This is a genomic window from Kitasatospora sp. NPDC059408, from assembly GCF_042751525.1.
Taxonomy (GTDB): Bacteria; Actinomycetota; Actinomycetes; order Streptomycetales; family Streptomycetaceae; genus Kitasatospora.
The window spans coordinates 55,335-112,141 of the sequence record NZ_JBHYWI010000014.1 but is presented as its reverse complement, the minus strand read 5'-3'; the positions used below and the strand labels follow the sequence as shown (position 1 = coordinate 112,141).

Annotated in this window: 50 protein-coding genes and 1 tRNA gene (2 of these 51 cut by a window edge); 21 read left to right on the top strand and 30 right to left on the bottom strand. The window is 73.6% G+C overall.

Annotated elements, in window-relative coordinates:
• On the bottom strand, window positions 1-410 hold the 5' portion of the coding sequence (locus ACFXDE_RS12530) for an Lrp/AsnC family transcriptional regulator (protein ID WP_380439382.1). The gene continues 25 nt to the left of window position 1, outside the view; only the first 410 of its 435 coding nucleotides appear in the window; its start codon is at window positions 408-410; its stop codon lies off the left edge, out of view.
• Between the two features lie 238 nt (window positions 411-648).
• On the opposite strand from ACFXDE_RS12530, the gene ACFXDE_RS12525 reads away from it, so the two are divergent.
• Together ACFXDE_RS12525 and kynU are read left to right on the top strand one after the other, a co-directional pair.
• Window positions 649-1,479, top strand: a complete 831-nt coding sequence (locus ACFXDE_RS12525) for a tryptophan 2,3-dioxygenase (protein ID WP_380493494.1) — start codon at window positions 649-651, stop codon at window positions 1,477-1,479.
• 14 nt (window positions 1,480-1,493) lie between these two features.
• Window positions 1,494-2,744 carry a kynureninase gene (kynU, locus tag ACFXDE_RS12520; protein WP_380439446.1) on the top strand — a complete coding sequence of 417 codons (1,251 nt, stop codon included), beginning with the start codon at window positions 1,494-1,496 and terminating at the stop codon, window positions 2,742-2,744.
• Between the two features lie 229 nt (window positions 2,745-2,973).
• Here kynU and ACFXDE_RS12515 read toward each other — a convergent pair whose 3' ends face one another.
• Window positions 2,974-4,503 carry a choice-of-anchor A family protein gene (locus ACFXDE_RS12515; RefSeq protein ID WP_380493492.1) on the bottom strand — a complete coding sequence of 510 codons (1,530 nt, stop codon included), beginning with the start codon at window positions 4,501-4,503 and terminating at the stop codon, window positions 2,974-2,976.
• A gap of 251 nt (window positions 4,504-4,754) precedes the next feature.
• On the opposite strand from ACFXDE_RS12515, the gene ACFXDE_RS12510 reads away from it, so the two are divergent.
• Window positions 4,755-5,474: a 4'-phosphopantetheinyl transferase family protein gene (locus ACFXDE_RS12510; RefSeq protein WP_380493490.1), complete on the top strand. Its 720-nt coding sequence runs from the start codon at window positions 4,755-4,757 to the stop codon at window positions 5,472-5,474.
• 109 nt (window positions 5,475-5,583) lie between these two features.
• A complete protein-coding gene (locus ACFXDE_RS12505) occupies window positions 5,584-6,066 on the top strand; it encodes a DUF2269 family protein (RefSeq protein WP_380439374.1) in 483 nt (160 codons plus the stop codon).
• Window positions 6,067-6,159: 93 nt separating this feature from the next.
• Here ACFXDE_RS12505 and ACFXDE_RS12500 read toward each other — a convergent pair whose 3' ends face one another.
• Window positions 6,160-7,152, bottom strand: coding sequence for an Lrp/AsnC family transcriptional regulator (locus ACFXDE_RS12500; protein WP_380493487.1), 993 nt, complete (start codon window positions 7,150-7,152; stop codon window positions 6,160-6,162).
• Window positions 7,153-7,261: 109 nt separating this feature from the next.
• Between ACFXDE_RS12500 and ACFXDE_RS12495 the strand changes: the two genes are divergently transcribed.
• Complete coding sequence (locus ACFXDE_RS12495; protein WP_380439370.1) at window positions 7,262-8,062, top strand: inositol monophosphatase family protein; 801 nt, start codon at window positions 7,262-7,264, stop codon at window positions 8,060-8,062.
• A 117-nt stretch (window positions 8,063-8,179) separates the two neighbouring features.
• Here ACFXDE_RS12495 and ACFXDE_RS12490 read toward each other — a convergent pair whose 3' ends face one another.
• From ACFXDE_RS12490 to ACFXDE_RS12465, 6 genes are all read right to left on the bottom strand, one after another.
• Entirely contained in the window at window positions 8,180-9,088 is a 909-nt protein-coding gene (locus tag ACFXDE_RS12490; RefSeq protein ID WP_380493485.1) for an amidohydrolase family protein, read from the bottom strand.
• Window positions 9,085-10,719 (bottom strand): acyl-CoA dehydrogenase family protein, encoded by a 1,635-nt coding sequence (locus ACFXDE_RS12485; protein WP_380493483.1) that lies wholly within the window; start codon window positions 10,717-10,719, stop codon window positions 9,085-9,087. The genes ACFXDE_RS12490 and ACFXDE_RS12485 overlap by 4 nt, the downstream gene beginning before the upstream one ends.
• A complete protein-coding gene (locus ACFXDE_RS12480; RefSeq protein ID WP_380493481.1) occupies window positions 10,703-11,398 on the bottom strand; it encodes a TetR/AcrR family transcriptional regulator in 696 nt (231 codons plus the stop codon). The genes ACFXDE_RS12485 and ACFXDE_RS12480 overlap by 17 nt, the downstream gene beginning before the upstream one ends.
• 199 nt (window positions 11,399-11,597) lie before the next feature.
• Window positions 11,598-13,121, bottom strand: a complete 1,524-nt coding sequence (locus tag ACFXDE_RS12475; RefSeq protein ID WP_380493478.1) for a S28 family serine protease — start codon at window positions 13,119-13,121, stop codon at window positions 11,598-11,600.
• Window positions 13,122-13,260: 139 nt separating this feature from the next.
• The gene (locus ACFXDE_RS12470) at window positions 13,261-14,175 is read right to left on the bottom strand and encodes a trypsin-like peptidase domain-containing protein (protein ID WP_380493476.1); all 915 of its coding nucleotides are present in this window, start codon (window positions 14,173-14,175) and stop codon (window positions 13,261-13,263) included.
• Between the two features lie 177 nt (window positions 14,176-14,352).
• Window positions 14,353-15,039, bottom strand: a complete 687-nt coding sequence (locus ACFXDE_RS12465; RefSeq protein WP_380493474.1) for a TetR family transcriptional regulator — start codon at window positions 15,037-15,039, stop codon at window positions 14,353-14,355.
• A gap of 163 nt (window positions 15,040-15,202) precedes the next feature.
• On the opposite strand from ACFXDE_RS12465, the gene ACFXDE_RS12460 reads away from it, so the two are divergent.
• The 3 genes from ACFXDE_RS12460 (at window position 15,203) to ACFXDE_RS12450 (ending at window position 16,724) form a co-directional block, all read left to right on the top strand.
• A complete protein-coding gene (locus ACFXDE_RS12460; protein ID WP_380439356.1) occupies window positions 15,203-15,358 on the top strand; it encodes a hypothetical protein in 156 nt (51 codons plus the stop codon).
• A gap of 75 nt (window positions 15,359-15,433) precedes the next feature.
• Window positions 15,434-15,718, top strand: a complete 285-nt coding sequence (locus tag ACFXDE_RS12455; RefSeq protein WP_380439354.1) for a hypothetical protein — start codon at window positions 15,434-15,436, stop codon at window positions 15,716-15,718.
• Between the two features lie 124 nt (window positions 15,719-15,842).
• Window positions 15,843-16,724, top strand: coding sequence for a metallophosphoesterase family protein (locus tag ACFXDE_RS12450; protein ID WP_380493471.1), 882 nt, complete (start codon window positions 15,843-15,845; stop codon window positions 16,722-16,724).
• A 173-nt stretch (window positions 16,725-16,897) separates the two neighbouring features.
• Here ACFXDE_RS12450 and ACFXDE_RS12445 read toward each other — a convergent pair whose 3' ends face one another.
• From ACFXDE_RS12445 to ACFXDE_RS12410, 8 genes are all read right to left on the bottom strand, one after another.
• Window positions 16,898-19,480, bottom strand: a complete 2,583-nt coding sequence (locus tag ACFXDE_RS12445; protein ID WP_380493469.1) for an FtsX-like permease family protein — start codon at window positions 19,478-19,480, stop codon at window positions 16,898-16,900.
• On the bottom strand, window positions 19,477-20,232 hold the full coding sequence (locus ACFXDE_RS12440; RefSeq protein WP_380493467.1) for an ABC transporter ATP-binding protein: 756 nt from the start codon (window positions 20,230-20,232) through the stop codon (window positions 19,477-19,479). Before ACFXDE_RS12440 ends, ACFXDE_RS12445 begins: the two co-directional genes overlap by 4 nt.
• Entirely contained in the window at window positions 20,229-20,516 is a 288-nt protein-coding gene (locus ACFXDE_RS12435) for an SHOCT domain-containing protein (protein WP_380439346.1), read from the bottom strand. Before ACFXDE_RS12435 ends, ACFXDE_RS12440 begins: the two co-directional genes overlap by 4 nt.
• Before the next feature lie 288 nt (window positions 20,517-20,804).
• Window positions 20,805-21,482, bottom strand: coding sequence for a response regulator (locus ACFXDE_RS12430; RefSeq protein ID WP_380439344.1), 678 nt, complete (start codon window positions 21,480-21,482; stop codon window positions 20,805-20,807).
• Complete coding sequence (locus ACFXDE_RS12425) at window positions 21,479-22,768, bottom strand: sensor histidine kinase (protein WP_380493465.1); 1,290 nt, start codon at window positions 22,766-22,768, stop codon at window positions 21,479-21,481. The genes ACFXDE_RS12430 and ACFXDE_RS12425 overlap by 4 nt, the downstream gene beginning before the upstream one ends.
• 115 nt (window positions 22,769-22,883) lie before the next feature.
• On the bottom strand, window positions 22,884-25,502 hold the full coding sequence (locus tag ACFXDE_RS12420) for an ATP-dependent Clp protease ATP-binding subunit (protein WP_380493463.1): 2,619 nt from the start codon (window positions 25,500-25,502) through the stop codon (window positions 22,884-22,886).
• 79 nt (window positions 25,503-25,581) lie between these two features.
• Window positions 25,582-26,274, bottom strand: a complete 693-nt coding sequence (locus ACFXDE_RS12415) for a VIT family protein (RefSeq protein WP_380439340.1) — start codon at window positions 26,272-26,274, stop codon at window positions 25,582-25,584.
• Window positions 26,275-26,417: 143 nt separating this feature from the next.
• A tRNA-Val gene (locus ACFXDE_RS12410) sits at window positions 26,418-26,492 on the bottom strand.
• Window positions 26,493-26,654: 162 nt separating this feature from the next.
• Between ACFXDE_RS12410 and ACFXDE_RS12405 the strand changes: the two genes are divergently transcribed.
• Window positions 26,655-28,007, top strand: a complete 1,353-nt coding sequence (locus tag ACFXDE_RS12405; RefSeq protein WP_380493461.1) for a hypothetical protein — start codon at window positions 26,655-26,657, stop codon at window positions 28,005-28,007.
• 94 nt (window positions 28,008-28,101) lie between these two features.
• The gene (locus tag ACFXDE_RS12400) at window positions 28,102-28,320 is read left to right on the top strand and encodes a zinc ribbon domain-containing protein (RefSeq protein ID WP_380439336.1); all 219 of its coding nucleotides are present in this window, start codon (window positions 28,102-28,104) and stop codon (window positions 28,318-28,320) included.
• 67 nt (window positions 28,321-28,387) lie between these two features.
• Here ACFXDE_RS12400 and ACFXDE_RS12395 read toward each other — a convergent pair whose 3' ends face one another.
• From ACFXDE_RS12395 to ACFXDE_RS12385, 3 genes are all read right to left on the bottom strand, one after another.
• Window positions 28,388-29,224 (bottom strand): HAD family hydrolase, encoded by an 837-nt coding sequence (locus ACFXDE_RS12395; RefSeq protein ID WP_380493459.1) that lies wholly within the window; start codon window positions 29,222-29,224, stop codon window positions 28,388-28,390.
• Window positions 29,224-31,803 (bottom strand): phosphoribosyltransferase, encoded by a 2,580-nt coding sequence (locus ACFXDE_RS12390; protein ID WP_380493457.1) that lies wholly within the window; start codon window positions 31,801-31,803, stop codon window positions 29,224-29,226. Before ACFXDE_RS12390 ends, ACFXDE_RS12395 begins: the two co-directional genes overlap by 1 nt.
• Window positions 31,804-31,876: 73 nt before the next feature.
• Window positions 31,877-33,079 carry an HpcH/HpaI aldolase/citrate lyase family protein gene (locus tag ACFXDE_RS12385; RefSeq protein WP_380493455.1) on the bottom strand — a complete coding sequence of 401 codons (1,203 nt, stop codon included), beginning with the start codon at window positions 33,077-33,079 and terminating at the stop codon, window positions 31,877-31,879.
• A 393-nt stretch (window positions 33,080-33,472) separates the two neighbouring features.
• Between ACFXDE_RS12385 and ACFXDE_RS12380 the strand changes: the two genes are divergently transcribed.
• Window positions 33,473-34,666 carry a TerD family protein gene (locus tag ACFXDE_RS12380; RefSeq protein WP_380493453.1) on the top strand — a complete coding sequence of 398 codons (1,194 nt, stop codon included), beginning with the start codon at window positions 33,473-33,475 and terminating at the stop codon, window positions 34,664-34,666.
• 194 nt (window positions 34,667-34,860) lie between these two features.
• Here ACFXDE_RS12380 and ACFXDE_RS12375 read toward each other — a convergent pair whose 3' ends face one another.
• A complete protein-coding gene (locus ACFXDE_RS12375) occupies window positions 34,861-35,601 on the bottom strand; it encodes a Tellurium resistance (RefSeq protein WP_380439442.1) in 741 nt (246 codons plus the stop codon).
• Window positions 35,602-35,980: 379 nt separating this feature from the next.
• Between ACFXDE_RS12375 and ACFXDE_RS12370 the strand changes: the two genes are divergently transcribed.
• The gene (locus tag ACFXDE_RS12370) at window positions 35,981-37,186 is read left to right on the top strand and encodes a DUF2637 domain-containing protein (protein WP_380493451.1); all 1,206 of its coding nucleotides are present in this window, start codon (window positions 35,981-35,983) and stop codon (window positions 37,184-37,186) included.
• A gap of 96 nt (window positions 37,187-37,282) precedes the next feature.
• Here the strand turns inward: ACFXDE_RS12370 and ACFXDE_RS12365 are convergent, their stop codons facing one another.
• The 5 genes from ACFXDE_RS12365 to ACFXDE_RS12345 all read right to left on the bottom strand — a co-directional run bounded on the left by ACFXDE_RS12365 (window position 37,283) and on the right by ACFXDE_RS12345 (window position 41,370).
• Window positions 37,283-38,383, bottom strand: a complete 1,101-nt coding sequence (locus ACFXDE_RS12365; RefSeq protein ID WP_380439323.1) for a DUF475 domain-containing protein — start codon at window positions 38,381-38,383, stop codon at window positions 37,283-37,285.
• A 174-nt stretch (window positions 38,384-38,557) separates the two neighbouring features.
• Entirely contained in the window at window positions 38,558-39,136 is a 579-nt protein-coding gene (locus ACFXDE_RS12360) for a TerD family protein (RefSeq protein WP_380493449.1), read from the bottom strand.
• 237 nt (window positions 39,137-39,373) lie between these two features.
• Entirely contained in the window at window positions 39,374-39,949 is a 576-nt protein-coding gene (locus ACFXDE_RS12355; protein WP_380439318.1) for a TerD family protein, read from the bottom strand.
• A gap of 167 nt (window positions 39,950-40,116) precedes the next feature.
• Window positions 40,117-40,575: a peroxiredoxin gene (locus tag ACFXDE_RS12350; protein ID WP_380493446.1), complete on the bottom strand. Its 459-nt coding sequence runs from the start codon at window positions 40,573-40,575 to the stop codon at window positions 40,117-40,119.
• A gap of 354 nt (window positions 40,576-40,929) precedes the next feature.
• Window positions 40,930-41,370 (bottom strand): DUF3052 domain-containing protein, encoded by a 441-nt coding sequence (locus tag ACFXDE_RS12345; RefSeq protein WP_380439314.1) that lies wholly within the window; start codon window positions 41,368-41,370, stop codon window positions 40,930-40,932.
• Between the two features lie 516 nt (window positions 41,371-41,886).
• Between ACFXDE_RS12345 and aceE the strand changes: the two genes are divergently transcribed.
• Window positions 41,887-44,637: a pyruvate dehydrogenase (acetyl-transferring), homodimeric type gene (gene aceE, locus ACFXDE_RS12340; protein WP_380439312.1), complete on the top strand. Its 2,751-nt coding sequence runs from the start codon at window positions 41,887-41,889 to the stop codon at window positions 44,635-44,637.
• A gap of 131 nt (window positions 44,638-44,768) precedes the next feature.
• Here the strand turns inward: aceE and ACFXDE_RS12335 are convergent, their stop codons facing one another.
• Window positions 44,769-46,373: an MFS transporter gene (locus ACFXDE_RS12335; protein ID WP_380493444.1), complete on the bottom strand. Its 1,605-nt coding sequence runs from the start codon at window positions 46,371-46,373 to the stop codon at window positions 44,769-44,771.
• 229 nt (window positions 46,374-46,602) lie between these two features.
• Between ACFXDE_RS12335 and ACFXDE_RS12330 the strand changes: the two genes are divergently transcribed.
• From ACFXDE_RS12330 to ACFXDE_RS12300, 7 genes are all read left to right on the top strand, one after another.
• Window positions 46,603-47,298, top strand: a complete 696-nt coding sequence (locus ACFXDE_RS12330; protein WP_380439308.1) for a TetR family transcriptional regulator — start codon at window positions 46,603-46,605, stop codon at window positions 47,296-47,298.
• A 106-nt stretch (window positions 47,299-47,404) separates the two neighbouring features.
• Entirely contained in the window at window positions 47,405-48,706 is a 1,302-nt protein-coding gene (locus ACFXDE_RS12325; RefSeq protein WP_380493441.1) for a sensor histidine kinase, read from the top strand.
• A complete protein-coding gene (locus ACFXDE_RS12320; protein ID WP_380439304.1) occupies window positions 48,703-49,377 on the top strand; it encodes a response regulator in 675 nt (224 codons plus the stop codon). Before ACFXDE_RS12325 ends, ACFXDE_RS12320 begins: the two co-directional genes overlap by 4 nt.
• 117 nt (window positions 49,378-49,494) lie before the next feature.
• Entirely contained in the window at window positions 49,495-50,616 is a 1,122-nt protein-coding gene (locus ACFXDE_RS12315; RefSeq protein WP_380493438.1) for an alpha/beta hydrolase, read from the top strand.
• A 38-nt stretch (window positions 50,617-50,654) separates the two neighbouring features.
• On the top strand, window positions 50,655-51,884 hold the full coding sequence (locus tag ACFXDE_RS12310) for an acyltransferase (RefSeq protein WP_380493436.1): 1,230 nt from the start codon (window positions 50,655-50,657) through the stop codon (window positions 51,882-51,884).
• A gap of 87 nt (window positions 51,885-51,971) precedes the next feature.
• On the top strand, window positions 51,972-52,316 hold the full coding sequence (locus ACFXDE_RS12305; RefSeq protein ID WP_380439298.1) for an MmcQ/YjbR family DNA-binding protein: 345 nt from the start codon (window positions 51,972-51,974) through the stop codon (window positions 52,314-52,316).
• A 212-nt stretch (window positions 52,317-52,528) separates the two neighbouring features.
• Window positions 52,529-53,746 (top strand): alpha/beta hydrolase, encoded by a 1,218-nt coding sequence (locus tag ACFXDE_RS12300; protein ID WP_380493434.1) that lies wholly within the window; start codon window positions 52,529-52,531, stop codon window positions 53,744-53,746.
• Between the two features lie 40 nt (window positions 53,747-53,786).
• On the opposite strand, the gene ACFXDE_RS12295 is transcribed toward ACFXDE_RS12300, so the two are convergent.
• From ACFXDE_RS12295 to ACFXDE_RS12285, 3 genes are all read right to left on the bottom strand, one after another.
• Window positions 53,787-54,764 (bottom strand): helix-turn-helix transcriptional regulator, encoded by a 978-nt coding sequence (locus ACFXDE_RS12295; protein ID WP_380439294.1) that lies wholly within the window; start codon window positions 54,762-54,764, stop codon window positions 53,787-53,789.
• A 166-nt stretch (window positions 54,765-54,930) separates the two neighbouring features.
• Window positions 54,931-55,944 carry an aldo/keto reductase gene (locus ACFXDE_RS12290; protein WP_380493431.1) on the bottom strand — a complete coding sequence of 338 codons (1,014 nt, stop codon included), beginning with the start codon at window positions 55,942-55,944 and terminating at the stop codon, window positions 54,931-54,933.
• The gene (locus ACFXDE_RS12285) at window positions 55,941-56,444 is read right to left on the bottom strand and encodes a MerR family transcriptional regulator (RefSeq protein ID WP_380439291.1); all 504 of its coding nucleotides are present in this window, start codon (window positions 56,442-56,444) and stop codon (window positions 55,941-55,943) included. The genes ACFXDE_RS12290 and ACFXDE_RS12285 overlap by 4 nt, the downstream gene beginning before the upstream one ends.
• Window positions 56,445-56,562: 118 nt before the next feature.
• Between ACFXDE_RS12285 and ACFXDE_RS12280 the strand changes: the two genes are divergently transcribed.
• Window positions 56,563-56,807: the 5' portion of a serine hydrolase domain-containing protein gene (locus ACFXDE_RS12280; protein ID WP_380439289.1), read on the top strand. 595 nt of this gene lie beyond the right edge of the window; only the first 245 of its 840 coding nucleotides appear in the window; it begins with the start codon at window positions 56,563-56,565; the stop codon falls past the right edge of the window.

Below are 56,807 nucleotides of genomic sequence, written 5' to 3'. Positions count from 1 at the left end.
GGCACCGGGCTGGAGAGGATCATCGAGCTCGACGGCTGGCCGTAGCCGCCGAGCCGGTCGCACAGCCGCTCGAACTCGGCCATCGTGGGCGCCGCGACCAGCAGCACGCAGCAGGCCCCGCCGGTGACCCGGTGCAGTTGGAGCACCTCGGGCCAGTTCGCCACCTCCGGGTCGCGCAGCACGCAGCGCGGGCCGTAGCACTGGATCTGGACCAGTGCGGTGATCGGCAGCCCGGCGCGGGGAAGGTCCACGTGGGCGTGGTAGCCGGTGATCACGCCGTCCGCCTCCAGCCGGCGGACCCGTTCGGCCACCGCGGGTGCGGACAGGCTCACCCGGCGGGAGAGTTCGTTGTACGAGAGCCTGGCGTCGGCCTGGAGCTCGGCCAGCAGGCGGCGGTCGACGGCGTCCATGGCGGCTCCCGGAGTGCTGTGCACGTGGCGTGCGAGTGGCTGGAATCGGCGGTCTTGCCGATCGTAAAGGGAATCGGCGCAACGCCTCGCGAACAACAGCCCGAGGGCCCGTTGCGGTACCCGGAGGCCATTCAATCCGGGGCCGACACCGCCGCACAATGGGGCCCCCGGTGGAACCAGGCCGTCCGTCTGGTCACCGGGCCCGGGCCGTGGTGCCCGGCCGTCAGGAGGGATCGGGATGGGGCACGACACGGTGGAGACGCCCAGCCTGTCATTCGTCGGGGGCGAGGAACCGGGTCGGGGGACCCCGTACGCCCGCTACGCGCGACTGGACGAGCTGCACGGCCTGCAGCACCCGCTCAGCAAGGCGCCGGCCGAGATGTCGTTCATCGTCACCACGCAGGTGATGGAGCTGCTGTTCGACCTGCTGCGGCACGAGTGGACGCTCGCCCAGCAGGCGCTGCGCGAGGACGACCTGCCGGCGGCGCTCGCCGCCCTGCGGCGCGGCACGCACGTCCAGGACGTGCTGACCGAGTCCTGGGACCTGCTCGCCACCATGACACCGCAGGAGTTCAACTCCTTCCGCGCGCTGTTCGGCGAGGCCTCGGGCTTCCAGTCCTCGGCGTTCCTGCACCTGGAGTTCCTGCTCGGCAACAAGAACGCCGCGCTGCTGAACATGTACGCGGACGCGCCGCGCACCCGCGACGAGCTGGCCGAGGCGCTGCGCGCCCCCAGCCTGTACGACGACGCGCTGGCCGTGCTCGCCCGCCGCGGACTGACCGTCCCGCACCTGCCGTCCGAGCAGCGCCACCACGCCTCCCCCGAGGTCGAGGCGGCCTGGCGCCGGGTGTACACCGAGCCGGAGTTCGCCGGCCTCCAGCCGCTCGCCGAGGCGCTGCTGGACGTCGCCGAGCGGGTCACCCGGTGGCGCCAGCGCCACCTGAACGCGGTCCGCCGCACGATGGGCGCCAAGCCCGGCTCGGGCGGCTCCAGCGGGCTGACCTGGCTGCGCAAGTCGGCCGACCAGGACGTGTTCCCGGAGCTGTGGTCCATCCGGGACGAGATGTGAGCGAGAGGCAGGACATGGGCACGGGCAAGATCACGGGTGCGCTCACGCGCGAGGAGTGCGCGGCGCTGGACGCCGTCGACCCGCTGGCGGCGTTCCGCAAGGAGTTCGCGCTGCCGGACGGGGTGATCTACCTGGACGGGAACTCGCTGGGCGCACTGCCGGTGCGCACGCCCGAGCGGGTGCGCCAGGTGGTCGAGGAGGAGTGGGGCCGCGACCTCATCCGCAGCTGGAACGACGCCGGCTGGTTCGAGCAGCCGTACGCGCTCGGCCGCCGGATCGCACCGCTGGTCGGGGCCGGCGCGGACGAGGTCGCGGTCTGCGACACCACGTCGGTGAACCTGTTCAAGGTGCTCTCGGCGGCGCTGCGGCTGCGCCCGGGGCGCGGCACGGTGCTCGGCGACGCCGAGGCGTTCCCGACCGACCTCTACATCGCCGAGGGCGTGACCGGCCTGGTCGAGGGCGCGCGCAGCGTGCTGATCCGGCCGGAGGAGCTGGACGCGCACCTGGACGGGGATGTCGCCGCCGTCGTCCTGTCCCACGTGGACTACCGCACCGGCGAGCTGCTCGACATGCCCGGGATCACCGCGCGCGTGCAGGCCGCGGGCGCGCTGATGATCTGGGACGTGTGCCACTCGGTGGGCGCGCTGCCGGTCGAACTCGGCGCCTCGGGCGCGGACTTCGCGATCGGCTGCACCTACAAGTACCTGAACGGCGGCCCGGGCGCGCCGGCCTTCCTGTACGTCGCCGAGCGGCACCTGGCGGCCGGTCCGGTGCAGCCGCTGAGCGGTTGGTTCGGCCACGCGCGGCCGTTCGCGTTCGAGCCCGGGTACGACCCCAAGGAGGGCATCGGGCGCTTCCTGTGCAGCTCGCCGTCACTGCTCGGCCAGGCCGCGCTGGGCGCCAGCCTGGACGTGTGGGAGCGCGCCGACCTGGCCGCCGTGCGGGCGAAGAGCCTCGCGCTGACCGACCTGTTCATCGCGCTGGTCGAGGGCCTGGACGGGATCGAGGTGGCGACCCCGCGCGAGCACGCCCGGCGCGGCAGCCAGGTCGCGCTGCGGTTCGCCGACGGCTACCCGGTGGTGCAGGCGCTGATCGCGCGCGGCGTGATCGGGGACTTCCGCGCGCCGGACCTGATGCGCTTCGGGTTCACCCCGCTCTACCTGTCCCACGTCGACGTCTGGGACGCGGCGCAGCAGCTGGCGGAGGTGCTGGAGAGCGGCGAGTGGCGGCAGGAACGGTTCTCCCGCCGGGGCGAGGTGACCTGACCGGGCCCGGGCTTCCCGGCCGGGGGATCCGGCCGGGAACGGGCGCTCCCTGCCCGCGTCGTGGGGCAGTGACGAAGGCCATGGACCGGTTCCTCGCGGGACGCTGACCGCACGACCGGTGGCCGGCCCCTCGCGTTCCGGCCTCTTCGTACGCTCGCCGACGGCCGCCGGCACGGCTCGGGCCGCCCGGTCGGGAGTGACCGGGCGGCCCGTCGTGCCGTGGGGATGGTCAGCTGTGGCGGCCGCGGCGGCGGGCGACCATCACGGCGAGGCCGCCGAGGGCGAGTGCGCCGACGCCTGCGGCGCCGAGGACGAACGGGGCGTTGCCCGCGCCTGTCGACGGCAGCTCACCGCCACCGTGGTGGTGGTGACCGCTGGACTCGTGCCCGGTCGGGTGCCAGCTGGTCGGCACGGGGCCCGCGGTGGACGAACTCGCCGAGGGCGAGGTGGTGGTGGCCGACGGCGACGTGGTGCTCGCGGTCGGGGACGGCGACGGGGAGTTCGTCGGGGACGGGGAGCTGGTCGGAGACGGCGAGTTGGTCGGCGACGGGGAGTTCGTCGGGGACGGGGAGCTGGTCGGCGAAGGGGAGTTCGTCGGGGACGGCGAGTTGGTCGGCGAAGGGGAGTTCGTCGGCGAAGGCGAGTTCGTCGGAGACGGGGACGGCGAGTTGGACGACGGCGACGGGCTCGGCGAGGTCTTGCACTCCGGCAGGTCCCCGTCGAACGGGTAGCTGTGGATCTCGTAGCCACCGGTGCCGGTGTGGATCAGGTTGCCCGCGAGGTACACCCGGCCGTTCATTCCCGCCTGGGCGATGGTCGTCGTCCCGCCCGGGTTGCCCGCCAGGACAGAGCCCTGGAACTGGGCGCTGCCGAGGATCTGCGCCGTGGTCGCGGTCGGGAAGTTGTACATCAGCTTCGAGCGCATGTCGGTGGTCTGGTCCCCGGCCAGGCCGGTGCCCGTGTAGGTGTTGATGACCGGGCTGTCGCCGAGCATGTTCACCACCACGGTGGCCCCGGCCGGGATGTTGTTGAACACCAGGCCGATCTGCCCGCCGGTCGGCGAGGCGAGGTTCCGGGTGACGTTGAAGACCTGCTTCGTGCTGGTGCCGTCACCGGTGAAGGTGGCCTGACTGGAGGAGACGTCGACGGTGCCCGTGGCGGTGGCCCGCCCGACGCAGTCCGAGACCTCCTCGATCTGGGTGAGCACCGTCTGGTACGGCGCTGCCGCGTTCGGGTCCTGGATCGACTCGCCGATCGGGTCGATGCTGACGGTTCCGGTGACGCTGCCCGCGTGGCGCAGGTTGCCGAAAGCCGGACCGTGGGAGTCGCTGCCGCCGATCAGGATCGAGTTGCCGCTCTTCACGTCGACGTTGCCGCCGGTGGTGACGAAGTCGCTGCCGTTGGGCGGCACGACGCGTGAGCCGACGCCCACGACGCCCATGTTGTAGACGCCGCCCCCGTTCTTGTCGAGGGTCAGGACCCCGAGCGTGACGATCTTGCCCTCGGCCTCGGCGGCACGGCCGTTGACGGTGTAGTCGCCGCCGGTGAAGACGTTGATCGTGGCGTCCCGGCCGGTGAAGTCGCCGTTGTTCGGCGGCGGCCAGGTGGACGGGCAGTCGGGCCCGGTGCAGGCGCCGAGCGGCGGCGCCAGCGGCGCGGCGGAAACGACCGACAGCACGGCGGCCATCGGCACCGCGGCGAAGGCCGTGGCGACGGCGATCCGCACGGCCCGGCGGCCGGGAGCCTGCGGTCTCTTCACGGCGGTCGTTCTGTGATCCGGCGTACCGGTGCCCTGACCCATCGACGCGTTCCTCCACACAAGGAAAACGGCAGGTCGCTCAACCTGCCATCTTCGGGTGATTACCTGGCGATCCCACATATTCGCGACGTGACGTCACAAATCGGACTATTCATACCCTGTGGATCCTCGGATCCGATCCCGGTGTCCATCGAACGGCCGAGCGGATCGACCGGCCCCCGGGGCGCGGGCCCATGGCCTAGGTTGGGGACATGACCACCGAGGACCACGACCGGCGCCAGGACCGGCCCGCCCCGCTCGTCGCCGTCGCCTCCGCCGAGGCCGTCCTGCGCCGCCCCGAGGTGAGCGAGCACCTGCTCACGGACCTCGAACGGCAACGCGCGGCACGCTTCCGGACGGAGACCGGGCGGGTCGACTTCACCGCCGGCCACCTCCTGGTCCGGCTCTGCGCCGCGCGGCTCCTCGGCGTCCCGGCCGACGGCCTCGCGCTCGCCCAGCAGTGCCCCGACTGCGGCCGGGCCGACCACGGCAAGCCGTTCCTCCCGGACCACCCGGACGTGCACGTGAGCCTCTCGCACACCCGGGGCGTGGTCGCCGCGGCCGCCGGCTTCGAGCCCGTCGGCGTCGACGTCGAGCTCGCCGCGCGCGGGCGCTCCCTGGGCGAGGTCGCGCAGCGGGTGCTCGCACCGGCCGAGCTCGCCCTGGTGCGGGCGGCCCCGGAGCCGGACCGGGCCTTCCTGCGGCTGTGGGTGCGCAAGGAGTCGCTGATCAAGATCGGGCGGACCAGCATGGACACGCTGGCGGCGGTCGACCTCTCCGACCTGCCACTGGCCGTCCCGGCGGACGGCCCGCTGCGCAGCCGCCACCAGGACCTGCACTTCGTCGACTGGACGGACCCGGCGCACGGCGCCGCGGTGGCGGCGGTCAGCACCGCCGAGCCGCAGGTCGTGGAGCTGACGGCCGGGGCCTGACCCGCGCGGCGGGCGCCGGGGTAAGCGGTGTTAGCGTGCCTGGTCGGGCGCCGGACCGCGGCCGCCCCGCCGAATCGCTGCCCACCGCCGGATTAAGGGTGTCCCCGCCATGGCCAAGTTCCTGCTGAGCCTGCACGTCCTCGCGTCGGTCCTGTTCATAGGCCCGGTCGCGGTGGCCGTCAGCATGTTCCCGCGCCGTGCGAAGGCGGCGCTGGCGGGCGGGCCCGACCAGGCCTCCGACGCCGGCGTGCTGCGGATCCTGCACCGGATCACCCAGGTCTACGCGCTGCTGGGGGTGGCCGTGCCGGTGCTGGGCATCGGGCTGGCCCAGGTGATGGACGTGCTCGGGCAGTCCTGGCTGATCGTCTCGATGGTCCTGACCGCGGTCGCCGCGCTCTCGCTGCTGCTCTTCGTGCTGCCCGGCCAGCAGGCCGCCGTCGACGCGCTCGCCCAGGAGACCGGGGACGAGCAGCGCGACAAGGCCGTGAAGGGCCTCAAGATGCTGCCGATGACGGCCGGCGTCTTCAACCTGCTGTGGGCGGTCGTCGTGGTGCTGATGGTCATCCGTCCGGGGTCGAGCACTGGCGTCTGAGGCCGGTAGGCGCTTGGGCGTTGGGGCGTTGGGGCGCCTGAGTGCTTGGGCACTTGGGACGCCGGGACGCTGGTGAAACCCCGGTGGGCCCGGTCACCGCTGTGGGCCGAGCCTCCGGAGCGGGACGCCCGCCCGCTTCACCGCGCGCGCGACGATCGCCGTCTCGGCGCGCGTCACCCCGAGCGGGCCGAGGGTGTCCGTGACGAACCGGTAGAGCCCCGCGTGGTCCCGGCAGAACACCGCGGCCATCAGGTTCGTCGGCCCGCTGGTCGCGAGCACCCCGTGCACGTGCGGGTGCCGGGCCAGGGCCGCGCCGGTCTCGGCGAGCCGGCCGGGCGGCACGTCCAGCCAGAGGTTGGCGTCCACGGCCAGGCCGAGCAGCCGGGGGTCGACGGTCGCGTGGGTGCGCAGCAGCCCGGACTCGTCGAGGCGGTGCAGGCGGCGGCGGACGGTCGATTCGGGTGCGCCGACGGCCTCGGCGAGGGCGGCGTGCGACTGCCGGGCGTCCTCGGTGAGCCGGGCCAGCAGCGCGTGGTCCAGCTCGTCCGACGGCGGGGGCGTCCGCGGGCGCGGTGCGACGGGCCGGGCGAGCGCCGCGGCCTCGTCCGCGTCCAGGTATCCGGCCTGCCACTGCCCGGCGTCCGCGTAGGCGTGCAGGACGGCGTGGGTGGTGGTCTCGGTGACGGCGGCGGTCGCGGGCAGCTGCCCGTACAGCAGGCGGTCGCGGCCGCCGGCGTCGCTCAGCATGACGGCGCCGATCTCCTGGCCGCCGAGCATCACGTCGACGAACGGGACGTCCGGGCGGTCGGCCAACGCCTTCGCGATGGCGTCCACCGTGCCGCGCAGCACCCGCACGCGCAGCAGCAGCGCGCCGACGGCCGCGTCCTCCACGTCCGGCATCCGCACCACCCGCAGCACGCCGGCCCCGCGCAGCCTGGCCAGGCGGCGGGTGACCGTCCGGGCGGAGACGCCCAGCACCTCGGCGATCCGGCCGGTCTCGGCCCGGCCGTCGACCTGGAGCGCGCAGACCAGCCGGCGGTCGAGGAGGTCGAGGGCCTTGTCCGGATCAGCCGTCGATAGGTCCATGGTGTCCGATCTCCATCATTCCAAGCCCATTGAGCGTCCTGTTCATCCGGTCCGACGGTACTCCTTGTCCTGTGCGGCCGGACGGTCCGGCCAGGAGTGGGGTACGACGATGGAGCTGTGGGCGCTGGCCGAGGGTGTGGAGGCCGCGGTGCGCGAGGTCGGCGCGAAGCTGGTGGCGCGACGGCCCACCGAGCCGACCCCGGCGCGGACGGCCGAGGAGGCGGTGGCGCGGTTCGCCGAGATCGACGGCCCCGCCGCAGCCGAACTGCGGGAGCGGCTCGGCTCGTTGCGCCCGGACGCCGGTTGGCTGGACGACGAGTTCGACGGCGCGGTGCCGGCCGAGGGCGAGTGGTGGCTGTGCGACGCCACCGACGGCGCGGTGCAGTACCTGCTCGGCCTGCCGTACTGGGCCGTCACCGCGACGCTCGTCCGGGACGGCCGGGCCGTGCTGGCCGTGGTCCACGCGCCCGAGCTGCTCGGTGGACGGACCTACCGCGCCGTGCTCGGCGGCGGCGCCCACCTGGACGGGCGGCCGATCGCGCCGCTGCCCCGCACCCTGGGGTCGGCCGTCGCGGCGACCAGCCAGCCGCCGACCGCCGCCGGCGACCCGGTCGCCCTGCGCCGGGCGGGCGAGTCGCTGACCGCGATGGCCGGCGCCGTCGTCGCGGTGCGCAACCTCGGTCCGACCGCCCTCCAGGTGGCTCAGGTCGGCTCCGGGCACCTCGCGCTGTTCTGGGAGTACGGCGCCGACGCGCCCAACCTGCTGCCCGGCGCACTGATCGCGAGCGAGGCGGGCGCGACGGTGACGGACACCGCCGGGGCGGCCTGGACGGCCGCGTCCGACGGGTTCCTCGCCGCCGCGCCCGGACTGCACGCGGACGTGGTCCGGGTGCTGCGGAACGTCGACTGACCTGGTGCGCGCGGACGTGGTCCGGATGCTGCGGAACGTCGACTGACCTGCTGCACGCGGACGTGGTCCGGATGCTGCGGACGTCGACTGACCTGCTGCACGCGATCGTTCTGCGGCCTACGCGGACGGGCCGCCGAGACCGAACAGACCCGCCGCGTTGTCGTGGCAGACGGCCCGCAGCCACTCCTCCCCCAGGCCCAGCCCGGCCAGCGACTCCAGCTGGTGGACGTACCGGTACGGGATGTTCGGGAAGTCGCTGCCGAGCAGGACGCGCTCCTGCAGCCCGCGCAGGCGCGGGAGTTCGTCACGCGGGAACGGGACGTCGGCCTCGGCGAAGTCGGTGAACGCGATCGTGGTGTCCAGCCGGACGGCCGGGTGGCGCTCGGCGAGGTCGAGGAAGTCCCGGTACTCGGGCATGCCGAGGTGGGCGACCACCAGCACCAGCCCGGGGTGGCGGGCCACCACCTCGCCGATCGGCCCCGGACCGGTGAACTTGCCCGGCACCGGCCCGGATCCGCAGTGCGTCACCACCGGGGTGCCGCTCTCCGCCAGCAGCCCCCACACGTCGTCCAGCCGCGCGTCCGCCGGGTCGTAGCCGCCGACCTGGAGGTGTGCCTTGAACACCCGGGCGCCCTCGTCGATCGCGCGCGCCACGTACTCCGCCGCCCCGGGCTCGGGGAAGAACGTCGCGGTGTGCAGGCAGTCCGGCGTGCGGGCGGCGAAGTCGGCGGCCCACGCGTTCAGCCAGGCGGCCATGCCCGGCTTGTGCGGGTAGAGCATGGAGGTGAACGCGCGGACACCGAACTCCCGCAGCCGCTCGACGCGCCGCTCCTCGGCCTCCCGGTAGGTGATCGGCCAGGGGCGGTTCACCAGCGGGCCGGCCGCGTCGAAGTACGCCCACACCTTGTCGAGGACGTTCTGCGGCATGAAGTGGGTGTGCACGTCGATCAGGCCGGGCAGGCCGAGGTCCCGCCAGAACGCCCGGACGGCCGCCGCCTCGGCGCCTTCCGCGGTGTGGTCGTTCACGCGGGCACCGGACGGGCGCGGTCGATGATCTCCGTGACGTCGACACCGGGCGGCAGGGTGCCGAACGCACCGCCGTGGTCGCCGCCGAGGCGGGTCGCGCAGAAGGCGTCGGCCACCGCCGGGCTGCCGTACCGGACGAGCAGCGAGCCCTGGAAGGCCAGCGCCATCGCCTCGACCAGGCGGCGGGTGCGGTACTCCAGGTCCGTCGGGTCGGAGAGCTGCTTGCGCAGTTCGGCGACCGCCGCGTCCAGGCGGCGGTCCGCGCCGGCCGCCGAGTCGAACTCGCCGAGGAACGCCTCGACGCTCTCCGGGCGCCTGGCCATGGCCCGCAGCGCGTCCAGGGCGGCGACGTTGCCCGAGCCCTCCCAGATCGAGACCAGCGGCGCCTCCCGGTAGAGCCGCGGCATGCCGGACTCCTCCACGTAGCCGTTGCCGCCCAGGCACTCCAGCGCCTCGGCCGCGTGCGCCGGACCGCGCTTGCAGACCCAGTACTTGGCGACGGCCAGCCCCAACCGCCGTACCAGCGCCTCGTTCTCGTCCCCGGCGAGGGCGAGGTCGGTGGCGTGGGCCAGCCGCATGGCGACGGCCGTGGCGGCCTCGGACTCCACCACCAGGTCGGCGAGCACGTTGCGCATCAGCGGCTGGTCCACCAGCGCCTTGCCGAACGCCTGCCGGTGGACGGCGTGGTGGACGGCCCGGGTCGCGCCGTAGCGCATGCCGGAGGCGCCGCCGACGGTGCAGTCGAGGCGCGTCATGTTGACCATCTCGATGATGGTCGGCACGCCCCGGCCCTCCTCGCCGACCAGCCAGCCCACCGCGCCGTCGTACTCCAGCTCGGCGGAGGCGTTGGACTTGTTGCCCAGCTTGTCCTTGAGCCGCATCAGGTGGAGGCGGTTGCGGCCGCCGTCCGGGAGCACGCGCGGCAGCACGAAGCAGCTGAGCCCGCCCGGCGCCTGGGCGAGCGTCAGGAAGAGGTCGGACATCGGCGCCGAGGTGAACCACTTGTGGCCGGTCAGGCGGTAGGTGCCGTCCGCGTGCGCGGTGGCCGTGGTGGTGTTGGTGCGGACGTCCGAGCCGCCCTGCTTCTCGGTCATCGACATGCCGGCGATCAGCCCGCGCTTGGTGCGCGGCTCGCGCAGCCCGAAGTCGTACTCCGTGGCGGCCAGCAGCGGCTCCAGCTCGGCTGCCAGGGAAGGGTTCGCCCGCAGGGCCGGGACGGCGGCGTAGGTCATCGAGACCGGGCAGGTGTGGCCCGCCTCGACCTGGCCCCACACGAAAAACTTCGCGGCACGGGCGGAGTGGGCGCCGGGCCGGCCGTCCCGCCAGGGCGCGGCGTGCAGGCCGTGGGAGACGGCGGTGCGCATCAGCTCGTGCCAGGCCGGGTGGAACTCGACCTCGTCGATCCGGTGGCCGAAGCGGTCGTGGGTGCGCAGCACCGGCGGGTTCTCGTTGGCCAGCCGGCCCCACTCGGCGGCCTGCTCGGAGCCGGCCAGTCGGCCGAGTTCGCGCAGCTCGGGCTCGGCCCAGCCGGCGCCGGCCCGGTCCAGGGCGGCGAGCAGGGTCGGATCGGCGGCGGTGTCGTGTCCGTACGGCAGGGGCACCTGGTTGGTGACCTCATGCGTCGCTGTCATCGCGTCCTCCCAGGGCACGCAGGGTGAAGGAGACCAGGGCGGGGACCACCTCGGCGGTGGTCCGTTCGGGTCCGGCTCCGGCGGGGGTGGTGCGGGGCGGCTCGGGCTCGGCGGGGGCCGGCTGGGGCTCCATGCGGGCCGGCTCGGGCTCGGCGGCCAGGGGGCCGGCCAGTGCCTCGCCGACCGCGCCGACCAGGGCGGCGGCGGTCAGCACCGGGTCCTGGGCGGGCAGCCGCCCGGCGGTCACGGCGGCGGAGATCTCGGCCGCGATCACGTCGCGGAACGCCCGCCGGAACACCAGGCGTTCGGCGTCCACGACCGCGTCGGCCGGCTCGACCAGCAGCGCGTACGCCAGCCGTGGCGCGCGCAGGGCACGGGCGGCGAACGTCTCCACGACCGCGGCGATCCGCTGTTCGGGCGTCTCCCGACGGGCGACGGCCGCGTTCACCGCGGCGATCTCGCGCGTGACCACCCGGCGGAACAACTGCACCGACAACTCGGCCTTGTTGGTGAAGTGCTGGTACACGCTGCCGGTGGCGATCCCGGCGCGGTCCGCGACCGCGGCCATCGTGCAGCCGCCGTACCCGCGCTCGGCGAGCAGGCCGACGGCCGCCTGCAGCACGGCCTCGCGCTGGGCGTCCAGACGGGCTTGGACGGCGGGGGTGCGTCGGTAGGCCATGGAAGCATTGAAGCACCGATTCACTGCTTCGGGGAGGGGTTCGGCGGGGGCGGCGTCCGGCCGGACGCGAGAGCCGGAGCGAGAGCCGGAGCGAGAGCCGTACGCGAAAGCCGGAGCGAGAACCGGACGCGAAAGGCCGCCCCCTCGAATTCACCGAGCGGAGGCGGCCTTCCTGCGTGCGTGGTACCCGGCTACGGCACTAGAGCGGGTGGCGCTCCAGCTTCTGGCCCTCCTCGTCGAGCGGGCCGAACGGCGGGATCCGGTACTGCGACGACGGTGCCTGCGACTGCGACTTCGCGAGCGAGCGCGCGTCGTCCTGGCCGCCCGCCAGGCCGGCCCACTCCAGCACCTTGGCGGTCGCTGCGGCCGACTCCTCGGCCGGCAGCTTGCCGATGTTGGAGCCGTGGTTGCCGCCCGGAACGGTGTAGACGTAGCAGTCGTCGCTGCCCCGGCCGAGCTCGAACGGCTTGGCGCCCCACGGGTCGTTGCCGCCGTAGACGAAGATGATCCGCTCGGCCTCGCGCTTCACCCAGCGGTCGATGTCGGGCATCGCCTTCGGGTTGAAGGTGGTCGGGATCTCCTTGGGCACGTACGCGCGGGGCGCGTACAGCTCCTTGTAGTCGTAGTGCAGGAGGTCCTTCAGGTACGAGACGTCGAAGTAGGGCGCGCCGAGTTCGGTCGCGGCCTGGTAGTAGTACGCGGTGTACTTGGCGAGGCCCTGGTCGCTGGAGCTGGTCACGCCCTCCTGCGCGTCGAACCACTTGTACAGCTCGTCGTCGGTCGCGGTGGCCGCCACCGGGACCTTCGCGCAGTCGGACTGCAGGCTGTACTGCCAGAAGCCCCAGACCACGTCGAGCACGCTGCCCTCGTAGGCCCGGTCCACCGAACCGAGGACGGCGAAGGTCGAGCCGGCCGCCTTGTTGTCGGCCGTGAAGCGCGCCTCCAGCCGGTCCCGGCGCACCAGCAGCTCGCGCTGCACCGCGTCGAGCGCGGCCCGGCACTCGGGGGTGCCGACGTTCCGGAAGAACTCGGAGTACGGCGCGTCGTCGTTCACGTCGGTGTTGTTCGGCGCGACGTACGCGATCGTGCCCGCCACGTCGTCCGGGTAGAACCGGCGGTAGTAGGTGGAGGACATGCCGCCCTTGCTGGCGCCGGTGGAGAGCCACTCCTGCTGGTAGATCTCCTTGAGCGCGGTCACGATCCGGTGCGAGTCGGCGGCCGCCTGGCGGATGCCGGCCTTGGTCCAGTCCGCCGGCTCCGGGCGCGACGGGGTGAAGTACCGGTACTCGATGGAGACCTGGTTGCCGTCGACCAGCCGGGTCGGCTCGGTGCGCGAGGGCGTGGTGCCCAGCGTGTAGCCGTTGGTGTAGAAGACGGTCGGGCGGTCGTAGCCGCGGTGCAGCACGCTGATGCGCTGCTGGAAGGTGCCCAGCCAGGGGCGGAAGTGGTCGATCGGCTGGGTGTAGGTGAGGAGGAAGTACCGGTGGTCCGCGTCGGTCGGCTTCTCCTCGGTGATGGTCATCCCCGGGATCGCCGCGAGGCGGGCCTTGATGTCCGCGGTCGGGTCGGCGGCCACGTCGCGCTGCGCGTGGGCGGCGGTCGCGGCCGTGCCCTGAGCGAACGCCGGGGCCTGAGCGAACGCCGGGGCCGCCAGGCCGCCGCCGGCGCTCAGCAGCGGTATCAGCAGGGCGGAAACCAGCAGTCTTCTGAACCTGGTGCTCATCAACTCTCCATCTGGTCAACGGATATGACAGCTGCCTCATCGGCACTACTCTGCGGTGCGGTTGGTGCGGCGGCCGCCCGGTGGACGGCCGAATGGGCCACCCGCCGGGTGGCGGGCGGCCCATCGCGGAAGGTGCTGGTCAGGGGCGGGGAAGGGCACAGCCGGGCAGGGTGAGGTCGAGGACGTTCCCGGCGCCGAAGCAGGGCGGGATGATGTACGTCTCCTGGGCGTAGCCGATGCCCTGGTGGACCGTCACCGCGCCACCCTGGTCGACCTCGCACGGGTTGTTCAGCGTGCAGGACTGGCCGTTCTCGTTGATCGTGTTGTTGACGGCGACCAGCAACCCGCTGTTCGCGTCGACCACCGGCGAGCCGGAGGTGCCGCCGATCACGTTGCAACCGGACGTGTAGCGGACCGAGTCCTTGAACGTCCAGTCCGCCTCCCGCAGTTGGTAGGCGAAACCGTCGACCGAGCAGGAGTAGATCCGCTTCCAGTAACCGGAGACCACCCGGATGTCGGCCCCCTGGGCGGGGTGGTCGGCGGAGACGGTCAGCGGGGCGATCCCGTACTGCGCCTGGATCGTGTCGTAGCTGGAGTCGAGCTGGTAGATCGACACGTCGGTGTCGGTCATGGCGCCGTAGACCACCTTGACGGCGTTCAGCGTGCCGAGGTCGGCGCCGGAACCGTCGAGCAGGGTGAACGTCCGGCTGGACGGCTGGTCGGTGACCACCTGACCGGGGCCGGGCATACCGGACTCCAGGCAGTGGCCGTTGGACAGGACGAGTGCGGGGTCACTGCCTGCCGAGCCGGGCATCCGGACCAGCGACCCGGAACAGTTGTCGAGCGCCACCGTGCCGGTGAAGTCGACGGCGGCATCCGCCGGGGCGGGGGCGGCGATGGCGCCCTTGGCGCCCGTCGCGGCATTCGCAAGGGGGGCAGCGTTCGCCAGGGGGGCGTTCACAAGGGCGGCGGCCTGTGCCGGGGCCAGTCCGGCCAGCGTGGTGGCTCCGGCGACCAGGACCGTCGCGAGCATGCCTATGAGCGGCTTCCTCATGAGAGACCTCTCGGTGTGGGGGTCCACCAAAGCTGTCGCGGACATGACTAGATGTCAAGAGGTCCGCCGCCACCGAGAGGTCAACGGAGAGGTCAACAGAGAGGTCAACGGAGAGGTCGCCCGGAAGGGCCGGAGCACACCCCGGCCGCGGTCATCGACTCCGGCCGGCCGGTGCGCTCAACTCCCCTGCCAGTGGCGCCGACCGGCGCTGATCAGGCGCAACTGCAGCCGGGCCGTCGCGGCGATCCGCCCCTCGCGGCCCGGATCGGCCTCCTGGGCCTCCAGCGCCTCCAGGAACGCGGCGGCCGTGGACACCATGTGGTCCACGTACAACTCGGCGAGCATCCGCAGGTCGCCCTCGCTCCAGCCCACCGAGACCGGCTGGAGCCCGAGCGCCGCACCCACCTCCGCCGCGAAACGGCCGAGTTCGGCGTCGATCGCCTCCCGCACCCGTCGGACACCGCCGTGCCGCTCGCGCGCGAGGAAGCGCACGTGCGCACGGTTCTCGCGGACGTGCCGCTGGATGACGTCGACCGCGCGGTCGATCAGTTCCTCGGCGCCGCCCTCCCCGACGAGCACCGAGCGGATCATGAGGTGCAGGCTCGCCAGGGACTCCTCGACCAACGCGACGCCGAGCGCGGCGAGGTCCGGGAAGTGCCGGTAGAACGCGGCCGGGGACAGCCCGGCGGCGCGGGTGACCTCGCGGACGCCGAGGCTCGCGAGATTCTGATCGGCCAGCAGGCTCAGGCCTGCGTCCAGCAGCGCCCGGCGGCTCTGCTGCTTCTGGGCCTGCCTGACGCCGACGATCTCGGGCTGCTCGGCCCCTGCGCTCCGGGGCGACTCGGCCCCCTCGGTGTGATTCACGCCATTCAGTAAACAACTGTTTGCCGAACCTGGCCAGCCCGGCGTAGAGTGAGGCCAACTCGGTGAACACTTGTCAACCGAAACCGGGGTCAGGCTCGACGCCGAGACTGAAACCGACGTCGAACCCGAAACCGAAGCCGAAACCGGAAAGGACTGGTCGGCCGTGATCCTGCTCTCCGCCCTCGTCGCCATGGGTGTCCTGATCGGCGCCGCCGCACACACCTCGCTCCCGGTCTTCCTCACCGCCTCCGCCGCCATCACCGCCTGGCTGCTCGCCTTCGGCGCCCGCGAGGGCATCGCCCGCCTGCGGCAGCGCTGAGCCCCTGCCGCCCTCGGCTCCTTCCAACCCAGCTCCTTTCTCCGCTCCTTTCACCAGAGAGGACCCGCCACCGTCATGAGCACCGTCACCGACCACCAGCCGGCCACCGCGAGCCAAGCGACCGTCACCGAGGCCGACAACCTCGCCGTCGCCTCCTTCCTGCTCGGCCTCCCCGGCCTGCTGATCTTCAACATCGTCCTCGGCCCGCTGGCCATCGTCCTCGGCACGCTCGCCCTGGTCCGCGGCACCCGGCGGCGCGGCCGGGCGGTCCTCGGCCTCGTGCTCGGCGTCGCCGCGCTCGCCGTCTTCACTGCCACCACCGTCTCGGCGCACGGCGTGATCATGGAGTTCGGCTCCTGAACCGGACCCCCGTCCCTGAGCCCGGCCGCCTCCCCGCGCGCCGCTGAGCTCCGCCGTTCCGCCCCGCGAACCCGGCCCTGCCCCGTACTGTGGCGGCATCGACCGGTGACCACAGGGGGCAGGAGTGACGACCGAGTACGGCAGCGGAGCGCAGCCGGGGAGCGGCGCGGCGGGCGGGAGGCTGCTCGCCGTCAGCGACCTGCACATCTCCTACGAGGAGAACCGCGGCCTGGTGGAGAAGCTCCAACCCACCAGCCCCGACGACTGGTTGATCGTCGCCGGTGACGTCGCCGAGCTCTCCACCAGCATCGAGTGGGCGCTCGGACTGCTCGCCGAACGCTTCGCCCGCGTGGTGTGGGCCCCCGGCAACCACGAGCTGTGGACCCACCCCGAGGACCCGGTGCAGTTGCGCGGCGTGGCCCGCTACGAGCACCTGGTCGCCATGTGCCGCCGGCTCGGGGTGCTCACCCCCGAGGACCCGTACCCGGTCTGGCAGGGTGCCGGCGGGCCGGTCGCCGTCGCCCCGCTCTTCCTCCTCTACGACTACTCCTTCCGTGCGCCGGGCACGACCACCAAGGAGGAGTCCCTGGCGGCCGCCTACGAGTGCGGCATCGTGTGCGCGGACGAGCGGCTGCTGCACCCCGATCCGTTCCCGGACCGCGACTCCTGGTGCCGCGAGCGCGTCCGGCTGACCGAGCAGCGGCTCGCGGCCTGCGACCCGGACCTGCCGCTCGTCCTGGTCAACCACTACCCGCTGGTCCGCCAGCCCACCGAGATCCTCTGGTACCCCGAGTTCGCCCAGTGGTGCGGCACCGAGCTGACGGCCGACTGGCACCGCCGCTTCAACACCGCCGCGATGATCTACGGCCACCTCCACATCCCGCGCAAGACCAGCTACGACGGCGTGCCCTTCGAGGAGGTCTCGCTCGGCTACCCGCGCGAGTGGCGCCGCCGCGGCCTGCCGGACCCGCTGCTGCGGGAGGTGTTCCCGCGGGCGGCGGACTGACGTCGCGGCCGGGTGCCGGGTCGGTGCCTTCTCCTGGGGCGTTCACCATGTCCGTTCCTTGGCCCTCCTTCCGCTGAGCCCTTCCTCGTCCTGGGCCCTTCTTCGCTGTCGGCACTTCTTCGGCCTGGGCTCTTCTTCGGTCACCTCCCTGTGGTCCCACGCTCTCCCGCCGGTCAGTCCGTGGCGATCGCCCGCAGGATGTCCAGCCGTGCCGCCCGGCCCGCCGGGCGGAGCCCGGCCACCGCGCCCGCCAGCAGACCGGCCGTCAGAACCACCGCCAGCTGCACCGGCGGCATCGCGAACGAGCCCGTCCCCGCGCTGTCGGAGGCCCGCACGAGCGCCCAGCCGAGGAAGGCCCCGAGGCCGAGCCCGCCGACCGTCCCGAAGGCGGCCACCAGCACCGACTCCCAGCGCACCATGCCCCGCAGCTGCGCCCTGGTCTGGCCGACCGCCCGCAGCAGGCCCAGCTCCCTGGTCCGCTCGTGCACCGCCAGCGTCAGCGTGTTGGCGATGCCCAGCAGCGCGATCAGCACCGCCAGCGCCAGCAGGGCGTAGACCACCGAGAGCATCGTGTCGACCCCGGAGGCCGCACTCGCCGCGTACTCCGCCCGGTCCTGCACCTGCGGACCGCCGTACGGGACCAGCGCCTGCTGCACCGCCGCCTTGCCGGCCGCCGGGGAGACTCCGGCCCGCAGCCCGACCGCGACCAGGGTGTCGCTGTCCTGCCCCCGGTGGGGCGCCCAGGCCTGGCGGGTTATCAGGTAGTCCCCCGCCAGCCCGCCGCCCTCGTAGAGCGCGCGGATGGTGAAGGGACCGCTCGCGCCGTCCGCGAAGCCGACCGTCACGCTCTGGCCGAGCTTCCAGCCCTGCTGCTCCGCCTCGCCGCGGGAGACCGCCAGTCCGTCCGTGCCGAGCGCGTCCAGCGAGCCCTCGACCCGGCCGAGGTCGACGATCCCGGCCAGGCGGGCCGGATCGGTGACGTCCAGCACCCGGCCGTGACCGTCGATCCGGGCCACGCCGCGGCCGAGGCCGACCGTCTGCCGCACCTCGGGCAGTCCCGCGAGCGCGTCGGCCGCCCTGGGGCTGATCCCGCTGCCGCCCGCGCCGAACGACGGTGCGGTGACGGCGAGATCGCCCGCGAAGGACTTGTCGACCGTGTCGTCCAGGGTGGCCTTGATCGACGCACCGAAGACGGTGAACAGCGTCACCACCGCGACCCCGATCATCAGCGCGCTCGCCGTGGCCGCCGTCCGGCGCGGGTTGCGGGCCGCGTTGCGACGGGCCAGGGTGCCGGAGACCCCGCGCAGCCGGGGCAGTGGCGCACCCAGGACCCGTACCGCGAACGCCGCCGCGACCGGCCCGAGCACCACCACGCCGACCAGCACCGCGAGCGCCCCGCCGGCCGTCAGGAGCACCGACGGACCGTCCGTGGCACCGAGCACCGCCGCCGGCACCCCGCCCGCGATCAGCAGGCCCCCGAGCAGCACCCGCAGGACGCCCGAACGCCCCTGGGCCGCCCGGTCGACGCCGGTCTCGCGCAGCGCCGCCAGCGGTGCCGTCCGCCCGGCCCGCACGGCGGGCAGCAGCGCCGAGCCCACCGCGACGAGCGTCCCGACCGCGAGCGGCAGCACCACCGCTGCGGTGCTGATCACCATGCCGCCGGTCGGCAGCGCGAAGCCGAGCACCGAGAACAGCGCCTTGAGCCCGGTCGCCACCCCGATCCCGCCCAGCAGCCCGCCGAGCGAGGCCAGCACGCCGACCGCCAGGGCCTCGGCGAGCGTCGCCGCGAGCACCTGGCCGCGGACCGCGCCGAGCGCCCGCAGGAGCGCGTTCTCCCTCGTCCGCTGGGCGACCACGATCGCGAAGGTGTTGTGGATGGTGAACGTGGCCACCAGCAGTGCGATCCCGGCGAAGACCAGCAGCAGCGTGGTGAACATGCTCAGGAAGCGCCCGGACAGCTGCTGGGTGCTCTCCCGGGTGGCCGCCGCGCCGGTGACCGCCTGCACCCCGGCCGGCAGCCGCGGCGCGATCCGGGCCGCCAGCTCCTGCTGGGAGACCCCGCCCGCCGCACGGACCTGGATCGAACTGGCCTGCCCCGCGCCCTCGGGAGTGAGGTGGCGCTCGGCGTCCGCGAACGTCATCGCCGTGAACGTGCTCGGCCCCATGCCGTCCGCGCTCGCGCCGAAGGTCGCGATGCCGACGACGGTGACCGGCACCGGATCGGGCGTGCGCAGCACGGTGGTCGAACCGACGTGCAGCCCACCGCTCTTGGCGGCCCCCCGGTTGATCACGACCTCGCCCGGGGCGGCCGGCGCCCGGCCCTCGGCCAGCCGGTACGGGTTGAGCCGACCGTCGGCGAGCCAGTTCCCCGCGAGGGTGGGCGGGCCCTGGCCACCGATCGGTCTGCCGTCGGCGCCGACGAGTTGGCCCGCGCCCTGGACGGACGGCTCGGCGGCCGCGACTCCGGGCACGGCGCGCAGCCGGTCGGCGAGCGCCGCGTCCACCGGTGCCCGGACACCGCCGGCCGTCCCCGGGGAGTCGAGCACGTCGGCGCTGCGCACGACGACGTCGGTGCCCGCGTTGGCATCGGCGAACAGCGTGTCGAAGTTGGCCCGCAGGGTGTCGCCCAGCACCATCGTGCCGGTGAGGAAGCTGACGCCGAGCAGGATGGACAGGAGCGTGCCGGCCAGCCGCCGCTTGTGAGCGAGCAGCGAGCGCAGGCCGAGGCGCAGCACGACCGGGTCGAGGACCGTCACGACCGCCCCCGTTCGAAGGCCTTCATCCGGTCCAGCACCAGCCCGGACGTGGGCCGCTCCATCCGGTCCACCAGGCGTCCGTCGGCGAGGAACAGCGCCTCGTCGGCGTACCCGGCCGCCGTCGGGTCGTGGGTGACCATGACGACGGCCCGGCCCATCTCGTCCACCGCGCGGCGCAGCAGGCCGAGGACCTCGCCGCCAGTGCGGGAGTCGAGGTTGCCCGTCGGCTCGTCGGCGAAGACCACCTGCGGCCGCCCGGCCAGCGCCCGGGCCACCGCGACCCGCTGCTGCTGGCCGCCGGAGAGCTCGCTCGGCCGGTGATGCAGCCGGTCGCCGAGGCCGACGACGTCGATGAGGGTCGTCAGCCAGGCCTCGTCGGGGGCGGCCCCGGCGAGGTCCAGCGGGAGGGTGATGTTCTCCCGGACGGTGAGCGTGGGCACCAGGTTGAACGCCTGGAACACGAAGCCGAGCCGCTCCCGGCGCAGCAGCGTGAGCCGCCGGTCGCCCAGTGGGCCGAGCTCGGTGTCCCCGATCCACGCGCGGCCGGCCGTGAGGGTGTCGAGGCCGGCCGCGCAGTGCATCAGGGTGGACTTGCCCGAGCCGGACGGTCCCATGATCGCGGTGAAGCGCCCGGCCGGGAACTCCACCGTGACGCGGTCCAGCGCCCGGACCTCCGTGCCGCCGACGCCGTAGACCTTCACGGCGTCGGCGACCCGGGCGGCGGTGCCGTGCAGGACGTCGAGGGTCGTCACTTCCCGGCACCTCCCCCCGCCCCGTCGCGCGGCGACCGCGGCGACTCGCTGAGCACGGCCCGCTTCGAGCGGTACTCCTCGGCGTCGATGTCGCCCTCGGCGTAGCGGCGGCCGAGGACGGCCAGCGGGTGGTCGGCGCCCGCGCGGTACCCGCAGCCGCGGCGCCAGACCGTCCGGCGCAGCACGAAGATCACCAGGAACACGACGGCGATCCAGATCAGCGGGAAGAACAGGATCCAGGGACCGGGCCCGTGCCCGTCCCAGTCGGCGAGCAGCGTGTACATGGGTGGTTCATCTCCTCGGCGTGGGGCCTCCAGGACCTCGGGCGGTTTCCCGAGGTGACTAGAGCGTCCCGCCGGGCGGTCTCATCACGCGTCCCACCGGCAGAGGCAGTTGGGGTACTCCCGAGGGAGTACGAGCGGGCTGCGACACGCCGGGGAGGAAGTAGCCGGAGCGGAAGCAGCCGGGAGGAAGTAGCCGGGAGGAAGTAGCCGGAGAGGGACGAAACGTCGCCGGGGAGGCGGCGGCCGGGGGCGGCCCGGCCGCCGGGAGGAGCGCCGGGCCCCGGACGCTCAGCCCAGCCAGCCCGGCCGAACGAGCCCCGACTCGTAGGCGAGCACGACGAGTTGTGCCCGGTCCCGCACGCCGAGCTTCACCATCGCCCGGCTGACGTGCGTCTTCGCCGTCAGCGGGCTCACCACCAGCCGCCGCGCGATCTCCTCGTTCGACAGCCCCATCCCCACGAGCGCCAGCACCTCGCGCTCCCGCTCGGTGAGCCCTGAGACGTCCGCCAGCCCGGCCGGCGCCGCCTCCGGCGCCTTCGAACGCGCCGCGAACTCGCCGATCAGCCGCCGCGTCACGCCCGGGGAGAGCAGCGCGTCCCCCGCGACGGCGACCCGGATCGCGCGGAGCAGGTCGGCCGGGTCGGTGTCCTTGACCAGGAAACCCGCGGCCCCCGACCGCAGCGCCTCGAAGACGTACTCGTCCAGCTCGAAGGTGGTCAGCACGACCACCCGGACGGAGGACAGCGAAGGGTCCTCGGCGATCCGCCTGGTCGCCTCCAGGCCGTCCATCCGCGGCATCCGGATGTCCATCAGGACGACGTCCGGCACGAGTTCGCGGGCGAGCAGCACCGCGGCCTCGCCGTCGTCCGCCTCCCCGACCACGGTGATGTCGTCCTGCAGCGACAGCAGGGCCCGGAAGCCCGCCCGCACCAGCAGTTGGTCATCCGCCAGCAGTACCCGGATCACTCGCCCTCCGCCTTCGGTGTCGGCAGCTCCGCCCGTACCCGGAAGCCGCCGCCCGGCAGCGCTCCCGCGGAGATGGTGCCACCGAACGCGCCCGCCCGTTCCCGCATGCCGGCCAGCCCGCTGCCCGATCCGCCGGCGTCGCCGAGCACCGCCGGGCCCGGGTCCTCGACCCTGACGACGAGCGCCTCCGGATCCGTCCAGTCCAGGACGACGACCGCCTCGCGCGCCGCCGAGTGCCGGACGACGTTGGTCAGCGCCTCCTGGACGATCCGGAAGGCGGTGAGGTCGGCCGCGGCGCTCAGGGGCCGCCGGTCGCCCAGCTCGTGCACCTCGGCCGTGAGCCCCACCCGGTCGGCCTGGTCGGTGAGTTCGTCGAGCCGGGCCAGCCCGGGCGCCGGGCCGCGCGGCGCCGCCCCGGGCCCGCGCAGCGTCGCGAGCACCTGGCGGACCTCGCCGAGCGCCTCCTTGCTGGTCGACTTGATGGTGGCCAGCGCCGCGCGGGCCTCCTCCGGCCGCTGGTCCAGCAGCGCGAGCCCGACCCCCGCCTGGATGTTGATCAGCGACAGGCTGTGGGCCAGGATGTCGTGCAGTTCCCGGGCCATCTTGAGCCGTTCCTCGTTGGCCCGGCGCTGCTCCAGCTGCTGCCGGTAGGCCCGGTGGGCGGCGATCCGCTCGCGCCGGAACCGGATGATCTCGGCGATCGCCAGCACGAGCAACAGCCAGGCCAGCAGGCCGAGTTCCTGCTGCCACGAGAACGCTGTGCGCGGCACGCGCTGCCAGCCGTCCGGCAGCACGAAGGTGACCAGGACGTGCACCAGGTACACCCCAGCCATCCCCGCCCAGGCCGCCCTGCGGTGCCCGCAGGCGATCGCCGAGCAGCAGGCGATCAGCCAGCTCGCGAACACCGGCCCGTACGGGTACCCGGCGGCCAGGTACCCCGCGGTGACGACGGAGGTGCCCGCCACCGCCGGCACCGGCCGGCTGCGGCACACCACCAGCAGGGCCGGGCCGAGCAGCAGCAGGACGTAGCCGAACGCGTCCAGCGGGACCCGCCCGCTCTGGTGCCGCCCGGCGAACGACGACCCGACCACCTGCGCCACGGCGACGCCCACCGCGAGCCCCAGCGACCGGCCGCCCCAGGCACCCCGCACCCACGGCGGACGCCACGGCTCGGGCGGCGGCCCGGCCGGACCGTCGGCGGGCGTGGGGCCGTCCGCGGCACCGGGCTCGGCCCCGCTCCGACCGGGCGGCGGCTCCGACGGCGGCGGGGACATCGGCGGCATCATGCCCGGAAGGCTAGACCCGCGCCCCGCCCGCGCGCGTCCTCCACCAGTGGCGTTCGGGCGTACTCCCCCGGGAGTACACCCCTGCGGGCCACGCCCGGAACCCGGCTGCCGCGGCTCACCCCCTCGCAGCCGCGCCGGCCTCCGCATCGGCCGCCCTGGCCCCGGTCCCGACCCCAGTCCCGGCTCCGGTCCCGGCTCCGGTCCCGGCCCCGACCGCCGCCTCCGCCTCCGCCTCCTCGAAGGTCGCCGACGGCTCCGGGCGCGCCAGTGTGACCACCAGACCGCCCTCCCCCACGTCCGCGATCAGCGTGTCCCCTTCCCGCACGGTGCCGTCCAGCAGCAGGTTGGACACCCGGTTGTCCAGCTCCGACTGGATCGTCCGGCGCAGCGGCCGAGCCCCGAACTCCGGCTGGTACCCCCGGTTGACCAGGAACTCCTTGGCCGCCCCGGTCACCTCCAGCCGCACGTCCTGCGCCCTCAGCCGGCGCCGGCTGCGCTCCAGCAGCAGGTCGACGACGGACAGCAGGTCCTTGCGCGTGAGCGCGTGGAAGACGATCACCTCGTCGATCCGGTTGAGGAACTCCGGCCGGAAGTGCAGGCGGAGGTCCCGCATGAGGTCGTCACGGATCTCGTCGACGTTCCCCGCGTGGTCGAGGATCCGCTGCGAACCGATGTTGCTCGTCATGATCACCACGGTGTTGCGGAAGTCGACCGTACGCCCCTGGGAGTCGGTCAGCCGCCCGTCGTCCAGCACCTGGAGCAGCAGGTTGAAGACGTCCGGGTGCGCCTTCTCCACCTCGTCGAACAGCAGCACGCTGTACGGCTTGCGGCGCACCGCCTCGGTGAGCTGCCCGGCCTCGTCGTAGCCGACGTACCCGGGCGGCGAGCCGACCAGCCGGGAGACGGTGTGCTTCTCCTGGAACTCGCTCATGTCGAAGCGGACCATCCGGTCCGGGTCGCCGAACAGCAGCGCCGCCAGCGCCTTCGCGAGCTCCGTCTTGCCGACGCCGGTCGGCCCGAGGAAGAGGAAGGAACCGGTCGGCCGCTCGGGGTCGCCCATCCCGGCCCGGCCGCGGCGCACCGCCTGGGACACCGCGGTGACCGCCTCGTCCTGGCCGATCACCCTCTCGTGCAGGTGCTCCTCCAGCTTGAGCAGCCGCTCCCGCTCGGTCGCGTTCAGCTCCGCCACCGGGATGCCGGTCCGGGAGGAGAGCACCTGCGCGATGTCGTCCGCGGTGACCGCGACGACCTCCTCACGGGACTCGGCGACCGCCGCCAGCTCGTCCTCGGTCTGCCGCAGTTCGGTCTTCAGGTTGGCGGCCCGCACGAACTCCTCGTCCGCGACGGCCTCCTCCAACTCCCGCTTGAGCTTGGTGATCCGGTCCTGCACCGAGGTCGCCGCGGTCGAACCGGACAGGCTGCGCAACCGCACCCGCGCGCCCGCCTGGTCCAGCAGGTCGATCGCCTTGTCGGGCAGGAAGCGGTCACTGACGTACCGGTCCGAGAGCGTCGCCGCCGCGTCCAGCGCGTCGTCACCGAACCGCACCTGGTGGTGCGCCTCGTACGCGTCGCGCAGCCCCCGGAGGATCTCCACGGTCTCCTCGACGCTCGGCTCCGGCACCAGCACGGGCTGGAAGCGGCGCTCCAGCGCGGCGTCCTTCTCCACGTGCTTGCGGTACTCGTCCAGCGTCGTCGCTCCGACCACGCTCAACTCGCCGCGCGCGAGGGCCGGTTTGAGGATGTTGCCGGCGTCCATCGAACCCTCGCCGCCACCGCCCGCGCCGACCACCGTGTGCAGCTCGTCCAGGAACAGGACCACGCTCTTCTCGGCCGCCGTGACCTCGTCGATCACGTTCTTCAGCCGCTCCTCGAACTCGCCCCGGTACTTCGAGCCCGCCACCAGCGCGGTCAGGTCCAGGGTGACCACGCGCTTGTCCCTGAGGCTCTGCGGCACGTCCCCCGAGACGATCCGCTGCGCCAGCCCCTCCACGATCGCCGTCTTGCCGACGCCCGGCTCGCCGATCAGCACCGGGTTGTTCTTGGTGCGACGGGACAGGATCTCGACAGTCTGCTCGATCTCCTCGGCCCGCCCGACCACCGGGTCCAGCCGGCCCGAACGGGCCTCCTCGGTGAGGTCCCGCCCGTACTCGTCGAGCGTCGGCGTCCCGCTCGGGTGCGCGCCCGCACTGCTGCGCTCCCCGCCGACGCCCCGCCCGTCCAGCACCGTCTTCAGCGCCTCCTGCGAGGGCGCCGCGTTGCGCAGCGCCGCCCCCGCGCCCGAGCGCTCCTGGTCCAGCAACGCGCCGAGGATGTGCTCCGGACCGATGTACGACGCCCCCGCCGCCTGCGAACGGGCGTGCGCGGCGAGCAGCGCGCGCTTGGCCGAGGGTGTGAGTGCCGGCTGCCCGTCCACCGCCGGCACGGGGCCGGACGGCAGCGCCTGCTCCAGGTCCGCGGACAGCTCGTCCGGATCGATGCCCGCCCGCTCCAGCATCCGGCGCGAGGGCTCCACCCGGGTGGCCGCCCAGGCCAGGTGCGCGGTGTCGAGGTCGCTGCTCCCGTCCTCCGCCGCGCGGTGCGCCGCCATCGCCAGCAGCTCCTGCGACGACTCGCTCAGCAACCGGCCGATCGGCACCCGCTGAACGGCGGGCGGGGAGGCCAGCGGACTCATCCCGAAGAACCGGCTGAGCAGGTCGGAGAACGGATCGCTGGATCCGAACGGGGGCATGGTCACGACGGCTCACCTCTCCCAAGCGGTTTGCTGCCACACAAACACAGGCCGTGGCGGGCCGCCTCCGGAAGCTCCGGCACGCTCACCCGGTGAAGCGGTCCAACAACACGCCCCCGCTGTACGTCACCGCCATCGCCAGCAGCCCGCCCGCGACGTTGCGCAGCACCGCACGCACCGGACCCGCCCCGCCGAGCCGGGCGCTCGTCCACCCGGACAGCGTCAGCGCCGCCACCACCGCCGCCACCGTCACCGGCAGCCGCCACGACTCCGGCGGCAACAGCACCGCCAGCAACGGGACCAGCGCCCCGAGGGTGAACGCGGCGGCACTCGCCAGCGCCGCCTGCCACGGATCGGTCAGCACCTGCGGGTCGATGCCGAGCTCGGTCTGCGCGTGCGCGGCGAGGGCGTCCCGCTCGGTCAGCGCCACCGCCACCTCACGGGCGAGCCCGTCCGTCAGCCCGCTCCCCCGGTAGTAGTCCGTCAGCTCGTCGAGCTCCCCCTCCGGATCCTCCGCCAGCTCCCGCCGCTCCTTCGCCAACGCGGCCCGCTCGGTGTCCCGTTGGGTGCTGACCGAGACGTACTCACCTGCCGCCATCGACATCGCCCCCGCGAGCAGCCCCGCGACCCCCGCCGCCAGCAACGCCGTCCGCGACCCCGCCGCCCCCGCGACACCCGTCACGATCCCCGCCGTCGACACCACCCCGTCATTGGCCCCGAGCACCGCGGCCCGCAACCAGTTCAACCGCGCCGACAACGCCGCCCGCGACTCGTCCACCCCCCGATCCTCACCCGCCCCAACACCCCCCGCCACCCGCAGCACCCCCACCCGACGGACCAAAATGAGCCCCTCACCACCACGCCCCACAACGCCGAAGGGCCGGCCCAGGAATGACTCCTGAACCGGCCCTTCGGGGCAACTGGTGGGCGCGGACGGTTTCGAACCGCCGACATCTGCTTTGTAAGAGCAGCGCTCTACCACTGAGCTACGCGCCCCCCGTCGCGGCCCGGTGGGGGCACGACGACTGCCTAGGGTACCTGGTCGTCGGGGGTGGTGTGGTGCGGGTGGGCGGGGAGTGCGGTGGGTGGGGGTGCCGGTGGGGTGGGGTGATCGGGGACAATGGCGGGCGGATCAGCGGTCGGAGCAGGGAGCGCGCAGTGTCGGTGGGACGGCGTCGGGCGGGGAGCGGGCTGGCCGAGGCGCTGGTGCTGCCGGTGGTGCTGGCCGGCGCGCTGGGCGCGGTCGGGCTGGCGTCGGCCGGCGGTGGCGGCGGCTGGTGGGGGCGGCGCGGTGGCGACGGCGTGCGGGCGGACGCCCGCGCGGCGCGGGACGCCGCGCAGGAGGCGTTCTACGAGCTGGACTCGACGCAGCGCGAGGTGCAGCTGACGGTGGAGACCATCCGGGCCGCCGGGAACGCCGCGACCTCGCAGCGAACGCAGGCGGACTTCGACGCGATCTCCGGCCGGGTCGACCAGGTCACCATGAACTACCTGGCCGCGCTGGACGCGTACGACCTGGACGACGAGACGCTGGACGCCGGAGCGGCGGCCCGGGCCCGGCGCGTCCTGGAGGACGTGCGGGGCCAGCTGGGCTCCGCGCGGGCCGAGCTGAACGACTTCCTGCAGCGTCTCCAGCCGGTGCTCCAGCACGCCGAGCAGCAGTTGATGCGGGTCACCCCGGCGGTCGAGCAGGCGAAGCGCGCGCTGCTCGCGGCGAGCAACGCGCTGGACGCCGCACGCGCCGCGGGCCTGCGGGCGGACGACCTGGCGGCCCGGCTGGCCGAGCTGGCGCCGGAACTGGGCCGGCTGAACGAGGGCGCCGCCCGGCACGGCGTGGCGGCGACGCTGCAGCGGGCGGAGACCGTCGCGCAGCAGGCGGGGGCGATCACGGCCGACGCCGCGCAGCTGCCCGAGCGCGCGCGGGAGATCGACCGCCGGCTGTCCAGCCTGCGGACCCGTGTCCAGGCGCTGGAGACCAAGGCCGAGACGGTCGGGCCCGCGCTGAGCGAGCTGCGCCGCCGGTTCAGCACGGCCTGCTGGCAGGACCTGCAGCGGGTGCCGGAGCAGGTGGCGGAGGCCGGCCGGTCGGCGGAGGGGAAGCTGGCGGAGGCGGCGCGGGCGCGCGACGAGCAGCGCTGGGCGGACGCGACCGGCGCGATCGGTACGGTGCGCGCCCTGCTGGACACCGCGGACGGCTCGGTCGCCGCGGTCAGCGAGCGGCTGCGGCAGCTGAACGAGGTGCAGCACGACCCGAGCCGGGAGGTCGAGCGGGCCCGCTTCGCCGTCCGGGACGCGCAGCGGCTCGCGATGGCCGGCCGGCACGCGCCGGACCCGCGGCACGCCGCGCCGCTGGACGAGGCGGTCGCGCGGATCGACCGGGCGCTCGCGACGCTGGAGGAGGGCGGCCGGCACCCGGACTACTGGCTTTTCCTGACCGAACTGGCGGCGGCCCGGGACACCGCGGCCCGGGTGATCGAGCTGATCCGCGGCGACCTCGGCTCCCAGCGCTGATCCGCGGCGACCAGGGATCCGCCGCTGATCCGAGGCGGCCTCGGATCGCACCGCCGAGCCACCCGACCGGCCCGCTCGTCGGTACCCTGCGGGTATGCCACGCTACGACTTCCGCTGCCGCTCCTGCGGCGCCACGTTCGAACTACGCCGCACGATGGCGCAGGCCAACGACCCCGCCGTCTGCCCGCAGGGCCACGAGGACACCGTGAAGCTGCTGTCCGCCGTCGCCGTCACGGGCGGCGCCGGCAGCAGCGCGCCGCAGTCCGCCCCCTCCGGCGGGGGCGGCTGCTGCGGCGGGGGTTGCTGCGGCTGAACACCCCGCCGAACAGCCCGCCGAGCGCCCCACTGAACGCCCCACTGAACGCCCCGCCGAGCGCCCCCTAAAGGGCTCCCCGCACCCCCGCCAGGAACCGACGGACGATCTCCTCCCCCGCCGCCACCCCCGTCTCCGCCAGGGCGGTGACGCCGGGGGCCGTCCAGCCGCGGTCGGCGAGTTCGCCGTGCCCGGGGCGCCAGGCGGCGTCGGCGGCGAGCAGCAGGTCGGCGTCGAGCAGGGAGTCCCCGGCGGCGAGGACGGTGCCGGCGCCGGTGCGCCGGACCACCTCGGCCAGGGCGGCGCTCTTCGTCAGCCCCGCCGGGACGGCGTACACCTTGCGCCCCTGGAGCGAGACGGTCCAGCCGCGTTCGGCGCACCAGCCGGCCAGGTCGTCGAGCCAGCCCGCCGGCATCCGCGCCCGCTCGACGACGCAGTAGACGAACGACCCGTCGGCGACGCGCCGCCGGTGGACCCACTCCTGGTCAGCCCCCAGCGCCAGGCGGTCGACGACCTCGGCGAGCGGCGCCGAGGCGGCGGCGACCCGGCCGGTGATCTCCCCCCGCCAGTCGCCGTCCGGCACGCCGTCGACGAGCAGTTGCCCGCCGTTGGCGCAGATCGCGTACGCGGGGGTCCAACCCTGCTGCGGGCCCAGCAGGTTGACCCGTTCGTACTGCTCGACGGTCCGGGTGGTCGCCGGGACGAACCAGGCCTCCCGGGCGAGTTCGGCGAGCAGCGCCGCGGCCCGTTCGGTGACGAATGAGTGCGCCCTGCCCTCGTACACCTCGACCGACAGCAGCCGCGGGGCGTGCCGGTCGGGGGCGGTCAGGGCGAGGGCCTGGTTCGAGTAGACGAGGGTGCGGTCGAGGTCGCTGACGGCCAGCGAAGAGAGTCGGGCGTGCATCAGGCCTCCCCCACAACGGCCGTACCGGAAGCCCCGGTTGCTCCCCGACTGTAGCGCGGGTGGATGAGGCCGACGCACGTGTACGGCAAGTCGTCGACCTCCTCCACCGGCACCCCGCGCTGCGCGGCGAGCAGCCGCACGTGGTCGAGGTCGGCGCCGGCGCCGCGCCGGGCGAGCACCCGCCAGGGGACGCGGCGCAGCAGCACCCGGGTGGTCTCGCCGACGCCGGGCTTGACGAGGTTCACGCTGCCGATGCCGTACTCCGCCGCGATCCGCTCGACGGCGGCCCAGCCGGCCCAGTCGGGCGTGCGGTCGGGGTCGGTGGCGAGCCGGCCGGCGGCGAGCGCGACCTCGTCCCGGACGGCCGCGAAGTGGCCGGCCACGGTGTCGAGGAAGGCGGCGGAGACGTCCCCGTCGGCCAGCTCGGTGTAGTGCTTGGCGCCGTGGAAGTCGTCCGGGCCGATCAGGTCGCCGCGCAGGACGGTGCGCGAAACCAGCCCGGACACCGTGGAGTTGAGGCAGGCGGAGGGGATCAGGAAGTCGTCCCGGGTGCCGTAGGTGCGCACGCAGCGGCCCGGGTCGGCGAGCACGGCGAGGCCGGGGTCGAAGGAGGTGCCGGCCAGGGCGGCGGCGAGTTCGCGGGTGATCGCACCCTTGCCCGTCCAGCCGTCGACGAACACGACGCCGGGGGCGTGGTGGTGGGCCGCGAGGTAGCGCAGGGCGACGGGGTCGAGGCCGCGGCCGCGGACGATCGAGACGGCGTAGTGCGGCGCGTCGAACCCGTGCGCGAAGGCGAGCCAGCGGCGCACCAGGATGCCGACGGGCGTCCCGGCCCGCGCCAGCGACGCGAGCACCAGGCCCCGGCCGCGCTCGCGCAGCAGCGTCTCGGCGACGGTGCCGACGGCGACGGCCATGCGGCGGGCGGAGGCGCGCAGCGCCTGGTGGTACAGCTCCTGGTACTCGGGGCTCGGCCGGTACTCGACCGGGAGCGACTCTGCGTAGTGAGCACCGCCGTGCTGGACGGCCTCCTCGCGCTCCTCGGTGGGGGCTTCGAGTGGGACACCGGAGAGGTCCTTGAGCAGCCAGGCGACTTCGTCGGGGCCGTAGGAGGAGAACCCCGGCCCCCTCAACGGCTCCGGGAACGCCAACGGCTCCGGGAAGGCCGACGACTCCGGGACGGCCAGCGGCTCCGGGAAGGCCGACGACTCCGGGAACGGGAGTGACGGATGCACGGGAGCCTCCGGTCGGTACGACGGCAGCACCGCGAGCACCACCCGGTCGGTGACCTGCCGCAGCTGCGTGAGCAGCGCGCGCTCGCCCTCGGCCAGCGCGGCCGTGTCGGCGACGTCGTCGACGACCAGCACCACGGCGCCGAAGCGGCGGTCGGGGTCGGCGCCCGGGGCGACGTTGTAGGCGTAGCGCTCGCGCGGGGCGTCGTCCTGCGGGTCGTCGTGGGCGGGGAAGGCGAGGCGCGTGCGGATGGCGTAGCCGGGGTCGTCGACGGCGAGGACGGGCGAGCGGGTCGTGGTCGAGTACCGCACGCGATCCCCTCCCAGCCGGTCGGCGAGGGCACCGGCCAGCCGCAGCGGCGCGTACATCAGCTCCTCGAAGCCCAACACCAGGATCCGGTCCGGGAGTTCACCGACGAGACCGCCACCACCACCGCCCCCATCACCGTCCCCGAGACCACCACCGAGACCACCCCCGAGGGCGTCGGCCAGCTGCCCGGCCAGGCGGGGCAGGGCGGCGTCGAGGCGGGCGCGGTCCGCGGGGGTGAAGCCGTGCCGCCCGCCGTCCGGGAGGGCGGTCGGCCAGTCGAGGGGGACGCGGACGAGCGGGGCGGGCGCGGCGGCGGGCGGGAGTTCGGGGGCCGGACCGACGTCGGCTATCAGGCGTTCGGCGCGGTCGAGTATGTCCCCGGGCAGCCGGACGGCGCCGCTGGCGGTGGCCACCAGGTCCAGGCGGACGCCGAGTTCGGCGGCGAAGTCGGCGAGCCGGTGGCGGTCCGCCTCGGTGCGCAGGTCGACCAGGGCGACGAGGACGTAGTGGGAGCGCGGGTGGCGCGCGTGCAGTTCGCGGATGGTGTTGAGGACGGTCGTGCCGGTCGAGAGCTCGTCGTCGACGAGCACCAGGGGACCGTCACCGGCGAGGAGTCGCGGGTCGGCCGGGAGCAGCAGGTGCGCGGTCGCGTGCGAGTGCTCCTCCGCGAAGCCGCCGAGCGGTCGCACGCCGGCCACGGGGCGCCGGGTGGAGTGGAGGTAGGGCGCGTCGAGACCGTCGGCGACGCTGTGGCCGAGCGCCGTCGCGGTCTCCGCGTACCCGAGGACGACGGCGCGCGCGGCGGCCTCGGCGCCCAGCAGCGCGCGGACCCGCAGGCCGAGGTCGAGCCCGGCGCCGTGGACGACGGAGGGGCGCTGCGGCACGTGCTTGCCGAGCACGGTGGAGACCAGCAGGTGGGCGCGTTTGCGGTTCTCGCGGAGGGCGAGGCCGACGAGGTCGGGGAGGTGGTCGGAGCCGACCAGGCCGACCCCGGCCCGCTCGGCGACCCAACGGCCGGTCCACGTTCGCTGTGCTGTCACTGCGGTCCCGCTTCCACTGGTACGACTGGTACGACTGGTACGACGGCATGTTCTTCGCGAGTCCACGAGGCGCTCACCCGTCCAAGGTGCTCACCAGCAACTCCGCGAAGCCCACGTCCTCCCGCGCCACGCCGAACACCTCGGCGCGCAGCAGCACCCGCTCCGCCCAGGTCCGGTGCGGCCGGGCCTCGTTCATCTTGTTGGTGTACGCCGAACGCAGCACCCCGCCGCCGCCGCGCTCCTGCCGGAGGACGTCCTGGGCGTCGCAGTACTCCTCGTGCGTGACGACGGAGAGCGCGTGCACCGCGGGCACGTGGCTGGGGTGGATGCAGGTCTTGCCCAACAGTCCGTTGGCGCGGTCGAGTTGGATCTCCCGGATCAGCCCGTCCAGGTCGTGCTCGATGATCCGCCGCCGGACCCCCTCGCCCGCGCCGGACGCCCGGCGCGAGCCGGACGTGAACGACGTGAACGGGGTGCGCCGCAACTGCGGGCGGAACATCCGCTCCTGGTGCGGGAAGTACTCCCAGACCGGGCCCGTGATCGTGTACCCGGTGCCGTCCGCCCGCCCGAGGACGTTGACGACGTCGCCGATCACCCCGGCCACCAGCGCGACGTCGTACGCGGTGAGGTCGGGCGAGCGCCGCAGGCCGTACGCGGAGCAGAGGTCGGTGACGCCGAGGCGGACGGCGAGCACGCGGTCGCGGTGCTCGGCGAGCAGGCGGGCGATGCCGAACAGCTGGGTGCGCCGGGTCTCCAGGTGGGCCAGCTCGGGCGACTCCAGGACGGGCATCGCGAACAGCCGTCGCCCGCAGGCGTGCTCGGCCTCGGCGAGCGCGGCCAGGTACGCACCGCCGGCGTCCTCGGTGAACTTGGGCAGGACGAAGCCGCTGAGCAGTCCGACGGCGGCGCCGAGCCGCCGGGTGAGATCGACGATCTGGGAGGGGGTGCGAACTCTGATGAAGAGCAGGGGATGGGACTGTGTGCAGTCGGTGAAATCCCTGACCAGGTCACCCAACTGCTCGACGAGGTTGCGCTCCCCCGCGTCCACCTCGTGGTCGGCGATGGCGTCCTCCAGGCAGAGGACCATCGAGACCACGCCCCGAGCAGCCTGTTTGCGGATGTCGGCGGCCAGGGCGGGCCGCGTCGCGGGGCTGTAGAGGGTCCCGCCGAGGGCGGTGGCGAGCAGCGCCGGGTCGCCGTCGGCGGAGAACGGCCGGGGCGGTTCGAGGAAGAGCCGGCCGCGTACGTCGTCGGCGAGGTGGCCGAAATGGCGCAAGGTGCTCTCCTCAGGGGTTTCGACGCCCGCCGGCACGTTTCCGGGGTGCGAAGCGGCGCGCGGCGGCGCGGGACGACACGAGAGTTAACCGGTCCGCCCGTCGCGGTGGTTCCCGATCACCCGTCCGTGTGCACCGCCGGTACCGTCCCGTCCGGGGTGCCCGGTGCGCCCGGGCGTCGGACGCACCGCGCGCCGGGGGGCGACTTCCGGCCGAAGACGACCGGCCCCGCACCCTGCTCCGCACGGCCACCGGAAGGCTATCGTCCACTTGACCCGGCCCAGATCGCACCAGGGAGCGGGCGGCCAAACGCAAGGCTTGGCAAAATCCGGCGCGATCCCGGCTGCTTCGGTCACGTTGTCCGAAGGGGTGGCGAACAGGCAGGATGGTCGGCTATGACGCACGTGATGGCCAAGGGCGCCAACATCGCACTGCCGGCGGCGGCGGTCCGCGCCGTGCTGCGCTGGAGCGCCACGCCCGGTGCGCCGGACGTGGACGCGTCCGCGCTGCTGCTCGGCACCGACGGCAGGGTCCGTTCGGATGCCGACTTCGTCTTCTACAACCAGCCGCGGCACCCCTCCGGCCTGGTGCGCCACCTGCCCAAGCAGCGGACCCCGGACGGCACCGAGATCACCGACACCGTCGAGGTCGAACTCGCCAAGCTGACCGCCGACGTCGACCGGGTGGTGCTGGCGGGCTCCTCCGAGGGCGGCGCCTTCGGCACGGTGACCGGGCTGCGCGTGCTGCTCTTCGACGCCTCGACCGGCGAGAGCGGGCCCCCGATCGCCGAGTTCGCGATCACCGACGCCGACACCGTCACCGCGCTGGTCGTGGGCGAGCTGTACCGGCGCTCGGGCACCTGGAAGTTCCGGGCGGTCGGCCAGGGCTACAGCGCCGGGCTGATCGGGCTGGCGACCGACTTCGGCATCACCGTCGACGACGAGGCCGAGCAGGCGGTCCAGCAGGCCGCCGCCGCACCGGCCGGCCCGCCGCCCGCCGCCGGCCAGGCCCCCGGCCACGCCGTCGACCCGCGCAGCACCCCGCTGCCGACGTCCGGCCCGGCGGCCGCCCGGCCCGAGCCCGGCACCTTCACGCTGGCCCCGGCCGTCCCGGCACCCGCCGCCGCGGCCACCCCGCCCCCGCCCGCCACGGCACCGACGGCCGGCCCCGCCGCGCCCCCGCCGCCGGCGAACCCGCCCACGATGACCCCGCCGCCCGGCTCGCCGGCGCCGAACACACCCCCGCCGATGCCACCCACGCACCCCGCCCCGCAGCCCGGTACCGGGTACGGCTACCCGCCGCCCCCGCAGCCCGGCACGGGATACGGCTACCCGCCGCCGCCCGGACACGCCTCCCAGCAGCAGCCCGCCCAGGGCTACGGCTACCCGCCGCCCCAGCCCGGCACCGGGTACGGCTACCCGCCGCAGGCACCGGTCCCGCACCAGCAGCACCCCGGCGGCTACGGCTACCCGCCCCAGGCCCAGCCGCCCCGGCAACCCCAGCCGCCGGCCGCGCCGACGACCCAGAACCAGCCCCCGGCCGAGGAGTTCGCACTGCCCCCGCAGGGCCCGCAGTTCCAGCCCCGCTGAGCGAAACCCCGCCGAGCGAACCCCGACTCGGCGAAGCTCCACTCAGCGAAGCCCCGCACAGCGAACCCCCACCCAGCGAAGCCCCGCACAGCGAACCCCCACCCAGCGAAGCCCGCACAACGAAGCCCCGCCGAGCCCGCAGAACGCCCGGCGGGGCCGTCACGGCCGTCACGGCCGCCCCGCCGCTCAGTCGCTCAGTCGCCCTGGTTCTTGTACCCGCGCTGCCACTGCATCCCGAACCCGTACAGCCGGTCGATGTCCGCCTGGAACCCGTTGACGTACCGCACCTCGCGGCGCACCGTCAGCTGGTTGTCCCCCGCGTTCTCGATCAGCACCACCGCGCAGGACCGCGCCGCCCGGGTCCGCTCCTCCAGCTTGATCTCGATCCGCGGCCCGGTCTGCGGCACGATCGTCACCACCGCGTGGGACTGCTCGAAGGCCGGGGTGCCGTCGTAGATGTAGACGAAGATGAGCAGCCGCTTGAACTTGTCCTTCTTCTCCAGGTTCACGTACATCGTCTCGCCCGACGGCGCCCCGTACTGGTCGTCGCCGCTGAGCTTGATGTACGGCGGGTCCCGCAGGTCGCCGAAGAAGTTGCCGAGCGGCTGCACCACGCCCCGGGTGCCGTCGGTGAGTTCGTACATGCACGCCAGGTCGAGGTCGACGTTGACCTGTTCGTTCACCTGGGACGCCGGCTCCACCGGGCTGAAGATGCGCGGGCTGAAGAAGCGCTTGAGCGTCTCCCGCCCGCTGGGGCGGCCGGCGCTGGAGCGCATGGTCCAGTGCAGGTTGACGTAGAGGTAGCCGGTGGTGGCCGCGGCGCCGGTGATCGCGTGCTGCGGGGCCGACTTGGTGAGGGTGACCTTGTGCTGGCCGCCCGGGTTGTCGAAGGTGTAGCTCCGGTCGCCGCGCAGGTACTCCCAGATCGAGACCATCCAGTCCTCCCCCTGCTCCCGCCAGGCGATCTGACGGTGCGCCGCTCCATGATCGGGCATCGGCCCGGCCGTCGGATACCCCGACCTCCTCCTCCCCTACCCGATCCGGCCGCCCCGCGTTCACCGAAGTCCGCGGAAGGGCCGATTGGCGGGAGGAAGCCGCCCTCCCGTAACATGCCGCCCCTTCGGACGCGATATCGTCTAGCCGCACAGGTGTCCCGTCCGCCCCTGCGCGGGCGCGGTGGGCACACCGTGCGGCGACGAACGAGACGGACGGCCAGTCAGGCCCGCTCCGTACGACCGGACCTGACCGCCCGTACCGCTCAGCCCCGCTCGCCCGTGAAACTGTCCCCTGCGGAAACCCGAGGCCCGACCCGCAATGAACCTGACCTCCATACAGCTGGTCTGGACCGTCGTCGGCGGCGCAGCCCTGCTGTTCGTCGCCATCCTCATGGCGACGCTGCGATTCAAGAACGCGAAGAAGGACGAGTCCGGCGACTCGTGGGAGCGCAGCGAGGAGCGGCGCCGCCGCAAGGAGATGATCTACGGGATCTCCTCCTACACGCTGCTGTTCTGCTGCGCCGGCGTCGCGGCCGCGCTGTCCTTCCACGGCCTAGTGGGCTTCGGCAAGGAGAACCTGGGCCTGTCGAACGGCTGGGAGTACCTCGTCCCGTTCGGCCTGGACGGCGCCGCGATGTTCTGCTCGGTGCTCGCCGTCCGCGAGGCCAGCCACGGTGACGCGGCGCTCGGCTCGCGCCTGCTGGTCTGGGTCTTCGCGATCGCCTCGGCCTGGTTCAACTGGGTGCACGCGCCGCGCGGCCTCGGTCACGCCGGCGCCCCGCAGTTCTTCTCCGGCATGTCGATCTCGGCGGCCATCCTGTTCGACCGGGCGCTGAAGCAGACCCGCAAGGCCGCGCTGCGCGAGCAGGGCCTGGTGCCGCGCCCGCTGCCGCAGATCCGGATCGTGCGCTGGCTGCGCGCCCCGCGCGAGACGTACGCGGCGTGGTCCCTGATGCTGCTGGAGAACGTCCGCAGCCTGGACGAGGCGGTCGAGGAGGTCCGCGAGGAGCGCCAGGCGAAGCAGGACGCCAAGGTGCGCGCCCGCACCGCCGACCGCCGCGAGCGGGCCGAGCTGAAGGCGCTCTCCCGGCGCCAGGGCGGCGTGCTGTCGCGGACCCGCGGCGGCCGCAACCTGCCCGCGCTCACGGCGGCCGGCGACGGCCCGACCGCTACGGAGCCTGCCCTAGCCGCCGGGTCGGACACCGCCTCCCCCGCCTCCACGGGCTCCCTGTTCGAGCCCTCCTCGCGCAGCACCCTGGACTCCGGCCGCACCCCGCGTGCCGCCGTCGGCTCGTCCTCCTACTCGTCGCCGACGACCTACTCGTCGTCGTCCTCGTCCTACTCGTCCTCGTCGTCCTCCTCCGCCTACTCGTCCTCGTCCTCCTCGTCGTCCGCCCTCGACGCGTCGGGCTCCGCCCGCCGCAGCTCGGCGATCGACCTCACGGCCGACGACGACACGCTGTCGATGCCGAAGCTGGACTCCCTGGAGCGCAAGCTGCGCGCCATCGAGCAGCAGCTGGGCTGAGCCGAGCGGCAGCACCCGCGCACGACACGCGAAAACGGCCGCCCCCGGATTCCCGGGAGGCGGCCGTTTTCGCGTGCAACGGGCGGAGCGGACGGGCTACTTGTCCGCGCCCACCAGCTCGTTCTCCTCGCCCGCGCCGTCGCCCTCGCGCCGGTTGCGCAGGATCGACGAGCCGAGCGCGAGCCCGATGAAGGCGACACCGATCAGGCCGGTGACGATCTCCGGGATGTGGAACCTGATGCCGACCAGCAGGATGCCGGCCAGCGCGCCGATCGCGTAGTGCGCGCCGTGCTCCAGGTAGACGTAGTCGTCCAGGGTGCCCTTGCGGACCAGGAAGACGGTCAGCGAGCGGATGTACATCGCGCCGATGCCGAGGCCCAGCGTGATCATGAAGATGTCGTTGGAGATGGCGAACGCGCCGACCACGCCGTCGAAGGAGAACGAGGCGTCCAGGACCTCCAGGTAGAGGAAGAGGAAGAACGCGGCCTTGCCGCCCACCTGGATCAGCGACTTGCCCGCCTTCTCGTCCTCCTCCTCGCGCTCGGCCTCGGCCTCCAGACCCGACTCGAAGATCGACGAGAGTCCGCCGACCACGAGGTAGGTGATGAGGCCGAGGACGCCGGCGAGCAGGACGGTCTCGGCGTGCTCGGCCGCGAAGAAGCGGGCCGAGAGCACGAGCGCGACCAGCGCGACGACCGAGGACAGGGCGTCCAGCTTGCCGACCTTCTCCAGCGGACGCTCGATCCAGGACAGCCAGTTGTGCTCCTTCTCCTCGAACACGAAGTCCAGGAAGATCATGAGCAGGAAGACGCCGCCGAAGGCCGCGATGGCCGGGTTGGCCGCCGCCAGGTACTGGCCGTAGGTGAGGCCGTCGTGCGTCTTGTCGGAGTGCAGCGCGAGGTCGACGACCGTCGCGGGGTTGAGCTTCGCGGTGAGGCCGACGACCAGCAGCGGGAAGACCAGGCGCATGCCGAAGACGGCGATCAGGACGCCGACGGTCAGGAAGATCTTCTGCCAGTACGGGTTCATCCGCTTCAACACGGTGGCGTTGACCACCGCGTTGTCGAACGACAGGGAGATCTCCAGGATCGAGAGGATCAGCACGATGCCGAACCCCTTGGCCCCCCAGAAGAGACCGGCCGCGGCCAGGCCGACGGCGGTGATCGCGAACGACCAGCCGAAAGTGCGGAGGAACACGGGACTTGGTTACCTTTCGGGATGTTTCGGGCGTGCCCAGGTGCGGCCTCGTCCCGAGACGCCCCGACCGGGCGCCGCCCGGTCAGGTCACCTCCGCACTGCCCTCCGTCGTCATGACGGTTTCGTGATCATGGAATGGATGCGCTTGGTCCGTCCTCCGCTGCCACCGACCCCCTACTGGACGTTGACGCCGAAGTCGAGGGCGATGCCGCGCAGGCCGGAGGCGTAACCCTGGCCCACCGCGCGGAACTTCCACTCGCCCGCGTACCGGTACAGCTCGCCGAAGATCATCGCGGTCTCGCTGGACGCGTCCTCGGAGAGGTCGTAGCGGGCGATCTCCCGGCCGTCCACGGAGTCGACGACCCGGATGAACGCGTTGCGCACCTGGCCGAAGTTCTGCAGCCGCGCCTCGGCCTCGTAGATCGAGACCGCGAAGACGACCTTGTCGGCCTGGGCCGGGACCAGTTCCAGGTTGACGAGGACCACCTCGTCGTCGCCTGAGTCGTCGCCACCGGTGAGGTTGTCACCCTGGTGTTCGACGGAGCCCTCCGGGCTCCTGAGGTTGTTGTAGAAGACGAAGTACTCGTCCCCCAGCACCCGGCCCCCGCCGCAGATCAGCGCGCTCGCGTCGAGGTCGAACGGTGCGCCGGTGGTGGAGCGGGCGGACCAGCCGAGTCCGATCTGCACCTGCGTCAGATTGGGCGCGGCCTTGCTGAGCGAGACGTTCCCGCCCTTGGCGAGTGTGACGACCATGGCTGTTCTTCCTCCCTTGCCTTCTCCCGGGGCGCGTTGTTCGGCGCGACGTTCCAGGTTTAGTCGCCCGAGGCCCCGGCCGGCCCCCTTGAGCCGCCTGAACTTCCTGAACTCACATCCTCGCAGCGCCCGCGGACAGCACGAAGCCGGGGCGGCCGAGGACCCTCGGGTCCGCGGCCACCCCGGCCGGGTGACGCGGTGTCGGGGCGCCGCACGCCCCGTCGGACGAACGGCGGATCAGACGTTGACGCCGAAGTCCTGGGCGATGCCGCGCAGGCCGGAGGCGTAACCCTGGCCGATGGCGCGGAACTTCCACTCGCCGCCGGCCCGGTACAGCTCGCCGAAGACCATCGCGGTCTCGGTCGAGGCGTCCTCGGAGAGGTCGTAGCGGGCGAGTTCCTTGTTGTCGGCCTGGTTGACGACCCGGATGAACGCGTTGCGCACCTGGCCGAAGCTCTGCGAGCGGGTCTCGGCGTCGTAGATCGAGACCGGGAAGACGATCTTCTGGACGTCGGCCGGGACGGTGCTCAGGTTGACCTTGATCGCCTCGTCGTCGCCCTCGCCCTCGCCCGTGCGGTTGTCGCCGGTGTGCTCGACCGAGCCGTCCGGGCTGCGCAGGTTGTTGAAGAAGACGAAGTTGCCGTCGCCGGACACCTTGCCGAGGTCGTTGCAGAGCAGGGCGCTGGCGTCCAGGTCGAAGTCCGTGCCGGTGGTGGTCCGGACGTCCCAGCCCAGGCCGACGACGACGGCCGTGAGGCCGGGGGCCTCCTTGGTGAGCGAGACGTTGCCGCCCTTGCTGAGGCTGACTCCCACGTGTCCTCCAAGAATCGGGAGGCACGCGCGGCGCGCCCCCGGTGGTGCGGTGCGGGGCACGAGCCGGCCTGGCGGCCTCCGCGCCCCACCCGATCAACGGACCGAGCGTAGTTCGAAGTTCCCCCGCCGGCCCACGACGCACCCGTGGAAGGCCCGGGCCGCGCCCGTCAGAGCGAGGCGAGGACGCGCAGGTACTCCTGCTCGTCCCGGGCGTCCGGGAGGCCGTTCACGACGCTCCACCGGACCGTTCCGGTGCTGTCGATCACGAACGTGCCGCGCAGGGCGCAGCCCTTCTCCTCGTCGAACACGCCGTACGCGCGGGCGACCTCGCCGTGCGGCCAGAAGTCGGCGAGCAGCGGGAAGTCCAGGCCCTCCCGGTCGGCGAAGACGCGCTGGGAGAACTGCGAGTCGACGGAGATCCCGAGCACCTGGACGGCGTCGTTCTGCAGCCGCGGCAGTTCCTTCTGGATCGCGCCGAGCTCGCCGGTGCAGACCCCGGTGAAGGCGAACGGGTAGAAGACCAGGACGACGGCCTTGGCGCCCCGGAAGTCCGAGAGCCCGATCAGCTCGCCGTGCTGGGTCCTGAGCTCGAAGTCCGGAGCCCCGGTGCCGACCTCGACGGCCATGGTGGGACCTTTCTGACGGGCGGGCGCCGCCCGGCGGGCGCGGCGAGCCAACATCCTCGCATCCGTTCGGGTGCGTTCGGCCGGACGGGTGAGGGCGGGCCGCCGGACGGCCGACGGCGTTCGCCCTGGGCGAACGCCTCCCCCGGCGCGGCGTCCGGCCGCAGCGGCGGAACTCCGGAGGCCGGGCGGTACCGGGACGCCTGGCAGCCGGTACGCCGAGCGACACCGGAACACCGAGCGGCGCCGGAGCACCGGAGCACCGGAGCACCGGAACGGAAAACGGCCGGGCCCCGCCGGAGGAGTTCCGACGGGGCCCGGCCGGGGCTCTTCAGCGGCCCGGGGCTCGGTGCGCGGTCAGCGCTTGCCGCCCGCCTTCGGGGCGGCCTTGGTCGCCAGGCGGGTGGCCGCCCAGTCCTTGGCGACGGCGATGGAGCTGGTCTGCGACAGGCCGGCGGTCTTGGCCGCGTCGGCGATGTCCGAGGCCTCGATGTGGCCGTCGCGGCCGGTCTTGGGCGTCAGCAGCCAGATGAGGCCGCCCTCGGCCAGGTACTCCAGGGCGTCGACGAGGGCGTCGGTGAGGTCCCCGTCGTCGTCGCGGTGCCACAGCAGGACGGCGTCGGCGACGTCGTCGTAGTCCTCGTCGACGAGATCCGTCCCGGTGATCTCCTCGATGCCCTCGCGGAGATCCTGGTCAGTGTCTTCGTCGTACCCCAGCTCCTGAACGATCTGGCCCTCCTCGAAGTTGAGACGGGCCGCCGGGTTGGACTTGTCCGCGGGGTCCGCGGTCGCGCTCACGGGAATAACCTCCAGTATTCGGCTCGGCATCCATGCCGAGGCTGTGGCCGTAGTCCACACGGGCGCGGCGGTTCGCGCAAGTACCCGACCCCCGATCCCCTCCAAAGGTTGACGTGTCGCACCGGGACACGCCGGTCGAGGTGGCGGGAATCACACCGATTTGCCCTTCTCTGCATGGGACAAGGATGCTTCGGGTGGTCCCGGCCCACAGGCCGTACGCATGCCCGAGATGCGAACGGCATTCGGGTCCGCGCGTGCGCGGGCGTAGAGTCTCCTGTTGGCCCTCACCCCGGCCGCCCGCCATCGGGCGGACGGGAAACCAGGTCGGACCACCTCTTTTCGTAACACCCGGGGGTGCGCGACGCAGGCGAAGACGCCTGTTCCGCTCACCGCCAGACCGTCCCGCCCACCAGGCGGAACGGTTACCGATCGGTAGAGATGACGGATCTCCGAGCGCGGTAGCACGATGGAGGCGGCGCGACACACCTCAGTTTCGACCGACAGTGAAGGAACAGCGTGGCTTCCGGATCCGATCGCAACCCGATCATCATTGGCGGCCTTCCGAGTCAGGTCCCGGACTTCGATCCCGAGGAGACCGCGGAATGGCTGGAGTCGCTTGACGCGGCCATCGACGAGCGGGGGCGCGAGCGTGCCCGTTACCTGATGCTCCGCCTGATCGAGCGCGCCCGCGAGAAGCGTGTCGCCGTGCCCGAGATGCGCAGCACGGACTACGTCAACACCATCGCGACCAAGGACGAGCCGTTCTTCCCCGGCAACGAGGAGATCGAGCGCAAGATCCTGAACGCGACCCGCTGGAACGCGGCCGTCATGGTCTCCCGTGCCCAGCGTCCCGGCATCGGCGTGGGCGGCCACATCGCCACCTTCGCCTCCTCCGCGTCGCTCTACGACGTCGGCTTCAACTACTTCTTCCGTGGCAAGGACGCCGAGGGCGAGTCCGGCGACCAGATCTTCTTCCAGGGCCACGCCTCCCCCGGCATCTACGCCCGCGCCTTCCTCCTGGACCGACTCACCGAGCAGCAGCTCGACGCGTTCCGCCAGGAGAAGTCGAAGGCCCCGTACGGCCTGTCCAGCTACCCGCACCCGCGGCTGATGCCGGACTTCTGGGAGTTCCCGACCGTCTCGATGGGCCTCGGCCCCCTCGGTGCGATCTACCAGGCCCGGATGAACCGCTACCTGGAGCACCGCGGCATCAAGGACACCTCCGACTCGCAGGTGTACGCCTTCCTCGGCGACGGCGAGATGGACGAGCCCGAGTCGCTGGGCCAGCTGTCCCTGGCCGCGCGCGAGGGCCTGGACAACCTGACCTTCGTGGTCAACTGCAACCTGCAGCGCCTGGACGGCCCGGTCCGCGGCAACGGCAAGATCATCCAGGAGCTGGAGTCCCAGTTCCGGGGCGCCGGCTGGAACGTGATCAAGCTGGTCTGGGACCGCAGCTGGGACCCGCTGCTCGCGCAGGACCGAGACGGCGTCCTGGTCAACAAGCTGAACACCACGGTGGACGGCCAGTTCCAGACCTACGCCACCGAGACCGGCCAGTACATCCGCGAGCACTTCTTCGGCTCCGACCTGCGCCTGCGCAAGATGGTCGAGAGCATGACCGACCAGCAGATCCAGCACCTGGGTCGCGGCGGCCACGACCACAAGAAGATCTACGCGGCGTTCAAGGCGGCCCGCGAGCACCAGGGCCAGCCGACGGTCATCCTGGCCCAGACGGTCAAGGGCTGGACGCTGGGCCCCAACTTCGAGGGCCGCAACGCCACCCACCAGATGAAGAAGCTGACGGTCGAGGACCTGAAGCGCTTCCGCGACCGGCTGCACCTGCCGATCACCGACAAGCAGCTCGACGAGGGCTACCCGCCCTACTACCACCCGGGCCGCGACTCGGAAGAGATCCAGTACATGCACGACCGCCGCAGCGAGCTGGGCGGCTACGTACCGACCCGCAAGGTGCGCCCGCGCAAGCTGGAACTGCCCGGCGACGACGCCTACAAGGCGGTCAAGAAGGGGTCCGGCAACCAGACCATCGCCACCACCATGGCGTTCGTCCGGGTGCTCAAGGACCTCATGCGGGACAAGGGCATCGGCAACCGCTTCGTGCCGATCGCGCCCGACGAGTACCGCACCTTCGGCATGGACTCGCTCTTCCCGTCGGCGAAGATCTACAACCCGCTCGGCCAGACCTACGAGTCGGTCGACCGCGACCTGCTCCTCGCCTACAAGGAGTCGCCGACCGGCCAGATGCTGCACGACGGCATCTCCGAGGCCGGCTGCACCGCCTCGCTGATCGCCGCCGGCTCGTCCTACGCCACCCACGGCGAGCCGCTGATCCCGGTCTACGTCTTCTACTCGATGTTCGGGTTCCAGCGCACCGGCGACCAGTTCTGGCAGATGGCCGACCAGCTGGCCCGCGGCTTCGTGATCGGCGCCACCGCCGGCCGCACCACGCTGACCGGCGAGGGCCTGCAGCACGCCGACGGCCACTCGCACCTGCTGGCCTCGACCAACCCCGGCGTCGTCGCGTACGACCCGGCGTACGGCTTCGAGATCGCGCACATCGTCCAGGACGGTCTGCGCCGGATGTACGGCACCAGTGCCGAGCACCCGCACGGCGAGGACGTGTTCTACTACATGACCGTCTACAACGAGCCGATCAAGATGCCGGCCGAGCCCGAGAACGTGGACGTCGAGGGCATCCTCAAGGGTCTGCACAAGTACGCGCCGGCCACCGCCGGCCAGATCCCGGCCCAGATCCTCGCCTCCGGCGTGGCGGTGCCGTGGGCCCTGGAGGCCCAGCGCATCCTCGCCGAGGAGTGGAACGTCAAGGCCGACGTCTGGTCCGCGACCTCCTGGAACGAGCTGCGCCGCGACGCGGTGGAGGCCGAGGAGTTCAACCTGCTGCACCCCGAGGAGCAGCAGCGCGTCCCGTACGTCACCCAGAAGCTCCAGGGCTCCGAGGGTCCGTTCGTCGCCGTGTCCGACTGGATGCGCGCGGTGCCGGACCAGATCTCGCGCTGGGTGCCGGGTCAGTGGCAGTCGCTGGGTGCCGACGGCTTCGGCTTCGCCGACACCCGTGGCGCCGCCCGCCGCTTCTTCCACATCGACGCGCAGTCGGTCGTCCTGGGGGTGCTCACCGAGCTCGCCAAGCAGGGCAAGATCGACCGCAGCGCGCTGAAGGAGGCGGTCGACCGCTACCAGCTGCTCGACGTGACCGCGGCCGACCCGGGCGCCGCCGGCGGCGACGCCTGATCAGCCCGTAGGCACTGAAGGGGCCGGACTCCCGCAGGGGGTCCGGCCCTTCGGCCTTCCGGGGCGGCGCCGGGTGCGCGAACGGCCCCGGACTCCGCCGAGTCCGGGGCCGCCGTACGGGCGCGCGACGGTCAGATGTGCACGGCCGGGCCCGCGTCGTTGGCGCCGCGGCGGGTGAGCAGGCCGAGCAGGGCGGCGCCGAAGGCCACCACCGCGGCCACCGCGAAGGCGAGCGACATGCCGCTCACGAAGGACTGGTGGACCGCGCCGGCCATCCCGTCCACGACCTGCTGCGGGGTGCCGGGCGGGGCCGGCGGGGCGATGCCGAGCTGGGCGGCCTGCTTGAGGCCCTCGGCCTGCGGGCCCTCGACCGGCGGCAGCCCGGCCTTGGCCCAGTTGCCGGGCAGCACGTCGCCGACCTTGGCGGCCATCAGCGCGCCCAGCACGGCGGTGCCGAGGCTGCCGCCGACCTGCATCGCGGCCTGCTGGAGGCCGCCGGCCACACCGGACAGCTCCAGCGGGGCGTTGCCGACGATCACCTCGGTGGCGCCGACCATGACCGGGCTGATGCCGAGGCCCATCAGGACGAACCACAGCGACATCACGCCGGTGCCCGAGCCGGTGTCCAGGGTGGACATGCCGAACATCGCGGCGGTGGTGATCAGCATGCCGGCCACGATCGGGACGCGCGGGCCGAGCTTGCCGATCGCGATGCCGGCGACCGGCGAGCCGACGATCATCATGCCGGTCATCGGCAGCAGGTGGACGCCCGCCTGGACCGGCGTCATCCCGTGCACGTTCTGCAGGTAGAAGGTGACGAAGAAGATCGCGCCGAAGAACGCGAAGGCCATCAGCACCATCAGCAGCGTGCCCGCCGACAGCGGCACCGAGCGGAACAGGCCGAGCGGGATCAGCGGCTCCCCGGCCCTGCCCTGCCAGAGCGCGAACAGCACCATCAGCACGACGGCGCCGCCGAGGAGCAGCAGCGTGGACGCGTCGCCCCAGCCCCACTCGGGGGCCTTGATGATGCCGAAGACGAGGGCGAACATCGCCACCGAGAGCAGCACGATGCCGGGCACGTCGAAGGACTTGGCGGCGTTCTCGGCGCGGACGTCCCGGAGCACCAGCAGGCCGAGGACGAGCGCGATCAGGCCGACCGGGATGTTGATGAAGAACACCGACTCCCAGCTGACGTGCTCGACCAGCAGGCCGCCGACGATCGGGCCGGCCGCGGTGGAGGCGCCGATCACGCCGCCCCAGATGCCGATCGCCATGTTGAGCTTCTCGGCCGGGAAGGCCCCGCGCAGCAGGCCGAGCGCGGCCGGCTGGAGCAGCGCGCCGAACAGGCCCTGCAGGACGCGGAAGGCGATCACGGTCCGGATGTCGCCGGCGAAGCCGATCGCGGCCGAGGTGGCGGCGAAGCCGACCGCGCCGACCAGGAACGTGGTCTTGTGCCCGAAGCGGTCGCCGATCTTGCCGGCGGTGATCAGGAAGACCGCGAGCGCGAGCAGGTAACCGCTGGTCACCCACTGGATCTCGGACGGCGCGGCCTTCAGCTTCTCCTGGATGACCGGGTTGGCGATCGCGACGATCGTGCCGTCCAGGGCGACCATCATCACGCCGACCGCGACGGTCAGCAGGGTCAGCCACGGGTGGCCCTTGATCCCACCCCCCGGCGGTGCCGAGCGCTGCGGCGGGTCGTCCGCCCTGGCGTTGTTGACGACGGACTGGCTCATCTGGGGCCCTCCACGGGGCGTGTGCGGCGAACGAAGCCGAATGAACGTGGTCGTGGCGCCCCGGCCCACCCGTCCCCACGAGCTACCCGGCCCGACGGGCGCCACTTCCGGCAGATTATGTCAGCCACTGACAATAGGCAAAGGCTGACTTCTGGCCAGTGCTGCCGTTTGTCAGGCCGCTAAGGTTGTCCTCCCACCCCGACCGCACCCGCGCCCGGAAGGCCCCGCCATGGCCGCTCACGCCCCCCACCCCGCTGCCCCGACCGGCCCCGCGCCGATCACCCCGCCGGGGCGGGTGCCCGGACTGCGGGAGCGCAAGAAGCAGCAGACCCGCGACGCCCTCGTCCAGGCCGCCCACGTCCTCTTCCTCGGCCAGGGCTTCGCGCGGACCACCGTCGACGAGATCGCCACCGCCGTCGACGTCTCCCAGCGCACCTTCTTCCGCTACTTCGCCAACAAGGACGAGGTCGCGCTCGCCGTCATGGCCGACGCCGAGGACTACTTCATCGAGTGCCTGCGCCACCGCCCCGCCGCCGAGACCCCGCTCCAGGCGCTGCGCGCCTCGATCGTCAAGGCCTGGCGCGACCTCGGGAGCGCCGAGCGCACCGGCCTCGGCTCCATCCACAGCGCCCTCGAACTCATGCGGATGATCGAGGAGACCCCCACCCTGCTCGCCGCCCACCTGCGCCGGGTCACCGAACAGGAGCGGGTCGTGGTCCAGGTGATCGCCGAGCGCGAGGGCCTCGACCCGGCCCTGGACCTGCGCCCCACCGTCCTCGCCGCCGTCTTCGGCAGCGTGCTGCGCGCCGCCCACCTCTCCTGGACCGCCGACCAGGAACCGGCCGGCCCGGAGGGCATGATCGCCGTGATCGAGCGCCACTTCGACCAGCTCGGCCCCGCCCTCGCCGGCCACTGGCGCTCGTAGCACCCGGGGACACGCCGGAGTCATGGCCGGAGTCATACCGGAGTACTAGGCGCGATCCGGTCCCCGGTCCGACGCCGACCGCGCCACCCGCCCCTACGCTGGCCGGATGATCGCCCCGCCCACCGGGAAGCCCCGCCGGCCGTCCCCGCGCGCCCTGTTCGTCGCGCTGCTGAGCCCGTCCACCGACCACACGCCGCTCCTGGCGCAGTCACGCCGGCCCTGGCTGCGCTACCTGCCGTACGTCCTCGCGCTGGCCGCGATCTCCGCGTTGCTGCCCAGCTCGATCAACGTGCTCGCCAACGACTACGGGATCGACACCGGGCTCGCGGCGGCCCTCGCCGTCGCGCAGACCGCGCCGCTGCTCCTGGCGCCCGCCCGGCCGCTGCCCGCCTGGTGGATGATCGGGCTGACGGACCTCCTCACGGCCGCGGTGGTGCTCGCCACGGCCACCAAGACCGCGCCGGTCTTCCCCTGGCCGGCCACCAACCTGGTCGGGTACCTGCTGCTGATGGTGCCGCTCGCCCTCCGCGAGGCGCGCCGCACCCTGGTCGCGGTGTGGCTGGCCACCACCGCCGTGAGCCTCGTGTTCTCCGTGCTCGGCGCGGTGCGCGACTGGGGCGGGGACAACAGCCTGCTGGCGATCGCCCTCAGCGGCGCGGTCCTGGTCCTCGGCGGCGCCCTGCGGGAACGCGCCGAGGCCCGCCGGCTGCTCACCGAGCAGGAGCACATCAGCGAGGCCGAGCGCGAGCGCCGCACGCTGCTGGAGGAGCGCGCCCGGATCGCGCGCGAGCTGCACGACGTGGTGGCGCACCACATGTCGGTGATCGCGGTGCAGGCGGCCAGCGCGCCGTACCGGATCGGCGGCGTCCCGGACGAGGCCGTCGAGGAGTTCACCGCGATCGCCGGCTCGGCCCGCGAGTCGCTCGCCGAAATGCGGCGCCTGCTGGGGGTGTTGCGCAGCGAGGAGAGCGCGGCCGAGACGGCGCCCCAGCCGGGCGTGGAGCAACTCGGCCAACTGGTCGAGACGGTGGGCCGGGCCGGGGTGCCGGCCGAACTGACGGCGGATCCGGGACTGGCGGGGCGGGTGCCGCAGGCCGTCGCCCTCTCCGCGTACCGGATCGTCCAGGAGGCGCTGGCCAACGTCGTCCGGCACGCGCCCGGGGCGCGGACCTGGGTGTCGCTCACGGCCGCCGGCCCCGAGCTGCTGGTCACCGTGGTGAACGCGCCGCCGCCCGAACGCCGCGAGTCGCTGGAGGCCACGGCCGAGGGCACCGGGCAGGGGCTGGTCGGCATGCGCGAACGCGTCCGGCTCGTGGATGGCAGGCTGGACACCGGCCCGCTGCCGGACGGCGGCTTCAAGGTGGCCGCCGTCCTGCCCCTCGACCCCGCCCGGGAGACACCCGCATGACCATCCGCGTGATCATCGTCGACGACCAGGCCATGGTGCGGGCCGGCTTCGCCGCACTGCTGAACGCCCAGAGCGACATCGACGTGGTGGGGGACGCGGCGGACGGCGCGCAGGCCCTGGAGGTCAGCGGCCGCACCCACCCGGACGTCGTCCTGATGGACGTCCGGATGCCCGGCATGGACGGCCTGGAGGCGGCCCGCCGGCTGCTCGACCCGGCCGTGCCGGGCGCGCACCGGCCCAAGGTGCTGATGCTGACCACCTTCGACGTGGACGACTACGTGTACGAGGCGCTGCGCGCCGGGGCGAGCGGCTTCCTGCTGAAGGACGCCCCGCCGGCCGACCTGATCGCCGCCGTGCGGGTCGTCGCGGCCGGGGAGGCGCTGCTCGCGCCCTCGGTGACGCGCCGGCTGATCGAGGACTTCGCCCGCACCCGCCCGGCCCGCCGGCGCGACCCCAAGGTGCGGCTCAACGGCCTGACCCCGCGCGAGACCGAGGTGCTGGAGCTGATCGCCCGCGGCCTGTCCAACCAGGAGATCGCCGGCCGCCTGGTGCTGGCCGAGCAGACGGTCAAGACGCACATCGGCCGGATCCTGGCCAAGCTCGACCTGCGTGACCGCGCCCAGGCGGTCGTGCTCGCCTACGAGTCCGGGCTCGTGACCCCTGGTGGGTAGCAGGTAGTACCGGGGTAGCACCCCCGACTTGGCCCCGCGGTGTGACGTCCGCGGGGCCTTCCCGTTCCTACCTTCCTCTCCGTCGCCAGTGAGCAACGGACAAGGGAGCACGGGAAGATGGGAAAGTTTCGGGCCAGGCGTGCGATCGCCGCCGCCACGGTGGCCCTCGCGGCGGTACTCGGCGCCGGCGGCTGGGCCGCCGACACGCAGCAGCCCGTCACCGGCCCGCCGCCCGGCAGCGCCGCGTGGACGGCCGACACCGCCCTCGGCCTCCGGCTGCCCGACCCGGCCGCCACCGACCCGGCCGAAGTCGCCGCGTTCTTCGCCCGGTTGACGCCCGCCCAGGGCGAGGCCCTCGCCGCCCGGCACCCGCTGGTGGTCGGCAACCTGGACGGCGCGCCCGTCCGACTCCGCTACCACGCCAACGCCCTGGCCCTCGCCGCCGAGCGCGACCGGGAAGCCGCCCGCGCCGCCGACCCGGCGCTCACCCCGCAGGACCAGGCCGCCGCCCGCACCCGCGCCGAGCGCTACCGCACCCTGCTCGACGGCGGACGGCAGGTCCTCGCCTTCGACCCGCGCGGCCGCGGCCAGGTCGCCGAGGTCTACGGCGACCTGGCCGGCGCGAGTCGCACCGCCGTCGTCGTCCCCGGCTCCGACATCGACCTGCTGAACTTCGACCGCGCCGCCGACCCGTACGGCACCCCCGCCGGCATGGCGAGGTCCCTGTACGAGGCCACCGGCCGGACGACCGCCGTCATCGCCTGGGCCGGCTACACCACCCCGGTCGGACTCGGCGTGGACGCCGCCACCGAGGACCTGGCCCGCGCCGGCGCCGGCCGGCTGGCCCGGCTGCTCGACGGGCTCGCCGTCAGCACCCGCCCCGAGGCCCCGGCCACCGTCTTCTGCCACAGCTACGGCTCGGTCGTCTGCGGCCTGGCCCACCCGGGCCCCGCACAGGCCTCCGGCGTGGTGGTGCTCGGCTCGCCCGGCATGGGCGTCGGCTCCGCCGCCGACCTCGACCCCCGCGTCCCGCTCTGGGCCACCACCCGCAACGACTCCGACTGGATCGGCCGGGTGCCCAACGTCTCGTTGTTCGGCCTCGGCCACGGCGCCGACCCGACCGGCCCGGACTTCGGCGCCCGCCCCCTGCCGTCCACCGGCTCGCACGGCCACACCGGCTACTTCGCCCCCGGCACCGCCTCGCTCACCGCCTACGCCGCCCTCGCGCAGGGCCGCTGACCAGCCCGGACCGCCGCAACCGGAGAAGGAGCACCGCCATGGCCCACCCGCTCACCACCCTGCGCCGCGCCGCCCACGAGGTCGACGCCCGCACCCCCGCGCACCGCGACCGCGCCCTCGACGGCCTGCGCGCCCTCGCCCTGCTCGCCGTCCCGCTCGGGCACTGGATGCTCGGCGGCTTCACCCGCGACCCCGACGGCACCCTGCACAACGCCAGCCCGCTCTCCGCCCTCGGCGGCTTCGCCCCGGTCAGCTGGGTGCTGCAGATGCTCGGGGTGTTCTTCCTGGTCGGCGGCTACTCCTCGGTCCGCTCGCTGGACCGCGCCCGCGCCAGGGGCACGACCTACGGGGGCTGGCTGCGCGCCCGGACGGTCCGGCTGCTGCGCCCGGTGCTCGGCGTGACGGCGGTGTGGGCGGTGCTGATCCCGGTGCTGCCCCGGCTCGGCGTCCCGGCCGGCACCGTCCGCACCGGCGCGACGCTGGTGGTACAGCCGCTCTGGTACATCGCCGTCTACCTGGGGGTGACCGCGCTCACCTCGGCCTGCCTGGCCGCCGCCCGTCGGCTCGGCGCGTGGTCGGCGGGGCTCCTGGTGGCCGTCGTCGCCGTGGTGGACGCACTGCGGTACGGGCCGTGGGCGGAGGCGGTGCCGTCCTGGGTCGGGCTGGTCAACATCCTGCCGGGCTGGCTGTTCGGCTACCAGCTGGGCGTGCTGTGGGCGCGGGGCCGGCTCGACCGCCGGGCCGCGCGGGTCCTGCTGGGCGGCGGCGCCGTGCTGTTCGCCGCGCTGCTGCTGGTGTTCCACTACCCGGCGAGCATGGTCGGCGTGCCCGGCGTCGAGCGGACCAACTCGCACCCGCCGTCCCTGCTGGTGCTCGCCCTGGCGGCGGCGCAGTGCGGCGCCGCGGTGCTGCTGCGGGAGCGTCTGGGCCGGCTGCTGAACCGCCGTCCGCTGCTGTGGCTGCCGGTGGTCGTGGTCAACCTGTCGGCGATGACGGTCTTCTGCTGGCACCAGACCGCGATGCTCGCCGTGGCGGTGCCCGGCGCCGCCGGCCTCGGCGCCGTCCCCGGGCTGACCACCGCGCCGGACTCCCTCGCCTGGGTGGCCGCCCGGCTGGCGCTGCTCCCGCTGTTCGCGGCCGCACTGGTGGCGATCGGTTGGTTCGCCCGGCGGTTCGACGCGCCGTGGACGGCCCTCTCCCGCCCGTGGAAGGCCGTGGCCGGAGCCGGTGCGGCCCTGTTCACCGCGTACGCGCTGGGCGTGGTGTGACCCGCCCGCCCCAGCCGGCACACGCCCCCGGAGCGCCTCGGCGCGCACCGGGGGCGCGTTGTCGGTGGCGTGCTCTAACCTGCCGCCATGGTGACGTTCGACGAGTTCCGCGCGATGGCCCTGGCCCTTCCGGAGGCCGCGCAGGAGCCGACGTGGGAGATCGAGACGCTGCGGGTGCGGGCCAGGATCTTCGCGATGGGCTCCCCCGAGGGCGAGCGGGTCACCGTCAAGGCCAGTCCCGAGGACCAGGCCGAACTCCTGGCCGCCGAACCCGAGGTGTTCTCGTCCGCCCCCTACGTCGGCCGGCACGGCTGGGTGAGCGTCCGGCTGGACCTCGTCGACCCCGAGGAGCTCCGCGACCTGGTCACCGAGGCCTGGCGGCGCACCGCGCCGAAGCGACTCGTCAGGGAGTTCGACGAGGGGGCGCGGTGACGCCCGGGACGACGGCGCCCCCGGCCCGGCGGGGCGTCCCGGACCACGGGAGGACGCGAACCGGACACCCACGGTTCATGTGATCCATCCCACAGTTTGGGCGTGTCCGTCACCCTCCCGTGACCTCTACGCTTGCGGAGGGAAGTTCGCAGTCTGACGCACCCCTCGGGCCCCGCCCAGGACATGGTGACGGGCCCAAGGGAGTTGGTGCGGTGCGCAACCGTCGACGCTGGAAGCGTGTACTGATCGGGGCGTTCGCGGGCTTCGCGGTCCTCGCCGACGCCGGCGCCTCGGCCGCCGCGGCCGCCGCCTCCACCGAGCAGCTGGCGATCAGCACGCCCCCGGCCGGCAGCGCCGCCTGGGTCCAGGACCACTCCTTCGGCCGCGGCCTGCCCGACCCGGCCACCACCACCCCGGCCGCCGCCGCCGAGTTCTTCGCCTCGCTGGCCCCCACCGAGCTCGACCGGCTGATCCGGCAGTACCCGCTGGTCGTCGGCAACTTCGACGGCGCCCCGCTCGACCTGCGCTACCGCGCCAACCGGATCGCCCTCACCGAGGAGCGCGACGCCGCCCGCGCCCGCGCCAACGACCCCAAGCTCGACTCCGACGCCCGCGCGCTGGCCGTCTCCCGCGCCAACGACGTCGAGCACCTGCTCTCCCCCGACCGCCAGGTCCTCGCCTTCGACCCGCGCGGGCGCGGCCTGGTCACCGAGGTGTGGGGCGACCTCGCCGACGCCGAGCGGGTCTCCGTCCTGGTGCCCGGCTCGGACGCCGACCTCGGCCACTTCGACCAGGCCGCCGACCCGCTGCGCTCCCCCGCCGGCATGGCCCGCGCCCTGTACGCCGAGGAGCACAAGCAGGCCCCGAAGACCCGCACCGCGGTGATCGCCTGGACCGGCTACGTCACTCCCTCCGGCCTCGGCCCGGACGCCGTCACCTCCCGCCTCGCCGACATCGGCGCGCCCCGGCTGCAGCGCCTGCTCGCCGGGCTCAAGGAGACCACCCGCCCGGACGCGCCGCCGTCCCTGCTGTGCCACTCCTACGGGTCCGTGGTCTGCGGCGACGCCGCCCCCGAGATCCCGCGCGCCGCGGCCTCGCCGTCCGACACCTCCGGCGTCACCGACATGATGGTGTTCGGCAGCCCCGGCATGGGCGTGCAGAGCACCAGCGAGCTCGGCACCGGCGTCAAGGTGTGGGCCACCCGCAACCCCAGCGACTGGATCGGCAACGTCCCGTACCTGGAGGTCGGCGGCCTGGGCCACGGCGCCGACCCGACGTCCTCCGGCTTCGGCGCCGAGGAGATCTCCTCGGCCCGCGCGGCCGGCCACAACGGCTACTTCACCGAGGGCACCGACAGCCTGCACAACTTCGCGGCGATCTCGCTCGGCCACTACCAGGACGTCGTCCTCCGGCCGCAGTCCGGCTCCTGATCCCCGCCGGGAGCTCAAGGCCGGGGGCGAAAGGCACGCCCTACTCCTGGTAGAGCCTCAGCGCCTCCGCCGCCGCCCGGGCCAGTTCCCGGCGGGCGGCGGGCGGGGACAGCACCTCGGCCTCCGGGCCGAAGGCGAGCAGCGCGCGGACGGCGGCCGGCGTGGGGAACGCCATCGCCAGCTCGACCCACTCCTCGGCCGGCCCGGCGCCCGCCTCCGGCGGCTGCGCGGTGACCCGCCCGCCGTGGACCCGGACGAACAGGTCCAGCCGCCCGCGCCGCACCCGCACCCGCACCGGCAGCTCGTTCGGCCGCCGCTCCACGTGCTCGCGCAGCCCCGCCCACACGTCGCCGAGCCCCGCCCCGGGGCGGCGGCGCACCGGCTCCTCGGCCGTCTCGGCGGCCAGCACCCGGTCGGCCCGGAACAGCCGGGGCTCGCCGTTCAGGTCGGCCACCAGGTACCAGAGCGCGGCCCGGCTCACCAGGCCGTACGGGTCGACGGTGTACTCCACCGGCACCGGCGTGCCGCCGTGCCGGTAGCGCAGGCGCAGCCGCCGGTCGGCGAAGACGGCGTACTGCAGCTCGCCCAGGTCCGGCCCGGCAGCGGCGCCGGCCCCGCTCGGCAGCCAGCGCGGCGGGTCGACCAGGACGCGCTCGCCGCCGCGCCCGCCGGCGGGCGGCTCCGGCGCCGGCAGCGCCGCCATCACCTTGCGCAGCGCCGAGCCGAGCGCCCCGTCCAGCGCGAGCTCGCCGTGCGCGCCCCGCGCTGACAGCACGAGCAGCGCGCGGGCCTCGTCCCCGGTCAGCCCGCCGACGTCGGCGCGGTGGCCGGGCAGCAGGCCGATGCCGCCGCGCCGGCCGCGCTCGGTGAACACCGGGACGCCGGCCGCGGCGAGCGACTCCACGTCGCGGTAGATGGTGCGGACGGACACCTCCAGGCGCTCCGCCAGTTCCGTGGCGGGCATCCGGCCGCGGGTCTGCAGCAGCAGGAGGATCGAGAGCAGCCGGTCGGCCTTCATGGCAGCAGAATCGCAGCAATCATGACGCCCGTTGTCAGGCTTTACCCGGAGATTGCCCGCTCGATACGAAATCCCGTTCGATTACCGGGAGTTGACCCGCCGTACGCGAGCGGCCCGGGGAGCCGGCGCAGCCCCCCGGGCCGAACGCGCCCGGCCCCGAAGGCCGTTACTCGCGCTCGACCTGCGTGTTCGCCATGCTCGGGTAGCGGTCCCCGGCCACCTCGCCGGCCACCGGCTCCAGCAGCGCCAGTTCGGCGGGGTGGAGCTCCAGCGTCGCGGCGGCGGTGTTCTCCGCGAGCCGGGTGCGCTTGCGGGTGCCGGGGATCGGCACGACGGTGAGCCCGTGCACCTGCGCCCGCTGGTGCACCCAGGCCAGCGCGACCTGGGCCGGCGTCACCCCGCGGTCCGCCGCGATCCGCCGCACCGGCTCCAGCAGGGCGTCGTTGGCCTTCGCGTTGGCGCCGGTGAAGCGCGGCTGGGTGCGCCGGAAGTCGTCGGCCGGGAGCTGCTCGGCGTCCTGGAAGGAACCGGTCAGGAAACCCCGGCCGAGCGGCGAGTACGGCACGAACGCGACGCCCAGCCCGGCCGCGGCCGGCACCACCGAGCGCTCGACGTCGCGGGAGAACACCGACCACTCGGACTGCACCGCGGCGATCGGGTGGACGGCGTGCGCCTCGCGCAGCTCGGCCCCGGTCACCTCGGAGAGCCCGAGGTGGCGCACCTTGCCGGCCCGCACCAACTCGGCCATGGCGCCCACGGATTCGGCGAGCGGCACGGCCGGGTCGCGGCGGTGCATGTAGTAGAGGTCGATGACGTCGACACCCAGCCGGCGCAGTGAGGCGTCGACCGCGCCCCGGATGTACTCGGGGTCGTTGCGGACGGCCCGGTAGCCCGGGTCCTCCGCCCTGCGCTCGATGGCGAACTTGGTGGCGATCACCACCCGGTCGCGGTTGGCCCGGACGAACGGGCCGATCAGCTCCTCGTTGTGGCCGGAGCCGTACATGTCGGCCGTGTCGAACAGGGTGACGCCGGCCTCCAGGGCGGCGTCCAGGGTGGCCAGCGACTCGGTCGTGTCGGTCGGGCCGTAGAACTCGCTCATGCCCATGCAGCCGAGGCCCTGGACACCGACGAGCGGGCCGTCGGCGCCGAGTCGGGCGGTGGGGAGTGCGGGGTGCGTCATGCTCGCTGCTCTTCCTCTGCTCGGTAGTACTGGCACTGGACGGGTGCGCCGGCGGCGTCGGCGATCTTCCCCGCGTAGAGATCGATCTTGTAGTCGAGGACGGCGAGAGTGGCCTGGAGGTCGGCGATCCGCTGGCGGACCTCCTCGCGCTGCGTCACCAGCAGCTGCCGCCGGCCCTCGTACGTCCGCTCGCCCTCGCGGGCCATGTCGACGTACCTGAGCATGTCCGCCACCGACATGCCGGTCAGCCGCAGCCGGCCGAGGAAGGCCAGCCGGTGCAGGTCGGCGTCGCAGTAGCGGCGCTGGCCGCCGACCGCGCGGTCGACCGGGTCGAGCAGGCCGATCCGCTCGTACCAGCGCAGGGTGTGCGTGGTCAGTCCACTGGCCGCCGAGACCTCGCTGATGGTGTGCCGCGGAGTCCGGTCCGGATCGCCGACCGGCCGGCCGAACACCTCGGAACAGCTCCGCAGATCGACCTCGACGGGTGCGAGTGTGGCCATGACCGATACCCCCTGTGCCGTGATGACGACGACGCTACCTAGTTGGAGTGCACTCCAAGCAAGCCTCACAACCGGGTGGTCCCGCCACCCGCTTTCGAGCCCCGTTAGAGTCGGGCCCATGGAGAGCTTGCGGATGATCGAGAACTGGCCCGTCCCCCACGCCGCCGCGGCGGTCGTCCGGGGCTCGGACGGAGCGGTGCTGGGCTCGCACGGACCGCAGCAGCACCTGTTCCCGCTCGCGTCGGTGACCAAGCTGCTCACCTCCTACGCCGCGCTGGTCGCCGTGGAGGAGGGCGTCTTCGAGCTCGACGACCCGGCCGGCCCGCCCGGTTCGACCGTCCGCCACCTGCTCGCCCACACCTC

Excerpts from the sequence above, each read along its gene's own strand:
- ACFXDE_RS12295 (WP_380439294.1), bottom strand. The coding sequence starts at position 54,764 with ATGAAGGCCGACCGGCTGCTCTCGATCCTCCTGCTGCTGCAGACCCGC.
- ACFXDE_RS12305 (WP_380439298.1), top strand. The coding sequence starts at position 51,972 with ATGGTGACGTTCGACGAGTTCCGCGCGATGGCCCTGGCCCTTCCGGAG.
- ACFXDE_RS12375 (WP_380439442.1), bottom strand. The coding sequence starts at position 35,601 with ATGGTCTCGATCTGGGAGTACCTGCGCGGCGACCGGAGCTACACCTTC.
- ACFXDE_RS12480 (WP_380493481.1), bottom strand. The coding sequence starts at position 11,398 with ATGGCCTACCGACGCACCCCCGCCGTCCAAGCCCGTCTGGACGCCCAG.
- ACFXDE_RS12330 (WP_380439308.1), top strand. The coding sequence starts at position 46,603 with ATGGCCGCTCACGCCCCCCACCCCGCTGCCCCGACCGGCCCCGCGCCG.
- ACFXDE_RS12485 (WP_380493483.1), bottom strand. The coding sequence starts at position 10,719 with ATGACAGCGACGCATGAGGTCACCAACCAGGTGCCCCTGCCGTACGGA.
- ACFXDE_RS12315 (WP_380493438.1), top strand. The coding sequence starts at position 49,495 with ATGGGAAAGTTTCGGGCCAGGCGTGCGATCGCCGCCGCCACGGTGGCC.
- ACFXDE_RS12525 (WP_380493494.1), top strand. The coding sequence starts at position 649 with ATGGGGCACGACACGGTGGAGACGCCCAGCCTGTCATTCGTCGGGGGC.
- ACFXDE_RS12505 (WP_380439374.1), top strand. The coding sequence starts at position 5,584 with ATGGCCAAGTTCCTGCTGAGCCTGCACGTCCTCGCGTCGGTCCTGTTC.
- ACFXDE_RS12370 (WP_380493451.1), top strand. The coding sequence starts at position 35,981 with ATGAACCTGACCTCCATACAGCTGGTCTGGACCGTCGTCGGCGGCGCA.
- kynU (WP_380439446.1), top strand. The coding sequence starts at position 1,494 with ATGGGCACGGGCAAGATCACGGGTGCGCTCACGCGCGAGGAGTGCGCG.
- ACFXDE_RS12360 (WP_380493449.1), bottom strand. The coding sequence starts at position 39,136 with ATGGTCGTCACACTCGCCAAGGGCGGGAACGTCTCGCTCAGCAAGGCC.
- ACFXDE_RS12325 (WP_380493441.1), top strand. The coding sequence starts at position 47,405 with ATGATCGCCCCGCCCACCGGGAAGCCCCGCCGGCCGTCCCCGCGCGCC.
- ACFXDE_RS12510 (WP_380493490.1), top strand. The coding sequence starts at position 4,755 with ATGACCACCGAGGACCACGACCGGCGCCAGGACCGGCCCGCCCCGCTC.
- ACFXDE_RS12435 (WP_380439346.1), bottom strand. The coding sequence starts at position 20,516 with ATGTACACGCTGCTCGCCGACTGGGACGGGCACGGGCCCGGTCCCTGG.
- ACFXDE_RS12350 (WP_380493446.1), bottom strand. The coding sequence starts at position 40,575 with ATGGCCGTCGAGGTCGGCACCGGGGCTCCGGACTTCGAGCTCAGGACC.
- ACFXDE_RS12290 (WP_380493431.1), bottom strand. The coding sequence starts at position 55,944 with ATGACGCACCCCGCACTCCCCACCGCCCGACTCGGCGCCGACGGCCCG.
- ACFXDE_RS12395 (WP_380493459.1), bottom strand. The coding sequence starts at position 29,224 with ATGCACGCCCGACTCTCTTCGCTGGCCGTCAGCGACCTCGACCGCACC.
- ACFXDE_RS12380 (WP_380493453.1), top strand. The coding sequence starts at position 33,473 with ATGACGCACGTGATGGCCAAGGGCGCCAACATCGCACTGCCGGCGGCG.
- ACFXDE_RS12455 (WP_380439354.1), top strand. The coding sequence starts at position 15,434 with ATGAGCACCGTCACCGACCACCAGCCGGCCACCGCGAGCCAAGCGACC.
- ACFXDE_RS12310 (WP_380493436.1), top strand. The coding sequence starts at position 50,655 with ATGGCCCACCCGCTCACCACCCTGCGCCGCGCCGCCCACGAGGTCGAC.
- ACFXDE_RS12500 (WP_380493487.1), bottom strand. The coding sequence starts at position 7,152 with ATGGACCTATCGACGGCTGATCCGGACAAGGCCCTCGACCTCCTCGAC.
- ACFXDE_RS12285 (WP_380439291.1), bottom strand. The coding sequence starts at position 56,444 with ATGGCCACACTCGCACCCGTCGAGGTCGATCTGCGGAGCTGTTCCGAG.
- ACFXDE_RS12475 (WP_380493478.1), bottom strand. The coding sequence starts at position 13,121 with ATGAGCACCAGGTTCAGAAGACTGCTGGTTTCCGCCCTGCTGATACCG.
- ACFXDE_RS12320 (WP_380439304.1), top strand. The coding sequence starts at position 48,703 with ATGACCATCCGCGTGATCATCGTCGACGACCAGGCCATGGTGCGGGCC.
- ACFXDE_RS12335 (WP_380493444.1), bottom strand. The coding sequence starts at position 46,373 with ATGAGCCAGTCCGTCGTCAACAACGCCAGGGCGGACGACCCGCCGCAG.
- ACFXDE_RS12495 (WP_380439370.1), top strand. The coding sequence starts at position 7,262 with ATGGAGCTGTGGGCGCTGGCCGAGGGTGTGGAGGCCGCGGTGCGCGAG.
- ACFXDE_RS12470 (WP_380493476.1), bottom strand. The coding sequence starts at position 14,175 with ATGAGGAAGCCGCTCATAGGCATGCTCGCGACGGTCCTGGTCGCCGGA.
- ACFXDE_RS12400 (WP_380439336.1), top strand. The coding sequence starts at position 28,102 with ATGCCACGCTACGACTTCCGCTGCCGCTCCTGCGGCGCCACGTTCGAA.
- ACFXDE_RS12425 (WP_380493465.1), bottom strand. The coding sequence starts at position 22,768 with ATGATGCCGCCGATGTCCCCGCCGCCGTCGGAGCCGCCGCCCGGTCGG.